47 protein-coding genes and 1 riboswitch (2 of these 48 cut by a window edge) are annotated in these 57,671 nt (G+C 31.8%); of the genes, 22 read left to right on the top strand and 25 right to left on the bottom strand.

What is annotated here, in order from left to right:
* The 8 genes from metH to BUC09_RS14750 all read right to left on the bottom strand — a co-directional run.
* On the bottom strand, positions 1-2,215 hold the 5' portion of the coding sequence (gene metH, locus BUC09_RS04070) for a methionine synthase (RefSeq protein WP_073308890.1). It extends 464 nt beyond the left edge of the window; the window shows 2,215 of its 2,679 coding nt (coding positions 1-2,215); it begins with the start codon at positions 2,213-2,215; the stop codon falls past the left edge of the window.
* Positions 2,215-3,207, bottom strand: a complete 993-nt coding sequence (locus BUC09_RS04065; RefSeq protein WP_073308888.1) for a homocysteine S-methyltransferase family protein — start codon at positions 3,205-3,207, stop codon at positions 2,215-2,217. The genes metH and BUC09_RS04065 overlap by 1 nt, the downstream gene beginning before the upstream one ends.
* Positions 3,208-3,405: 198 nt before the next feature.
* Positions 3,406-3,507, bottom strand: a riboswitch (SAM riboswitch).
* 57 nt (positions 3,508-3,564) lie between these two features.
* Positions 3,565-4,737 (bottom strand): trans-sulfuration enzyme family protein, encoded by a 1,173-nt coding sequence (locus tag BUC09_RS04060; RefSeq protein ID WP_073308886.1) that lies wholly within the window; start codon positions 4,735-4,737, stop codon positions 3,565-3,567.
* Between the two features lie 39 nt (positions 4,738-4,776).
* Positions 4,777-5,202, bottom strand: a complete 426-nt coding sequence (locus BUC09_RS04055; RefSeq protein ID WP_073308884.1) for an OsmC family protein — start codon at positions 5,200-5,202, stop codon at positions 4,777-4,779.
* Positions 5,203-5,297: 95 nt separating this feature from the next.
* A complete protein-coding gene (thrA, locus tag BUC09_RS04050) occupies positions 5,298-7,706 on the bottom strand; it encodes a bifunctional aspartate kinase/homoserine dehydrogenase I (protein ID WP_073308882.1) in 2,409 nt (802 codons plus the stop codon).
* A gap of 13 nt (positions 7,707-7,719) precedes the next feature.
* A complete protein-coding gene (locus BUC09_RS04045; protein ID WP_073309054.1) occupies positions 7,720-8,697 on the bottom strand; it encodes an alpha/beta fold hydrolase in 978 nt (325 codons plus the stop codon).
* A 110-nt stretch (positions 8,698-8,807) separates the two neighbouring features.
* Positions 8,808-9,257 (bottom strand): OsmC family protein, encoded by a 450-nt coding sequence (locus tag BUC09_RS04040; RefSeq protein WP_073308880.1) that lies wholly within the window; start codon positions 9,255-9,257, stop codon positions 8,808-8,810.
* Between the two features lie 11 nt (positions 9,258-9,268).
* Positions 9,269-9,433, bottom strand: coding sequence for a hypothetical protein (locus BUC09_RS14750; protein ID WP_159432935.1), 165 nt, complete (start codon positions 9,431-9,433; stop codon positions 9,269-9,271).
* Between the two features lie 718 nt (positions 9,434-10,151).
* On the opposite strand from BUC09_RS14750, the gene metK reads away from it, so the two are divergent.
* Positions 10,152-11,402 (top strand): methionine adenosyltransferase, encoded by a 1,251-nt coding sequence (gene metK / locus BUC09_RS04035; protein WP_073308878.1) that lies wholly within the window; start codon positions 10,152-10,154, stop codon positions 11,400-11,402.
* Positions 11,403-11,610: 208 nt separating this feature from the next.
* Here the strand turns inward: metK and BUC09_RS04030 are convergent, their stop codons facing one another.
* Both BUC09_RS04030 and BUC09_RS04025 read right to left on the bottom strand, forming a co-directional pair.
* On the bottom strand, positions 11,611-14,310 hold the full coding sequence (locus BUC09_RS04030; protein WP_073308877.1) for a carboxypeptidase-like regulatory domain-containing protein: 2,700 nt from the start codon (positions 14,308-14,310) through the stop codon (positions 11,611-11,613).
* 56 nt (positions 14,311-14,366) lie between these two features.
* Positions 14,367-15,233, bottom strand: a complete 867-nt coding sequence (locus BUC09_RS04025) for a GLPGLI family protein (RefSeq protein ID WP_073309052.1) — start codon at positions 15,231-15,233, stop codon at positions 14,367-14,369.
* Between the two features lie 118 nt (positions 15,234-15,351).
* Between BUC09_RS04025 and BUC09_RS04020 the strand changes: the two genes are divergently transcribed.
* Both BUC09_RS04020 and BUC09_RS04015 read left to right on the top strand, forming a co-directional pair.
* Positions 15,352-16,140: a hypothetical protein gene (locus BUC09_RS04020; RefSeq protein WP_073308876.1), complete on the top strand. Its 789-nt coding sequence runs from the start codon at positions 15,352-15,354 to the stop codon at positions 16,138-16,140.
* Positions 16,140-16,754, top strand: coding sequence for a deoxynucleoside kinase (locus BUC09_RS04015; protein ID WP_073308875.1), 615 nt, complete (start codon positions 16,140-16,142; stop codon positions 16,752-16,754). The genes BUC09_RS04020 and BUC09_RS04015 overlap by 1 nt, the downstream gene beginning before the upstream one ends.
* A gap of 39 nt (positions 16,755-16,793) precedes the next feature.
* Here the strand turns inward: BUC09_RS04015 and BUC09_RS04010 are convergent, their stop codons facing one another.
* The 5 genes from BUC09_RS04010 to BUC09_RS03990 form a co-directional block, all read right to left on the bottom strand.
* Entirely contained in the window at positions 16,794-19,379 is a 2,586-nt protein-coding gene (locus tag BUC09_RS04010; protein ID WP_073308874.1) for a sodium-translocating pyrophosphatase, read from the bottom strand.
* Between the two features lie 114 nt (positions 19,380-19,493).
* Positions 19,494-20,024, bottom strand: coding sequence for an inorganic diphosphatase (locus tag BUC09_RS04005; RefSeq protein WP_073308873.1), 531 nt, complete (start codon positions 20,022-20,024; stop codon positions 19,494-19,496).
* Between the two features lie 109 nt (positions 20,025-20,133).
* Complete coding sequence (locus BUC09_RS04000; protein WP_073308872.1) at positions 20,134-20,745, bottom strand: DNA-3-methyladenine glycosylase family protein; 612 nt, start codon at positions 20,743-20,745, stop codon at positions 20,134-20,136.
* Between the two features lie 126 nt (positions 20,746-20,871).
* On the bottom strand, positions 20,872-23,340 hold the full coding sequence (locus BUC09_RS03995; RefSeq protein WP_073308871.1) for a DUF5686 family protein: 2,469 nt from the start codon (positions 23,338-23,340) through the stop codon (positions 20,872-20,874).
* A 144-nt stretch (positions 23,341-23,484) separates the two neighbouring features.
* On the bottom strand, positions 23,485-24,462 hold the full coding sequence (locus BUC09_RS03990; protein ID WP_073308870.1) for a pyruvate dehydrogenase complex E1 component subunit beta: 978 nt from the start codon (positions 24,460-24,462) through the stop codon (positions 23,485-23,487).
* Positions 24,463-24,670: 208 nt separating this feature from the next.
* Here BUC09_RS03990 and BUC09_RS03985 point away from each other — a divergent pair, with 208 nt between their 5' ends.
* From BUC09_RS03985 to porT, 9 genes are all read left to right on the top strand, one after another.
* Positions 24,671-25,417, top strand: coding sequence for an electron transfer flavoprotein subunit beta/FixA family protein (locus BUC09_RS03985; protein ID WP_073308869.1), 747 nt, complete (start codon positions 24,671-24,673; stop codon positions 25,415-25,417).
* A 57-nt stretch (positions 25,418-25,474) separates the two neighbouring features.
* Entirely contained in the window at positions 25,475-26,443 is a 969-nt protein-coding gene (locus BUC09_RS03980) for an electron transfer flavoprotein subunit alpha/FixB family protein (RefSeq protein ID WP_073308868.1), read from the top strand.
* 133 nt (positions 26,444-26,576) lie between these two features.
* Positions 26,577-27,197 carry a bifunctional nuclease family protein gene (locus BUC09_RS03975; RefSeq protein ID WP_073308867.1) on the top strand — a complete coding sequence of 207 codons (621 nt, stop codon included), beginning with the start codon at positions 26,577-26,579 and terminating at the stop codon, positions 27,195-27,197.
* On the top strand, positions 27,197-28,021 hold the full coding sequence (locus BUC09_RS03970) for a thymidylate synthase (protein ID WP_073308866.1): 825 nt from the start codon (positions 27,197-27,199) through the stop codon (positions 28,019-28,021). The genes BUC09_RS03975 and BUC09_RS03970 overlap by 1 nt, the downstream gene beginning before the upstream one ends.
* Positions 28,022-28,033: 12 nt before the next feature.
* Positions 28,034-28,843 carry an energy transducer TonB gene (locus tag BUC09_RS03965; RefSeq protein WP_073308865.1) on the top strand — a complete coding sequence of 270 codons (810 nt, stop codon included), beginning with the start codon at positions 28,034-28,036 and terminating at the stop codon, positions 28,841-28,843.
* Positions 28,844-28,874: 31 nt separating this feature from the next.
* Complete coding sequence (locus BUC09_RS03960) at positions 28,875-29,204, top strand: 2TM domain-containing protein (RefSeq protein ID WP_073308864.1); 330 nt, start codon at positions 28,875-28,877, stop codon at positions 29,202-29,204.
* Positions 29,204-29,695 (top strand): dihydrofolate reductase, encoded by a 492-nt coding sequence (locus BUC09_RS03955; RefSeq protein WP_073308863.1) that lies wholly within the window; start codon positions 29,204-29,206, stop codon positions 29,693-29,695. The genes BUC09_RS03960 and BUC09_RS03955 overlap by 1 nt, the downstream gene beginning before the upstream one ends.
* Before the next feature lie 500 nt (positions 29,696-30,195).
* Entirely contained in the window at positions 30,196-30,927 is a 732-nt protein-coding gene (ubiE, locus tag BUC09_RS03950) for a bifunctional demethylmenaquinone methyltransferase/2-methoxy-6-polyprenyl-1,4-benzoquinol methylase UbiE (protein WP_073308861.1), read from the top strand.
* A 9-nt stretch (positions 30,928-30,936) separates the two neighbouring features.
* Positions 30,937-31,647, top strand: coding sequence for a type IX secretion/gliding motility protein PorT/SprT (gene porT / locus BUC09_RS03945; protein ID WP_073308859.1), 711 nt, complete (start codon positions 30,937-30,939; stop codon positions 31,645-31,647).
* A gap of 3 nt (positions 31,648-31,650) precedes the next feature.
* Here porT and BUC09_RS03940 read toward each other — a convergent pair whose 3' ends face one another.
* On the bottom strand, positions 31,651-32,379 hold the full coding sequence (locus BUC09_RS03940; protein WP_073308857.1) for a TrmH family RNA methyltransferase: 729 nt from the start codon (positions 32,377-32,379) through the stop codon (positions 31,651-31,653).
* 35 nt (positions 32,380-32,414) lie between these two features.
* On the opposite strand from BUC09_RS03940, the gene tamL reads away from it, so the two are divergent.
* The 3 genes from tamL (at position 32,415) to accD (ending at position 37,000) form a co-directional block, all read left to right on the top strand.
* Positions 32,415-34,955, top strand: coding sequence for a translocation and assembly module lipoprotein TamL (tamL, locus tag BUC09_RS03935; protein WP_073308855.1), 2,541 nt, complete (start codon positions 32,415-32,417; stop codon positions 34,953-34,955).
* 42 nt (positions 34,956-34,997) lie between these two features.
* Positions 34,998-36,065 carry a class II fructose-bisphosphate aldolase gene (fbaA, locus tag BUC09_RS03930; protein WP_073308854.1) on the top strand — a complete coding sequence of 356 codons (1,068 nt, stop codon included), beginning with the start codon at positions 34,998-35,000 and terminating at the stop codon, positions 36,063-36,065.
* Positions 36,066-36,145: 80 nt separating this feature from the next.
* Positions 36,146-37,000 (top strand): acetyl-CoA carboxylase, carboxyltransferase subunit beta, encoded by an 855-nt coding sequence (gene accD / locus BUC09_RS03925; protein WP_073308853.1) that lies wholly within the window; start codon positions 36,146-36,148, stop codon positions 36,998-37,000.
* Positions 37,001-37,087: 87 nt separating this feature from the next.
* Here the strand turns inward: accD and BUC09_RS03920 are convergent, their stop codons facing one another.
* From BUC09_RS03920 to BUC09_RS03905, 5 genes are all read right to left on the bottom strand, one after another.
* The gene (locus tag BUC09_RS03920) at positions 37,088-39,940 is read right to left on the bottom strand and encodes a lantibiotic dehydratase (protein WP_073308852.1); all 2,853 of its coding nucleotides are present in this window, start codon (positions 39,938-39,940) and stop codon (positions 37,088-37,090) included.
* Between the two features lie 18 nt (positions 39,941-39,958).
* Positions 39,959-41,113 (bottom strand): lanthionine synthetase LanC family protein, encoded by a 1,155-nt coding sequence (locus tag BUC09_RS03915; protein WP_073308851.1) that lies wholly within the window; start codon positions 41,111-41,113, stop codon positions 39,959-39,961.
* 10 nt (positions 41,114-41,123) lie between these two features.
* A complete protein-coding gene (locus BUC09_RS03910) occupies positions 41,124-43,463 on the bottom strand; it encodes an erythromycin esterase family protein (protein WP_159432934.1) in 2,340 nt (779 codons plus the stop codon).
* 279 nt (positions 43,464-43,742) lie between these two features.
* Positions 43,743-43,916, bottom strand: coding sequence for a hypothetical protein (locus BUC09_RS14745; protein ID WP_159432933.1), 174 nt, complete (start codon positions 43,914-43,916; stop codon positions 43,743-43,745).
* A 91-nt stretch (positions 43,917-44,007) separates the two neighbouring features.
* Positions 44,008-45,258, bottom strand: coding sequence for an ABC transporter permease (locus tag BUC09_RS03905; protein ID WP_073308849.1), 1,251 nt, complete (start codon positions 45,256-45,258; stop codon positions 44,008-44,010).
* Positions 45,259-45,383: 125 nt separating this feature from the next.
* Between BUC09_RS03905 and purH the strand changes: the two genes are divergently transcribed.
* From purH to rodA, 6 genes are all read left to right on the top strand, one after another.
* Positions 45,384-46,916: a bifunctional phosphoribosylaminoimidazolecarboxamide formyltransferase/IMP cyclohydrolase gene (gene purH / locus BUC09_RS03900; RefSeq protein ID WP_073308848.1), complete on the top strand. Its 1,533-nt coding sequence runs from the start codon at positions 45,384-45,386 to the stop codon at positions 46,914-46,916.
* Positions 46,917-47,057: 141 nt separating this feature from the next.
* On the top strand, positions 47,058-48,086 hold the full coding sequence (locus BUC09_RS03895; RefSeq protein WP_073308847.1) for a rod shape-determining protein: 1,029 nt from the start codon (positions 47,058-47,060) through the stop codon (positions 48,084-48,086).
* Between the two features lie 71 nt (positions 48,087-48,157).
* Entirely contained in the window at positions 48,158-48,985 is an 828-nt protein-coding gene (mreC, locus tag BUC09_RS03890) for a rod shape-determining protein MreC (protein WP_073308846.1), read from the top strand.
* On the top strand, positions 48,978-49,484 hold the full coding sequence (locus BUC09_RS03885; protein WP_073308845.1) for a rod shape-determining protein MreD: 507 nt from the start codon (positions 48,978-48,980) through the stop codon (positions 49,482-49,484). The genes mreC and BUC09_RS03885 overlap by 8 nt, the downstream gene beginning before the upstream one ends.
* Positions 49,481-51,421, top strand: a complete 1,941-nt coding sequence (gene mrdA, locus BUC09_RS03880) for a penicillin-binding protein 2 (protein ID WP_073308844.1) — start codon at positions 49,481-49,483, stop codon at positions 51,419-51,421. Before BUC09_RS03885 ends, mrdA begins: the two co-directional genes overlap by 4 nt.
* Positions 51,422-52,678, top strand: coding sequence for a rod shape-determining protein RodA (gene rodA / locus BUC09_RS03875; protein WP_073308843.1), 1,257 nt, complete (start codon positions 51,422-51,424; stop codon positions 52,676-52,678). It abuts the gene before it with no gap.
* A 12-nt stretch (positions 52,679-52,690) separates the two neighbouring features.
* Here rodA and BUC09_RS03870 read toward each other — a convergent pair whose 3' ends face one another.
* On the bottom strand, positions 52,691-53,500 hold the full coding sequence (locus BUC09_RS03870; RefSeq protein WP_084127080.1) for a DNA/RNA non-specific endonuclease: 810 nt from the start codon (positions 53,498-53,500) through the stop codon (positions 52,691-52,693).
* A 90-nt stretch (positions 53,501-53,590) separates the two neighbouring features.
* Between BUC09_RS03870 and BUC09_RS14620 the strand changes: the two genes are divergently transcribed.
* Positions 53,591-54,160 carry a hypothetical protein gene (locus BUC09_RS14620; RefSeq protein WP_084127078.1) on the top strand — a complete coding sequence of 190 codons (570 nt, stop codon included), beginning with the start codon at positions 53,591-53,593 and terminating at the stop codon, positions 54,158-54,160.
* Between the two features lie 58 nt (positions 54,161-54,218).
* Here BUC09_RS14620 and BUC09_RS03860 read toward each other — a convergent pair whose 3' ends face one another.
* The 3 genes in view from BUC09_RS03860 to BUC09_RS03850 are tightly spaced (at most 29 nt apart) and all read right to left on the bottom strand, a layout consistent with a single transcriptional unit that may run on beyond the window.
* Positions 54,219-56,321, bottom strand: a complete 2,103-nt coding sequence (locus BUC09_RS03860; protein ID WP_073309051.1) for an OmpA family protein — start codon at positions 56,319-56,321, stop codon at positions 54,219-54,221.
* Between the two features lie 10 nt (positions 56,322-56,331).
* Positions 56,332-57,267: a PorP/SprF family type IX secretion system membrane protein gene (locus BUC09_RS03855; protein ID WP_073308841.1), complete on the bottom strand. Its 936-nt coding sequence runs from the start codon at positions 57,265-57,267 to the stop codon at positions 56,332-56,334.
* Positions 57,268-57,296: 29 nt separating this feature from the next.
* Positions 57,297-57,671, bottom strand: partial view of a gliding motility-associated C-terminal domain-containing protein gene (locus BUC09_RS03850; RefSeq protein ID WP_073308840.1) — the end only. It continues 2,283 nt past the right edge of the window; 375 of the gene's 2,658 nt are visible here — the last part of the coding sequence; its start codon lies off the right edge, out of view; it ends in the stop codon at positions 57,297-57,299.

Genomic DNA, 57,671 nt, shown 5'->3' with positions numbered 1-57,671 from the left:
CATCTACTCCAAAACCAGTCGTTACACAGAAAGCTCCCATATAATCAGTTTTATTGCTTTCTTTTGGAGCAATGAAATCCGCCAAAGCAATATTTGGCGCCCCAACTGTTTTTTGCGATTGTTGGCGAAGGGTTAAAAATGTTTCCAAAACGTTTCCTTCTTCATCGTACAATTCTATATCATCGTCTTTCACTTGATTTGCTGGAAAGATTCCGTAAATACCTTTGGCCTCCAACCAGTTTTCTTCAATCAATTGTTTGAGCATTTTTTTAGCATCAGCAAACAAAATTGTGGCTTGCTCTCCTACCACATTATCTGTTAGGATTGCTGGATATTTTCCGAAAAGCTGCCAAGAATTAAAAAAAGGTGTCCAGTCGATATATGGAACCAATTCTTCTAACTTTACTTCTACGGTTTTTGTTCCAATGAAGTTTGGTTTTTTAGCATCGAAGTTATCCCAATCCAATTGTAATTTATTGGCTCTTGCTTTTTCTATTGTATGAAAACTCTTGTCACGTTGACGGTTTAGAAACGTTTCTCGAAACACTTCATATTCTGCACGAATGGTACTGGCATAAATTTTTCGATCTTTATTTAAAAGATTTCCAGCAACAGTAACTGCTCTTGAAGCATCATTCACGTGCACTACAGTTTCACGATATTCTGGAGCAATTTTTACTGCTGTATGTGCTCGAGAAGTTGTTGCACCTCCAATCATGATTGGAATTTTGATATTACGCTTGTCCATTTCTTTGGCTAAATAAACCATTTCATCTAACGAAGGCGTAATCAAACCACTCAAACCAATGATATCTACGTTTTCCTTAATTGCTGTTTCGATGATTTTCTCAGGCGGCACCATCACTCCTAAATCGATGATTTCGAAATTATTACAAGCCAAAACAACCGAAACAATATTTTTACCAATATCATGGACGTCACCTTTCACTGTTGCCATCAACACTTTTCCTGCTGATGATGTTGCTCCGTCTTTTTCTGCTTCTATATAAGGTAGCAAGTAAGCAACGGCTTTTTTCATCACACGAGCCGATTTTACTACTTGGGGTAGGAACATTTTTCCGCTTCCAAACAAATCACCTACTACGTTCATCCCTGCCATCAGATTGATTTCAATAACTTCGATAGGTCTTGTTGCTGTTTGTCGGGCTTCTTCTACATCAATTTCAATAAATTCATCGATTCCTTTCACCAAAGCATGGGTAATTCTGTCTTGTAGCGAACCACTTCTCCACTCCTGAACTGCTTTTTCATTTGACTTGACATCTCCTTTAAAGCTTTCTGCTAAATCTAAAAGTCGTTCGGTCGCATCGTCGCGTCGGTCTAACAAAACATCTTCAACATATTCTAATAACGTAGGGTCAATTTCATCATACACCTCCAACATTTCTGGATTCACGATTCCCATCGTCATTCCGTGTTTTATAGCATGATACAGGAACGCAGAATGCATCGCCTCACGTACTTTATCATTCCCTCTGAACGAGAACGACACATTACTAACCCCACCCGAAATATTAGCGTATGGTAGGTTTTCACGGATCCATTTGGTTGCTAAAAAGAAGTCCAATGCATTACGGCGGTGTTCTTCCATACCGGTTGCTACTGGGAAAATATTTGGATCGAAGATGATGTCTTCTGCTGGGAAATTGATTTCGTTGACTAAAATATCATACGAGCGCTTACAGATTTCGATACGGCGATCGTAAGTATCGGCCTGACCAACTTCATCGAACGCCATTACGATTACGGCAGCTCCATAACGTTTTACCAGTTTTGCATGATGCAAAAAAGCTTCTTTACCTTCTTTTAAACTAATGGAATTTACCACGCATTTTCCCTGAGCGACTTTCAATCCAGCTTCAATGATTTCCCATTTAGAACTGTCAACCATTACGGGAACTCTAGAAATATCCGGTTCCGAAGCAATCAAATTCAAGAATTTGGTCATCGCATACACACCATCCAACATTCCTTCATCCATGTTGATGTCAATGATTTGCGCACCACCTTCTACTTGAGCACGCGCTATATCAAGCGCTTCCTCATATTTTTCTTCTTTGATTAAACGTAAAAATTTTCGTGAACCAGTAACGTTAGTACGCTCACCTACATTCACAAAATTAGTTTCGGGAGTAACGATTAAAGGCTCTAATCCCGATAATTTTAAATATTTATGATAAACTCCTTCACTCATTATGCTTCCTCCAGTACTCTTGGTTTGTAATTAGCAGCTACTTCAGCAATTAACTTAATGTGCTCTGGAGTAGTCCCACAGCAACCGCCTATTATATTGATTAAATTATCTTCTAAATATTCTTTGATTAATTCCTGCATTTCTTCTGCAGTTTGGTCGTATTGTCCAAAGGCGTTGGGTAAACCGGCATTGGGATGCGCCGAGATGTTAAACGAAGTATTGTGTGCCAAGCGTTTCAAATATGGTTTTAACTGATCGGCTCCTAAAGCGCAATTGAAACCTACGCTCAACAATGGAATATGCGAAATTGAAATTAAAAATGCTTCTACGGTTTGCCCAGATAAAGTTCTGCCCGAGGCATCGGTAATCGTTCCTGACACCATGATTGGAATGTCGATATTGCGTTCTTCTTTTACTTCTTCAATAGCAAAAAGAGCCGCCTTTGCATTAAGTGTATCGAAAATAGTTTCTACCAATAAAATATCACTTCCGCCATCGATTAAGGCTTCTACCTGTTCTTTGTAGGCAATACGCAATTCATCGAAAGTAACTGCACGGTATCCTGGGTCGTTTACATCAGGACTCATGCTAGCCGTTCTGTTGGTTGGGCCAATTGAACCAGCAACAAAACGAGGCTTATCGGTAAATTCATCTGCAACTTCACGAGCAATTTTAGCGGATTGATAGTTTAACTCATATACCAAATCTTCCATATGATAATCGGCCATACCGATAGTGGTTCCAGAAAATGTATTGGTCTCCACAATATCTGCACCAGCAGTGAAATAAGCACGGTGAACTTCTTTCACAGCTTCTGGTTGCGTAAGTGACAGCAAGTCGTTGTTCCCTTTTAATGGATGTGGAAAATCTTTGAAACGCTCGCCTCGAAAATCTTCTTCTTCAAATTTATAGCGTTGTAACATGGTACCCATCGCTCCGTCGAGAACTAGGATTCTTTTTTGTATTTCTTCGTAAATGTTTGCTTTCGGCATGATAACAAAAAATCTAAATGTTTATTAACTAGCCCCGATAGTAGCGGTATCCTTTTTGGTGGCTTCGAGAACCTCAGCCATCAAAAAGATATAGCGGATAGCGGGAAAATGGATTGCAAAAAAGCCCAAGCCTTTCGCTACCAATTTTTACACATAAAATGTCATCATGAAATACAGAGAGATACTAAAAAAGTATTCTTGTTATCTTTCTCCAAAATGGAGTAGAATGTAGCACCTTCTACAAGAGTAGGGTTGCTAAGGCTTCATTGGGTCTAGTCCCTCTGCCTTTCGTGATAACTTCAGTTTGTATAAGAACAGGGCAAAACTACTACCTATTTTTATAGAAACCAAATTTTTTTAAGAGAGTGCTTGGCTCAAATCATTTATTACATCTTGAACTGTTTCTAAACCAACAGAAACACGAACCAAACCGTCAGTAATACTTACGGCTAAACGTTCTTCCTCAGTTAATTTACTGTGAGTCGTAGAAGCTGGATGCGTCACAATGGTTCTTGTATCTCCTAAATTGGCCGACAAAGAACACAACTGAATTTTATCTAAAAATTTGCGTCCTGCCACGATACCTCCTTTGATTTCAAAAGCGACAATATTACCTCCCAGCTTCATTTGCTTTTTAGCAATTTCATGTTGTGGATGTGATTTTAGGAACGGATATTTTACTTGTTTTACGTTTGGATGACTTTCCAAAAACTCAGCTACTTTTACTGCGTTTTCACAGTGCTTTTCTACACGAATTGGCAACGTTTCCAAACTTTTTGACAGTACCCATGCATTGAACGGAGACAAAGCCGGACCAGTATTTCTTGAGAATAAATAAATTTCTCTCACTAGATCAGCTCTTCCAACAGTTACACCTCCTAAAACTCTTCCTTGCCCATCAATTAGTTTTGTTGCTGAATGTACCACTAAATCGGCTCCATATTGAATTGGATTTTGTAACAATGGTGTCGCAAAACAGTTATCTATAATTAAAATAAGATTATGTTTTTTAGCAATTTTTCCCAAAAATTCTAAGTCGATAATATCGACAGCTGGATTTGTTGGCGATTCGGCAAAAAGGATTTTTGTATTTGGCTGAATGTAATTTTCAATCGTGTCCGGTTTGTTGATGTCAAAATAACTGGTGGTAATATTCCACTTTGGAAAGTATTTTGTGAACAAGGTATGTGTCGAACCAAAAACACTCCCAACAGAAACAATATGATCACCTGAATTTAATAAAGCTGCAAATGTTGCATAAACTGCTGCCATTCCTGTAGCAAAAGCATAACCGTCTTCAGCACCTTCCAATTTGCAAATTTTTTCTACAAATTCGCTTGTATTTGGGTTCGTGAACCGACTATAAATATTACGTTCCTTCTCTTCGGTAAACGATGCTCTCATGTCTTCGGCATCTTCAAATACGAAACTCGATGTTAAATACAAAGGAACAGAATGTTCTAAAAATTGGGTTCTTTCTATCTGTGTGCGAATGGCTTGGGTTTCCAAACCAAATTCTGAATTACTCATTTTATTGCTTTGTTTGTTGTTTGTTGTTTTTATTATCCTTTATACTGTTTGATTATTCACCTTTACTCGATAATCTATTGTCGCTGTAGGTTCTAACGTTTTGGAAACCGAACAATATTTTTCGAAAGACAGTTGTGCCGCTTTTTGTGCTTTTTGTTCATCGATATCACCTTCTAAATAAATTGTAACTGTAATTTTCTTGAATGGCTTTGCTTCATCAATTTGCACTCTTTCTCCTTCGACTTCTGTATAATAAGATGTTATATTTTGTCTTTGTTTTTTTAGTATCGAAATAACATCTATAGCACTACAGCCTGCAACTCCCATCAATAACAATTCCATGGGGCTTGGTGCCAAGTCGCTTCCTCCAAATTCAGCTTTATTGTCTAAATACACTTTATGTCCTCGTTCATTTTGCAATTCAAAATGATAATCATCATTGACTCTTTTTAATGTAACTTTCATATGCTTTGATTTTATTTTTTATAGGTAGCATATGGAATCGCCTTTCATAATGATGTTTGTTTTCAACAAACGTTTTATTATTGGCGATTTCATAATTAACCTCTGTCAGCAATTCGTAAAATATCTCCAAAAACACCTCTAGCCGTAACCGAAGCCCCAGCTCCAGCTCCTTGAATCACGATAGGTCTTTCACCATAAGATTCAGTGTAGATTTCAAAAATTGAATCGGAACCTCTTAATTGTCCTAAAGCAGAACTTTCTGGCACAGAAACCAACTTCACTTCAAGATTACCTCTATCCTGTTGTAAATCTCCTGATAATTCTCCAATATAGCGAAGTACATTACCTTGACGTTGACTTATCTTAATTTTATTATAATGATCATCAAGCTCGTGAAGATTAATTAAAAACTCTGAAGTTGACAAACTTCTTAATGATTCAGGGATAAGATTTTCAATTGAAATTTCGTCAAATTCATTTTGTAAATCCAACTCACGAGCCAAGATTAAAAGTTTTCTAGCAACGTCATTTCCGCATAAATCTTCTCGTGGATCCGGCTCAGTAAATCCATTACTTATAGCTTCTTTAAGCACTTCGCTAAACTTTTTATCTTCATTAGAAAAATGATTGAACAAAAAGCTTAATGAACCAGAAAACACTCCTTTTATTTTTGTTATGTTTTCACCTGAAAGATGTAAAAGCTTTATGGTATCTATAAGTGGTAAACCAGCACCAACATTGGTTTCGTATAAATATGTTTTTTGGTTTTTGTCGAGCGTGTTTCTCAGTTTTTTGTAAAAATCGTAACTCAATGTATTAGCCACTTTGTTTGAAGACACTAAATCAAAACTATTTTCTATTAGTTCAAAATAGTTTTGAGCAAATTCTTTACTTGCTGTATTATCAATAGCAATTAAATTTTCAAGATGATTTTCTTTAGCGAAATTAACCACATCAGTAATGGTGTATTTTATTCCTTTTTCTGAAATTTCTTCTCTCCAGTTTTCATTGTTTCCATCCTTTTTAAGCAATACCTTTTTAGAATTTGCAATGGCAAAAACATTCAATTTTATATCTTTTCTTTCCTCAATTTTTTTGGCAGAAATAAGTATTTGATTGATTAATGTCCCACCAACTACTCCATGACCAAAAACAGCGATATTTATCTTTTTTGTTACGCCAAATATCTCACCGTGAATAACATTTAAAGCTCTGTTTAAGTCCTGTTTCTTGATTACTAAACTTATGTTTCTTCCAGTTGTAGTGTTGTTGAATAAAATAGGTACTACTTTGTTTCTGATTAAAGCAGTGTAAGGTTTATGAAAAGTACTTAAATCCTGACCAATAATTGAAATCACCGAAATATTATCGTCGACAGTAATTTTATTGACATCGCGAGTGTAAAAATCATTTTCGAATTCTTTTTCTAATCCTATTAATGCTTCCGATGCTCTATCAGTGTTTACTACAATTCCTATTCCGCGTTCTGAAGAACCTTGTGAAATTATGCTAACACTAATATTATTATCTGCCATTACTCTGAAAATTCTGGCATCGACACCTGTTTTACCAAGCAATCCTCTTCCTTCAAGATTAAGAAGTGACACATTATTTAAAACTGAAAGCGATTTTATTCCTTCGTCTGTTTGCTCTGAAGTGATTAGAGTTCCTGCACTTTCAGGGTTAAAAGTATTTAGAATACGAAGTGGAATATTTTTTTCTACTAGAGGGATAATTGTTTTGGCATGTAGAATATTGGTGCCAAAATTTGCTAATTCATTTGCTTCATTAAATGATAGCTTTTCTATTTTTTTTGCATCAGAAACAAGCTCTGGGTTTGCTGTGTAAATTCCGTCTACGTGGGTAAAGTTTTGAAATTCTTCTGCATCAAGATAATTGGCTAATAAAGAAGCCGTATAATTACTTCCGTTGCGACCTAGAGTTGTGGTTTCTCCATTAACCGTTGAAGCAATAAATCCTGTTACAACATGAATTTCATCTTTATTTTCAAAAAATTTAAGAACATTTTTTTTAGAAATGGAATCAATTGGTTGGGCGTTCCCAAAATTTGCATCGGTTTTAATCAGCTCTCTAGTATCAACATATTTTGCTTTTAGCCCTTTTGAATTTAAAGTTTGGGTTATATACTTTGCTGATAAAACTTCTCCGAAAGCAATAATTTGATCTTTTATCTTTTCGCTATAATCTCCAAGTAACTTAACTCCTTCAAACAACTTTGCCAATGTTGCGTATTCTTGATTAAAAAGTGACTCTTCTAAATTATTAGTTTGATATTTTACAAATTCTTCAAATTGTCGTTCATAAGGTTTACCGCTTTGTGCTAAATCAAGAATTTCTAGTAGCTCGTTAGTTGCATTTCCTCTTGCAGAAACCACTACTGCAATACTTTCATTATCAAAATATCGCTTGGCAATAATATCTGTGACTTGATTAAGTCCTTTTCCATTTGCTAGAGATTTACCTCCAAATTTTAAAATTTTCATTGTCTTGTTTGTTTTAGTAATTAAAAATAGGTGCTAAAAATTTGTTCAGTTGTTCATATTCAATCAAGAAAGCATCGTGTCCATGTTTAGATTGGATCTCATAATACTGAACTTCAATTGCGTTGTGTTGTTTAAGTTTAGTGTAAACATTTTTGATTTCATTTGCTGTAAAAAAATAATCTGTGTTTACTGACACCAAATGAATTCTAGCTGTTGTGTTATTAATTGTGTTTAGTAAATATTTTTCGTTTCTGTTTTCTCCTATTGTTTTGAGCAGATGGTTCATTAGCTTATAAGCTGATAATTCAAATCTTTGTGACAACTTATTACCGTGATGTTTTAACCAACTTTCTACTTTATACAAATCATTTTCTTCGTTTTTCTCTCCATTGAATTTCTCCTGCAAAGACTCTGGCGTTCGATACAAAAGCATGGCATGTAATCTTGCATCATGTATTGGATTGTTCGAATTATTTAAAATCGCATCCTGAACTAAAACATTTGCTATCAACCAATCTGAAGATTTCCAGCTTGTAGCAATTGGAATCACGTTTTCTATACTATTCGGTTTTAAATAAAGCATCTCCCATGCAATTCCTCCTCCTAAACTCCCTCCTATCACAGCAAATAATTTTTCAACTTTTAGTTGTTCTAGTCCTTTCCAAAAAATTGCAGCTATGTCTTTTGTTGTGTAATATTTGTAATCTTCAATTAAATTTTCAGAGTCTTCAAAACCGTTTCCTGGAATATTGAAAGCCAATACTGTAAATTTTTGAGTGTCTATAACTTTCTCATCTCCTATTAAATCCTTCCACCATCCATTCTCCCCTGTTACATTCGAATTTCCTGTCAAAGCATGATTCACTAAAACAATTGGTGCGCTGTGCAACGGTTTTCCAAAAACTTGATACGTAAGAGTTACAGTTACATCAACCTTTTTATCAGTTTCAAGCTTAAATTCCTTTAGTCGTATTTTATATAATTCTTCCAAAACTTCTTTTTTAAAAACTGCCCCCAGCCTAAACTCCAGAGGCAGTTTTAACAAACAAAAAACAAAAACTAAATAGATTTCAGATAAGAGAAACCTACTATTATTGTGAGTTACGCTGCATTATATTCTTTTAATAATGTAAGCGAAACCGGTGTTTCATTTATCAAGTTGTCACGTAAAGGACATCTTTCTTTAACCTCATCCATCCATTGTTTTAAAGCGTCAAGAGGCGCATCTGAAGTTGGTTTAATCACTACTTCAATCTTTCTAAATCCGGCTCTAGAGCGTGTTTTAATCCCTTCGGATTTTTTAGTTTCTAATTCTCCCGAAACTTGTACTTCAAGAGATTTTAACTCAACTCCTAGTTCAATGGCAACCAACTTCCCTACTGCGTTAATACTTCCTGCAAATCCGGCTAGTAAATATTCCGCTGGTGACGGGATTTTGTCTTCTTCACCAGCTACAGAATTACTTATGCCTAAGCTTATTTGAGAAGATTTCACCAAAAACTGATTTCCATTCCCTGAATATCCTGATATGCTTATTACCTTATTGCTCATAACTTTTGAATTTATATAAATAATATTTCGTTTTCTCCCGAATTGATTTGCACCAACAATCTTTCTGCAATAGTTACTTTTAAATCATTTTTTAATTCACTAGCATTTTGAGTGAATTTGAGTGAATCGAATACTTTTCCTTTTTTTCTTTTGAATTTGTTTTTAACTCCTAACATGGCTTAAATTTTTTATAGATTTTGAAATTTGACAGAATAAAAAAAGTCCTTTCGGATTGTTACCAAAAGGACTCTTAGTTTTGAACTATAACTAGAAATTAACTATTCCGCTTTTGGCAACCATAATGATTGTGATACATACGAATACAAGTACACATGCACATCATCATTGAAATATTAATAGTATTTTTTGTTGCCTTAGTTTTCATTTTTATTATAATCTGATTATTTAAAATTTAAGTTTCGTTGGATTTAGTGTTATAAAAAAAGCCTCTGCAATTGCAGAGGCTTTAGCTTTATATTTTTGATTCATTCAAAATTAAGCAACAGTGTCCCTCTGCAGAATATTTCCACACATTGTAATACACATATATCGCTTAATTGAATTCATTATTTTTTTCATTTTGATGTTGCAAAGTTTAGAAGTAATTCTGAATTGACCAAACAAAAAATTGAATTTTAACATAATTTCTTTTTGGAGTTATATTTAAATACTACGTATTTAGAAATTTGAATATTTCATAATTTATCAAAAAAAAGTTAAGAATAATTTGGAATTCAATTTCGTTTCATACATTTGCACTCGAAAATCGTGAGGAAAAATTTGTACTGATTGCAACCTCAATAAAAAATGCTAAAGCAGAAAACTCCTTTAGCACTTTCCCTGCAATCTTATTTTTTTTATCTTCACTAAAATTAATTAAAAAATAATTTTATTATGGCATATTTATTTACGTCAGAATCTGTAAGTGAAGGTCATCCAGACAAAGTAGCTGATCAAATTTCTGATGCGTTAATTGACAACTTTTTAGCTTTCGATCCAGAATCTAAAGTAGCTTGTGAAACCTTAGTAACTACAGGTCAAGTAGTTTTAGCTGGAGAGGTAAAATCTAAAACTTATCTTGATGTACAAAGCATTGCTCGTGAAGTAATTAAAAAAATTGGTTACACAAAGAGCGAATACATGTTTGAAGCTAACTCATGTGGTGTTTTATCTGCTATTCATGAGCAATCACAAGATATTAATCAAGGGGTTGACAGAGCAAGCAAAGAAGAGCAAGGCGCTGGTGACCAAGGAATGATGTTTGGTTATGCGACTAACGAAACTACTGACTTTATGCCTTTAGCTTTAGATTTATCTCACAAATTATTGCAAGAATTAGCTGCTTTAAGAAGAGAAAATTCGGCTATCACCTATTTACGTCCTGATGCAAAATCACAGGTAACTTTAGAATACGATAACAATAACAAACCGGTTCGTATCGATGCTATTGTAATTTCAACTCAACACGATGATTTTGGTCCAGAAGCAGAAATGTTAGCTAAAATCAAAAAAGATATTATCGAGATATTAATTCCTAGAATTATTGCTAAATATCCACAATACGCACATTTATTCAATGATAAAATTCAGTACCACATAAACCCTACAGGAAAATTCGTAATTGGTGGACCTCACGGAGATACTGGTTTAACTGGAAGAAAAATTATTGTTGATACTTATGGTGGAAAAGGTGCTCACGGTGGTGGAGCTTTTTCAGGAAAAGATCCATCAAAAGTAGACCGTTCTGCTGCTTATGCAACTCGACACATAGCTAAAAATTTAGTTGCGGCTGGTGTTGCTGATGAGATTTTAGTTCAAGTATCTTATGCTATTGGAGTTGCAAAACCAATGGGAATTTACATTAATACTTACGGGACTTCTAAACTTAATTTAACTGATGGCGAAATCGCCAAAAAAGTTGAAGAAATTTTTGACATGAGACCTTACTTCATCGAGCAACGATTAAAGTTAAGAAATCCTATCTATAGTGAAACAGCTGCTTATGGCCACATGGGACGTAAACCAGAAACTGTTACTAAAACTTTCAAATCTCCTAACGGTAATGAAAAAACTGTAACTGTAGAGTTATTTACATGGGAGAAATTAGATTATGTAGATCAAGTAAAAGCTTCTTTTAACTTATAAAAAAATATTTTTATCGATTAAAACCGGCTTTATGTCGGTTTTTTTTATTTCTCATTTTTAAGTTTCACTTTAAAAGATATTTTTGCTTAAAAAATCAAAACTCAAACTAAACAAACTATAGATTATTTAAAAACACAACCTATAATAAATCATTTATTATTTGTTTTTTGTTTTACAAGAAAAAAAGCCCCGCAATGCAGGGCTTTTTTTATAGTGCATACTTTAAGCTAAGAATTATATATCTCGGTTGAACCGAGTAAGCAGAAAAACTACTTTGCCCTCCTAACTGATCAAAGCTACTATCATTCAAAGAAGTAGTGTTTAATAAATTAGTTCCTGATAGTTTCCATTCCCATCTACTATCTTTCTTTTGATACATCAGGTTTGCAGTTAAAAAGTCATATTGATTTTTTGATGTATTAGATTTATTCCTGTTGTTAAAATAACTATACTCTGAAGTAAAAGAAAAAGCATCCCAAAAAAAGTATTCTAATTTTACTGATGGACTATCTGTATAAAAAACATCACTAAAATTATCATTAACTGAATAACTGTAGGCTAATTCAACATTAGGTGCTTTCTTGAAATTTGTAGAAAATTTTAAATTATAGTTTTGAGCGAAAGACTTTGTTATTTGAAAAGACTCTGAATCATCTTGTGCCACTCTAATATTATTAAATTCACTCCAATTTAAACTTAACCCAAAAGAAGCTTTGTAATATCTTAAAAATGATCTACCATAATTTGCTAAACCGGATAATGATTGATCAGCAAAATTTGAATCAATATTCACTGCAGAAGAAACTCTATTTGGACCTATAAGCAAAGCTCTATTTTTTACCGCGTCAACTTGTTTTGTGTAGGTTATATTCGCAAAAATATTTTCAAAATTAAACATGTTATATTTAAAATACCTCAATGAATGTACTTGTGACAAAGAGTTTTCTAAGTATCTATTTCCTCTAAAAAGACTGTTGTAATTAGAAAACACATATCCTTGGGCTAGTTTAGTTATATCAGTAAAGTTATTTGCCAGAGAGAAATTATAGGTTAATGTTTCTGATTTCTTCAACTGCCATAAAGCATAAAAATCTGGCAAAATTCGATTAAAAGAGTTTTTATTTGAAGCACCTAATTGCTCATCATTTGTTTGATAATTATGTACTGAAAAGCCTGGATTAAAAGTAAACTTACCTGTCAAAAATTTATAATGTAACCCTAAAAACACGTCATTGAAATTATAATTCACATCGTTATTATTCTCTGGAGCTGTCAAATCATTTTGAACATTATTATTCAAGATTTGAAAAATACTAGAATCAAAATTTTGATAAGAATATGTGTTACCTGCAGTAATATTTATATTACTTTTTGCAGTAAGCATATAATAGTAGTCAAACTTAGTATCTAATTTTGACGTTTTAACGAATCTATTTTGAGTGATGTCGTTTCGTGTTTGAAAAGGATTGTATCCAGTTAACAAATTTGCAAACACTGGTACTTGTTTAAGATTTGCATTGTAAAAAGGATCTTCTGTTTGATACAAATGTTGCATTTCAAAAGCAAAAACATTTTTATCATTTAATGTATAATAGTAATTTAAATTTTGATTGAAAGATAATGGTTGTTGTTTTTTAGTTGTATATATATCATTTAACAAATTAGAGAATACCGATGTAGCTTCCTTTTGATCGGATAATTTCAATAAAGCATCATAATCAAAATGAAGCTTAGTCGACGGAACATAACTAGAACTTAGCTTAAATAATCCTAAATCCGTTCTCTGTGTTGCTAAATCTTTTCTTGTTTCTGAAACATTATTAGGCAAACCTGTTGTAATTGAATTAGTTTCTATTTGTGATTCATTTGAAGAAAAAATACCAAAACCACTAATCGTTAATGCTTTTGAAGGATTATAACTAAAGTTAGCAGCACCAAATTTAGTATCGATATCTTTGGCTCTATTATTTCGTAAACCAAGAATTCCTAAATCATTTGAAGAGACATTAAAATTAGTTCCTCCTTTACGCATCATGTTTTTAAATCCACCTGTGAATTTAAAATAGTCTTGCATAGTTAGTGGCAACTCTCCTATATTATTCAAATTACCAACTACATTAATACTATACTTTGGGTTATAATAAAATAATTTTGGGTTAATTAAATGTCTGTCTTCTTTATGGCCAACACCGATTCCTGCTGTTATATCTCCAAACCAAAAATTCTTTTTCCCTTCCTTTAATTTAATGTTTAAGGCAACGCTTTCCTCATTATTCTCTAATCCTTTTAAGTTTGTTACTTCATTATAATTTCTAAGTACTTGGATTTTATCTAATGCATCAGCAGGAATATTTTTGGTTGCAATTTTAGTATCACCATCAAAAAAATCTTTTCCTTCGACCATTACTTTTTGAACCTTTTTCCCTTCAACTTCAATCTCACCGTCTTTATTAACCTCTACGCCTGGCAATTTTTTAAGCACATCTTCTAACTTTCTTTCCGTACCGTTTTTAAAAGAGTCTGCATTATAAATAATAGTATCTCCTTTTACAGAAACAGGCATTTCTCTTACCACTTCAATTGTAGCAAGTTCTGTTGGGTCATTTGTTAATGTAATATTTCTGGTAATATTTTCTGTACCTGTAGTAATTGCAACATTTTTAGTTTTTAATCCTAAAAAGGTAAACCTAACATTATAACTAGCATTAGGATTCAAGAAAAGCTGGAATCTTCCTTTGTCATTTGTAATAGAGTATGAATCGACAGCTTTTGTTTGCTGATTTACGGCCATAACATTAGCCATTTCTAAAGCAACCCCAGTGGTATCTTTTACTATGCCTTCAAATTTTACGCTTTGTGCAAATGAAAAAGTTGTAATGAATAAAAAAAATAAAGTAATGTTTTTCATGGTTTCAAAAAAAGGAATCTCAAACGAGATTCCCTAAATATGTTAAGTTTATAAAATTAGCCGCCTATTCTCATTTGCATTCCACCTCTCCCTTGATTCATCTCTCTCAATTCCTCCATTTTTTTGGTAACAATTTCATCGTATTCCTTTTGAGTAACCACTTTTCCTTTATTAGGAGCTTTTATTTCTTTTTTATCTTTAACATTCATTACCACTTTTGAACATAAAATAGTTGTCTTACCAGCACTTACTTCTAAAATTAGACCTGGTAGACCTTGATAATTTTCAGGACCAGTACTTACAGGAATTTCTGGAGTATACCAAGCTACCACTTCGATCTCTTTTGGTAATTCACCTTCTTTCATTATATCAGTAGTTGGTTTTTTATCTTTATTTTCCTCAGCTTTTTTCATTCTAAAATTTCTAAAATCAGATTTTGTAGCCTTTTGAGTAGTAGTAGCTTTAAAACACAAATAATCACCAATCTGTTTAGTTTCCTGACTCAACTTCCATTTTAGATTAGGTAGTGTATCTTGGATTAAAAACTCTTTACCCATCATTTCTTTGTCAATAGCAAAGGTTTTTTCTTTAATATTTTTGTAGTGAGTACCTCCACCTCCCATCATGGATCCCATCATTCGAAATCCTCCACCTTGAGTTCCGGGAGCTTCAAGTTTTTCTTCTTCTTTATAAATTGAAGCCGATTTATCGAAATTCAAGAAAAATGTTTTTTCAAATACACTTTTCATCCTTTCTTCAATCATTTTTCTCATTTCTGGAGTTATATCTTTGTTTTCCTCCATTCTACTCTTAAAATCTGCTGTGCTAGTTTTAGATTCATAAACCGCCATTCCCTGAAAGTCTTGTGCAAAAGAAAAAGCAGAAATTAGTATTGTTGAGATTGTAAAAATTATTTTTTTCATGATTAATGATTTAATACAACAAATATGACGAATGAATTCGTTTTTTGTTACTAAAGGTTTGTTAAATAAAAAATAAGACATTGAAACGGATTAAAAGTTTAATTGTAAATTAGCTTTTATGAAAAAATTAGCATTTATTCTATTATTATTCTCCTCATTTGTAAATGCTCAATACGCTAATCCAGTGGCTTCACAAATGAGCAAGCAATTTATTCAGGCAGATGAATACATTGGAGAAGATTCTATGGGTTTCCAATACTTTATAAAAAACAACATTCTTTTCAAAAAGAAAAAAGCAGAGTTTTTACAATATAAAAATCCTTCATTAGGAAAAATCACCAAAGTAGACATTCAAAATCCTTTGAGAGTTATTTTATTCTATGAAAGTTTTAATACGGTAATTGCTCTCGATAGCCAACTCAATGAAGTACAAAAACTAAATTTTTCTGAAACTAATAATAACATAATAGCCTCGGGCATTGGAAGTGCATCACAAAACAATCTTTGGGTTTTTAATTCAGTGACTCAGCAACTAGGTTTATTTAGTTATACCAAAAACACTTATCAAACCATTGGTCTTGTTTTCGAAAAAGGAATTAAAAATTACAGTTCAGATTTTAATTATTTTTACTGGATTGATCAAGACAACAACTTTTATAGTTGCGACATTTTTGGAAAGAAGAAATTCATAAAAAAACTTCCCGAATTTGAAACGGTATTTATTTCAGATGATAAACTCATTCTGTTGAAAAATAAGGAAAAACTTACTTTTTTGAATTTAGAAAACGATAAATTAATTCCTGTTGACAATATTGAAAAAAGCTTCAAAAGTTTTGAGTACAAAAACCAAAATTTAGCTATTTTTACCACCGAAGGAATTACCAATTATAAAATTAATTTACCGTAATGCATATAGCAATAGCAGGAAATATAGGAGCAGGAAAAACAACCTTGACAAGACTTTTATCGAAGCATTTTAAATGGGAACCACATTTTGAGGATGTAGATGAAAACCCTTACCTAGATGACTTTTACCACTCAATGGATAGATGGAGTTTTAACCTTCAAATTTACTTTTTAAATAGTCGTTTTCGCCAAATTTTAAAAATCAGAGAAAGTGGCAAAAAAATAATTCAGGACAGAACTATCTATGAAGATGCTCATATTTTTGCTCCTAACTTACACGCCATGGGCTTAATGAGTAATCGAGATTTTGAAAATTATGCTTCGCTATTTGAGCTAATGGAAAACCTTGTTGGTCCTCCTGATTTGCTAATTTATTTAAGAAGTTCTATTCCTAATCTAGTAGGTCAAATTCACAAACGTGGTCGTGAATATGAAAACACTATATCTATTGATTACCTAAGCAGACTTAATGAGCGCTACGAAGCTTGGATTCAAACTTACAATAAAGGAAAGCTTTTAATTATTGATGTGGACAATATCAACTTTGTAGACAACCCAGAAGATCTAGGTATGATAATAAATAGAATTGATGCAGAAATAAACGGATTATTCTAATATTAAAAAAGCTCCCAATTGGGAGCTTTTTTTATTTATTTACTTTTTTAAAGCATCAAGTTTTGCTTGAACCTCTGCCTCAGTTCCTTCAATCACTTCGGTAGCTTCACTTGTTTTTCCATTCTCAGTTGTAACCGTTGTAACAGTAGCCTTAACTTTTCCATCAACCATTTCTTTTTTTACAGAAACTTCTTTTTTGATTTCTTTAGTCATAGGCTTAGCACAACATTCCATTTTACATCCGTCAATAGCTTTAAACTTACCATTTTCATCAAAATGTGCCATACACATTTCTTTTTCTTCTGCAGAACAACCCATTTCGTCACACATTTTAGCACATTCCTCTTTAGATATTGCGCTTAATTTAGACATATCACATTTGGTTGAATGCTTCATCTCACACTTCTCTGTTTTTGCACAACATGAAGCTCCAGACTCGGCATCATGAGCACCACTTCCTAAAACAGGAGCAATTACTAAACCAATTAAACAAGTTAATTTAATTAAAATATTCATAGATGGCCCTGATGTATCTTTGAATGGATCACCAACAGTATCACCTGTTACTGCAGCTTTATGAGCGTCTGACCCTTTATAAGTCATTTCACCATTGATCATTACACCAGCCTCAAATGATTTTTTTGCATTATCCCAAGCACCACCTGCATTATTTTGAAACACAGCCCAAAGCACACCAGAAACAGTTACACCCGCCATATAACCACCAAGCATTTCTGCAATTAATTGGTTATTGCTTCCATAAACTAGTTTACCTAATAAAACAATAGCGATTGGAAAACCAATAGTTAAAATACCTGGCAACATCATTTCACGTAATGCTGCTTTTGTAGAAATCTCCACACATTTACCATATTCAGGACGACCTGTTCCTTCCATAATACCAGGGATTTCTTTAAACTGGCGACGTACCTCATATACCATATCCATTGCAGCTTTTCCAACTGAATTCATTGCTAAAGCAGAGAAAACCACTGGAATCATTCCCCCAATGAACAACATTGCTAATACTGGCGCTTTGAAAATATTAATTCCATCAATTCCAGTAAATGTAACATAAGCAGCGAATAAAGCTAATGATGTTAGTGCTGCCGAAGCAATAGCAAAACCTTTTCCTGTGGCAGCAGTTGTATTTCCTACAGAATCTAAAATATCTGTACGTGTTCTAACTTCTTTAGGTAATTCGCTCATCTCAGCAATACCACCTGCGTTATCAGAAATAGGTCCAAAAGCATCAATCGCTAACTGCATAGCTGTTGTTGCCATCATTGCTGATGCTGCTAAAGCTACACCGTAAAATCCAGCTAAAGCATATGTTGACCATATCGCTGCTCCAAATAATAAAACCGTTGGAAAAGTTGAAATCATACCTGTTGCTAAACCTGCGATTACATTTGTTCCAGCACCTGTTGATGATTTTTGAACAATTGCTAATACTGGTTTTGTTCCTAATCCTGTGTAATATTCGGTTACTGATGAAATTGCACCACCAACAAATAATCCTATTAAAGTTGCATAAAACACTCTCATTGATGAGATTTTTTGAGCTCCTTCACCAAAGAATTCCATTGTCATTACTTCTGGCAACATGTGTTGTACTAAAAAGAAACAAGAAATTGCAGTTAAAGCAATAGAAACCCAGTTTCCAATATTTAATGCTTTTTGAACTTCAGCTTCTTTAGCAGAATCACTTGTGATTTTAACCAACATTGTTCCTACTATCGAGAATAAAATTCCAAAACCTGCAATTGCCATTGGCAACAAGATTGGGCCAATACCATTAAACTGATCTTGAATAGCTCCTCCCATATCCTTGATAACATAATTACCAAGTACCATTGCTGCTAAAACTGTTGCTACGTATGAACCAAACAAATCGGCTCCCATACCTGCTACATCTCCAACATTATCACCCACGTTATCTGCAATTGTTGCAGGATTACGAGGATCATCTTCAGGAATTCCCGCTTCTACTTTACCTACTAAATCGGCACCAACATCTGCAGCTTTAGTATAAATACCCCCACCAACACGAGCAAACAATGCAATTGACTCAGCTCCTAAAGAAAATCCAGCTAATGTTTCTAAAACAACTGTCATATCCTCTGTTGATGTCCAAGCTCCTTTCATGAAATAATTAAAGAAAACAATAAAGAAAGCTGTTAGACCAAGTACCGCTAAACCAGCAACACCCAATCCCATAACAGTACCTCCACCAAAAGAAACTTTTAAAGCTTGTGGTAAACTAGTTCTTGCAGCTTGAGTAGTACGAACATTAGTTTTTGTTGCAATCTTCATTCCCATATTTCCAGCTAGAGCAGAAAAAAAGGCTCCAAAAATAAACGCAACAACTATTAACATATGTGTTTTAACACCCGGAAGAAAAGTAACTCCTGCTAAAACTAAACTCGCTCCAAGAACGAAAAAAGTAAGTAATCTATATTCTGCTTTTAGGAAAGCTAAAGCTCCCTCGTAAATGTAATCTGAAATTTCTTTCATCTTTCCATCACCAGCATCTTGCTTAAGCACCCAAGCTCTTTTGGCAGCCATAAAGGCTAATCCAATTAATGCCATAACAATTGGCATGTAAATCATCATTGAATTCATAATTAGTTTTGGTTAGTTAAATTTTAATTATAGTTAATTTAAAACCAATATAAACAAAAAAAAGCAACATTTTAATTAAAATGTTGCTTTTTTAATAAACTATCTTATAAACAATTAACGAATACTAAATAATCCTTCTGGTTTATTTTCGATTGCATTAAAACGGTCGATACATTCTTTTAAAATCTGTTGAGCTTCATTTACATCACCCCATCCTCCAACATCAACAGTTTTATTTTCTAAATCTTTGTATACTTGGAAAAAGTGTTCGATTTCTTTTAAAAGGTGCGGGTTGATATCTCCTAAATCATTTAGTTTATTCCAAATTGGGTCAGATACAGGAACACATATTACTTTTTCATCTGGTCCTTTATCATCTGCCATGTGAAAAACACCAATAGGTTTTACCTCGATAACACAACCTGGAAAAGTTGGTTTTGTTACCAACACTAAAACATCAAGTGGATCACCATCTAATGCTAATGTTTCTGGAATAAAACCGTAATCTGCTGGATACATCATTGAAGAGAATAACATACGATCGAAACGCATTCTCTTTAAATCAAAATCATACTCATATTTGTTTCGGCTTCCACGAGGAATTTCAACTAAAACGTCGAAAGTTTTTACTTTATCTGCAGTCATTTTGCTTTCCTTTTTATTTTTTTGAGGGTGCAAAGGTACGGCAAAAAGTTAGCTCTTCGGCAAGCTCAGAGTAAAAAAAATGAAAGGTTTTTGAAAAAATTACTTTTTCTTAATATTGATAGGTTATTTTTCGACCTCTTTTTTGGAGATAATGATGCCAAAGCAAAAATGACGCTAATGTTCTATGTGGAGCCCAGTTTTGTGCATAAATTACCATATCCTCTTTTTCTTGCAATCCTAGCAATTCTTTCATAGTATTCACTATTGCGACATCACCAATAGGCAAAACATCTTCTTTTTTTAAACTAAACATTAAATAGACATTTATAGTCCAATTCCCTATTCCTTTTAACTGAATTAGTTTTTCACGAACCTCATCGGCAGAAATTAATGACAGAGTTGACAAATCAATCTTGTTTGTCAAAATAGCATCAGCAAGATGGTTGATGTATTTTGCTTTTTGTCGGCTAACGCCAAATGATCTAAATTCTTCTTCAGAAATTGAAATTAAATTTTCAGGAATAATTTCGCCTACAGAATTACGCATTCTTAAAAAAGTAGCTTTTGCTGAATCGATAGAAACTTGTTGTTCTAAAATAAGCAAAACTAATGTTTCAAATCCTTCTGGTCGCGATGGTATAATTTCAGGCAAACCATATTGATCTATGATTTGCCCAAAAATTTTATCTTTTTTAATTAGGTATTGAATTGCTTCTTTCATTTGTAAAAAAATAGCCCAGATGCTTTGTCAGTTCACTTCAATAGTGTTTAGCGACATAATTTTGTAGTCATTTCGACTACGCTTAATGACCACAAAAAAGACATAGCGGATAGTGGAAAAAAGATTCTAGAAATAGAAACCAAAAGATCCTTTTATACCAAATTTATTTGCATCTGGTAAATTTAGATAACTTCCTCTCCAACAAAAATCAAGTCTAAAACATTTGAAGATATTCCCTACTCCAGCATTGTATTCCCAATATCCATCTACTGGTGCTCTGTAGGTTATATTTGATGCATTTATAGCTTTGTTCTCGTCTGAAACACTTCCGTAAACTGCTTTAATACCAACTATTTCTCTCCAATTTAGTTTTTTCAAGAAAGGAATTCTAGAAAAAAACCTTCCATTGAAATGATGCTCAAGATGTAATGATGTATATTGATCTGTAATAAATTCGTAATAATTCATTAAGTTATATGTATTATCAATCACAAAATACGATTGATTTCCTGGAACAACTGCCATTAACCCCAAAGGAACTGTGCCAAATGTTTTTCCTGCTTCGAAAGTAGTAAACAACCTACCCATTCCAGCCAAGAATATAGGCTGACGGTAATAGAATTGTAATTTATTATAATCGAAATCACTTCCAAAAATACCTTTTATTCCTTGGCTAAAGTTCACATACACTCTTGCATGATTATTATCAACTAAAAGCCTTTCAACTCCATAACCAACTGTTTTTCTTCCAGGAGTATAATCTATACCCATTGTGAATTCATATTGCTGCAAAGCAGATTTTACAACACCATCCTGAAAATAACTCAAACTAAATGTAGGCGATGCCGACTCTAAAGTTCGATAAGAAACACCTGCCTGAATAACGAAGTTTTTGAGTGGTTCCATTTCTGCCTGAAAAGTAGTCAAATTAACATTGGTCAATTTACTATTGTCTCCACTGGCAAAGAATGAAGAGGAAGCAAAACTTCTACCCAGAACATCATTCGAAGTTGTTAGACTCACCCCGATTTGTTCAACATCACGTCTATTTCCTAAAGTCAATATGATTCTATTTTTCTTATCGACCATTACTTTTCCAGACACACCATATTTGAACTTATTGTCTTTAAATCCATAAGCTGTATATGCTTGAAGTCTCCATAAATCATTAGACCCAAAGTAAGTTCTTCCTCCAAATCTGAGTCTTTGACCTTCCACATCGTTGTATCCAAAAATTGAAAAAATAGGCCCGTAATCTATAAATCCTCTTTGAATATAGCCACTCGCTAATATGGTACTTAAGTTATAAAGCTGTTTGAACCTTTTTACGGTTTTTAATGTATCAAGCATTTTATAAACCCCAAGCTCATCTTTACTTAAGTTCTCCATTCTGTTTTCGTCCCAAAAAGCCTCTGTTTTGTTGTAAACATTAGGATCAAAATCATTTATACTTTCCCTGTAAAACTTATCTTCTTTTGGTTCATTAAATTTATGGTCGTCAAAAATTGTAGTTCTCTTTCCATAAACTCCTTTAGAAGATTCTTTCTTGTTTAGCGCAAAGTCAGACATCATATAATCACGCTTAAGAAGGAAAACAGAATCATTAAGCACATCAAACTCTTGCTCAATATAAATATCTTTTACCCAGTTAATATTAGCACTTTTTGAAGCTGCCATATTAATTTTCTTGATAGCAAATGTGGTATCATTCACCCAAAAATCTCCTTTAAAAGTCAATTCATTTTTTCGGCGCGGATAATAAACAATGTTATAACACCATTTTTTATCAATATATGTACTATCTGCTAAAACATAGTTATAAGTATTAATTCCTGTTCTAGACAAAGGGCTTACGAAGTTTTTATCAAAGAAGTTTAAGTAATTATTATAAATATCATAATCTGAATATAAATCCTTAATGAATGTATCTACGCCATTACCGTTACCAAGACCTGAATTTTTATTTGCTTTTAAGACTTCCTTTTTCTTACCATTAGTATTATCTCCATAAACCTCATATAAAGATTCATTAATGAAAATTGGTAAGTATGTTTTTCCAGTAATTCTTGAAGTGTCAATTTGATCAAATATAAACTCCATTCCTTTGAAAAGTTTATTTTTCATAAAAGCAGAATCAATTGAGTTCATATCAAATTCAACTTTTTCGTACTTTTTCATTGCGTATTGATTGAACATGTACAACCCGTTTTTACGCTTTTTCTCCCAAATTTTTCTCAGAATATCTAATGCAGGATTATTTTTCTTTGAAGTTTTACCTGAATAAATTTTTACTTCTTCTAACAAGTTAGCACCACCAAAAACAATCTTCATATTGTAGTTTACTGCTTTTGTCAGCTTTACTTCTTTAGTTTCAAAACCAACATATGAAACCACTAAAACTGAATGATTATTATCAGATTGAATATAAAACTTACCGTTTTCATCTGTAGTAACACATTCTCTTGTTCCTTTAAAACAAACATTTGCATAAGGAACAGTTCCTCCCAAATCATCGTATACTAAACCACTTACTTTTGTTTGAGAAAATGACAAAGTCACAAAAAACAAACTTATTAAGGCAAAAATATGTCTCATAAAATATTACTTAGGCATTTAAAGCAATGCAATCTTTATTCCAAAAAAAACTAAAACTGTTTTGAAAAAAAAACTTCATCGAAAAAGATGAAGTTTCAAATATACTTATTTATAGTATTCAAATAATAATTAGTAAATAATCAATTACTTATACATTACTTTTTTAACAGCATTGATTACGTCTTGTGCATTAGGCAACCATTCTTTCAACAAAGTTGGAGAATAAGGCGCTGGTGCATCGGCAGTTGTGATTCTTTGAACTGGTGCATCTAAATAATCAAAAGCTCTTTCTTGAACCATATATGTAATTTCAGAAGCTACTGATGCAAATGGCCAAGCTTCTTCAAGAACTACTAAACGGTTTGTCTTTTTAACCGAATTAATGATACAATCATAATCCATAGGACGAACTGTTCTTAAGTCAATTACCTCAGCAGAAATACCTTCTTTAGCTAATTCTTCAGCTGCTATTAAAGCTTCTTTGATAATTTTTCCAAAAGAAACAATAGTTACATCTTTTCCTTCTCTTTTGATATCTGCTACTCCAAGTGGAATAGTATATTCTCCTTCTGGAACTTCACCTTTATCACCATACATTTGTTCAGATTCCATGAAAATAACAGGATCGTTATCACGAATCGCAGCTTTCAAAAGACCTTTAGCATCATAAGGAGTAGATGGAACAACTACTTTCAATCCAGGAGTATTTGCAAACCAATTTTCAAAAGCCTGAGAGTGAGTAGCTCCTAACTGACCCGCAGATGCAGTTGGACCACGGAACACCATTGGCATCGGGAATTGTCCTGCAGACATTTGACGCATTTTTGCAGCATTGTTGATAATCTGATCAATTCCAACTAATGAAAAGTTAAAAGTCATGAATTCAACAATAGGACGACAACCATTCATTGCAGAACCTACTGCTATACCAGCAAAACCTAACTCAGCAATTGGCGTATCAATAACACGTTTTGGACCAAATTCATCCAACATACCTTTTGACGCTTTGTAAGCCCCATTGTATTCTGCTACTTCTTCACCCATCAAATATACCGATTCGTCACGACGCATTTCTTCGCTCATCGCTTCACAAACCGCTTCTCTAAACTGTATAGTTCTCATATTATATATGTATCTCTGTAAAATTGAAAGGCAAAAATAAAAATTTTAAATCATTTAAAGCATTTTTAAAGCAACTAACTCGATTAAAATCGAATATAATTCACGAAAACGAAATAGTTTTTCAAAAAAATATTATGCACGCATACTATTATTCGGTTTTTTTACTTAATTTTGTGATTCAATTTTGTAAAAACCAATTTATTAAACGATGAAAATATTAGTTTGCATCAGCCATGTGCCTGATACTACTTCAAAAATTAATTTTACCAATGGTGATTCTGAATTTGACACCAATGGTGTACAGTATGTGATTAATCCTAATGATGAATTTGGCTTAACAAGAGCTATTTGGTTCCAAGAACAGCAAGGTGCAAACGTAACTGTTGTTAATGTTGGAGGTCCTGACACAGAGCCAACTTTAAGAAAAGCATTGGCAATTGGAGCAAACGAAGCTATTCGTATAAACGCAAATCCAACTGATGGTTTATTTGTTGCAAAACAATTAGCTGAAGTAATCAAAACTGGTGGTTACGACTTAGTAATTGCTGGTAAAGAATCATTAGATTATAACGGCGGAATGGTTCCTGGAATGATTGCCGGTATTTTAGGATCAAACTTTGTAAACTCATGTATTGATTTAAAAGTTGATGGTACTAATGCTACAGCAGTTCGTGAGATTGACGGTGGAAAAGAAACAGTTACAACTACTCTTCCTTTAATTGTTGGTGGTCAAAAAGGATTAGTTGAAGAAAAAGATTTACGCATCCCTAACATGCGTGGAATTATGACAGCAAGAACTAAAGCTTTACAAGTTTTAGAACCAGTTGGCGCAGATGCTGCTACTAAAGCGGTTAAATTCGAAAAACCAGCTCCAAAATCGGCAGTAAAATTAGTAAGTCCTGATAATTTAGATGAATTAATCAGCTTATTACATAACGAGGCAAAGGTAATTTAATTTTGAATTTTAAGCGATCATTTAAAATTCAACATTCAACATCAAAATAAAAGAATCATGTCTATATTAATATACGCAGAATCAGCAGAAGGAAAATTCAAAAAAGTAGCTTTTGAATTAGCTTCATACGCAAAAAAAATTGCCGAATCTACAGGCACAACAGTTACCGCTTTAACAATTAATGCTGGTGATGTTTCAGAATTAGGAAAATACGGAGTAGATAAAGTATTAAAAGTAAACAATGATAAATTAGCAAACTTCACAGCTAAAGCTTATGCAGATGCAATTAAACAAGCAGCTGAAAAAGAAGGTGCTAAAATTGTTATTTTATCATCTACTACAGACAGTTTATATACTGCACCACTAGTTGCGGTAAGTTTAAACGCTGGATATGCATCAAATGTAGTTGCATTACCTTTAAGCACATCTCCATTCCAAGTAAAAAGAAATGCATTTTCAAACAAAGCTTTCAACATTACTCAAATTGATACAGATGTAAAAGTTTTAGCTATTGGAAAAAACAGTTTTGGATTAGTAGAATCAAATGGAGCTGCAGCTGCTGAAGATTTTGCACCTTCAATTTCTGATGCTGACTTTGGAGTAAAAGTTCAATCTGTTGAAAAAGGTTCTGGAAAAGTTACTATCGCAGATGCAGATGTAGTTGTATCTGGAGGACGCGGATTAAAAGGTCCAGAAAACTGGGGAATGATTGAAGAGTTAGCAGCAGTTTTAGGTGCAGCAACAGCTTGTTCAAAACCAGTATCTGACTTAGGATGGAGACCTCACAGTGAACACGTAGGACAAACAGGAAAACCTGTTGCAACTAATTTATACATCGCTATTGGTATTTCTGGTGCAATCCAACATATTGCAGGAGTTAACTCTTCTAAAGTAAAAGTTGCAATCAACTCTGACCCAGAAGCTCCTTTCTTTAAAGTAGCTGATTATGGAGTGGTTGGTGATGCTTTCCAAGTAGTACCTGCTTTAATCGAAAAATTAAAAGCTTTCAAAGCTCAAAATTCATAATAGTTTATTGATAACTATGTTAAAAAGAGTCACAAACAAGTGGCTCTTTTTTGTTTAAATAAGCAAAAGTTTTTTGTTACTTTGCAAGAATAGAATAAGTGAATTAAACAACTTATTTCTTAACCAGAATAGAATGAGCTTAGTAAAACTATCCATAAAAGGAATATCGTATAGCCAAACTCAAAATGGAGCATACGCTTTAATATTAAATGAAGTTGATGGCGATAGAAAGTTACCAATTGTTATTGGTGCATTTGAAGCACAATCGATAGCAATTGCTTTAGAAAAAGAGATAAAACCACCTAGACCTTTAACGCACGATTTATTTAAAAATTTCGCAGAAAGGTTTGACATTGTAATCAAACAAGTTATAATCCACAAACTGGTAGATGGTGTTTTCTATTCTAGCATGATTTGCGAGCGTGATAAAATTGAAGAAATTATTGATGCAAGAACATCAGATGCTATTGCATTAGCACTGCGTTTTAATGCTCCTATTTTTACTTACAAAAATATTTTAGACAAAGCTGGAATCTATTTAAAAGTAAATCCAGAAACCGAAAACCCAGAAAATTTAGACGATATCCTTTCAACTCCAGAAACTTTTGGATTAGAAGGCAGTAATGAACCTAAAAGCTCTTATTCAACATACAGTTTATCTGAACTACACGAAATGCTTGAACAAGCCGTTCAAGATGAGGATTATGAGAAAGCAGCAAATGTAAGGGACGAAATATCGAAAAGAGAATCATAATGAAACAGTATTTAGATTTAGTTAAGCACGTTTTAGAAAACGGAAACCAAAAAGGAGACAGAACAGGCACAGGAACAAAAAGTGTTTTTGGTTACCAAATGCGTTTTGATTTAAGCGAAGGTTTTCCAATGGTAACTACAAAAAAACTGCATCTTAAATCTATAATACACGAACTATTATGGTTTTTGAAAGGCGAAACAAACATCGCTTATTTAAAAGAAAACGGAGTACGCATTTGGGACGAATGGGCAGATGAAAATGGAGACCTAGGTCCAGTTTATGGACACCAATGGAGAAATTGGAACAGTGAAGAAATAGATCAAATAACTGAATTAATAGAAACACTAAAAACAAATCCAAACAGCAGAAGAATGTTAGTTTCTGCTTGGAATCCTTCTGTTTTACCGGACACTTCAAAATCATTTGCAGAAAATGTTTCAAATGGCAAAGCTGCTTTACCTCCATGCCATGCATTTTTTCAATTTTATGTAGCTGATGGAAAGTTATCTTGTCAATTGTACCAACGTAGCGCTGATATCTTTTTAGGAGTTCCATTTAACATCGCGTCATACGCCTTATTCACGTTAATGATTGCTCAGGTTTGTGATTTACAACCAGGAGAATTCATCCATACTTTTGGAGATGCTCATATTTACAACAATCATTTTGAGCAATTAGAATTACAACTAAGTCGTGATCCAAAACCATTACCTAAAATGATTTTAAACTCTGAAGTAAAAAATATTTTCGATTTCACTTTTGACGATTTCACCTTAGTTGATTACGACCCGCATCCACACATAAAAGGACAGGTGGCGATTTAACCAAATTTTAAAATGAAAAAAATACTTACACTGGCATTTCTCTTTGCCACATTACATTTTTTTGCTCAAGAAGAATATGTAGAACATCCTAAATCACCTGCAATTAAGGAAAATGATAGTACAATCATTTTAAGCAAGATTTCAACAGAAGGTAATCTGATTTCTGAAACCACAATAAATAAAAAAAATCTAAAAGGATTTAGAATAACTTATTACAAGAACAAAAACAAACACTACACAGAAGAATTCACCATTTCTGACTTAACTTCCAAAAAAATAATTAACAACAAGATTATTAACTCTTGGAATATAGATAATGTTCAAACTGTAATTAACGGTAATGGCAATTATAGTTTTGAAAATAAATATTACAAAACTTCTGGAATTTATTTAAATGGTTTAAAAACGGGTATTTGGAAATTCTCAACTGAAACTGCTTGGTGTACTGAGTTATATGAAAACGGCAAACTTGTAAGCGGCAGCAGAAGAGACAAAGATAATAATGTTACAATTTACAAAGAAATTGAAACTCCACCAGTATTTACAAAAGGAGAAGCTCATTTCAAAAACTACCTAATCAACAATATGATAAATTTGAATGCCAATGAAACAAGCAGCTTAGTTGGAACAATGAATCTTGAATTTGTGGTAGATATTGACGGCAAAATAACTGACATCAAAATACTAAAGAAATTAGACTCTTTAACATCCGAACAAATTACATCATTACTTAAAAAATACAACTATATCAAACCTGGATATCAAAGAGGCATACCTATAAGAGTAAAACATCATATGCCAGTATCATTTGATATGAGATAATTTATTATATTTAATCCGTAAACTAAACCTTATGGACATTAATCAACACGAACTATACGAGTATGCACGTTTGCGTTTAAAGCAAAAAAAACGCTTATATTATCACTTTGTATTATTTGTTTTAGGAAGTATATTTTTTGTAATAGCAAACAAACTTCTTGGTGTTTTTCCTGATTCTCATTGGTTCTTATGGGCAATTACCATTTGGTGCTTTATATTCGTTTTACACTTTATACGAGTTTTTATCACAGATAGTTTTATGAACAAAAACTGGGAGCGAGCTCAAATTGATAAACTAATTGCTAAACAAGAACGCAAAATTGAACAATTGCAAAAAGATTTAGATCAAAAAAGCACATAATGATTACACTAATTGCTGCTGCAGGGGAAAATAACGAACTTGGGAAAGACAATGACCTACTTTGGCATTTACCAAATGATTTCAAACGTTTTAAAACACTAACAACTGGTCATTATATAATAATGGGCAGAAAAACTTTTGAAAGCTTCTCCAAACCTCTACCTAATCGAACACATGTCATTATCACACGAAGTAAAGACTATGAAGCTCCTGATGGCTGTTTAATAGCTAATAACTTAGAAAAAGGGTTAGAAGTTTGTCCGAAAAACGAAACAATATATATTATAGGAGGTGGAGAAATTTACAAACAAAGCATAAACATTGCAGACTGCATAGAACTAACTCGAGTTCATGAAAAGTTTGAAGCAGACACCTTTTTTCCTGAAATAGACACCTCATTATGGAAACTTACTTCTTCAGAATTTCATGATAAAGACGAAAAACACAAATACTCTTTTACTTTCGAGACATATCATAAAGCAATAAAGTAAAGACAAAAAAAAAACACTTCATTAAGAAGTGTTTTTCTCTAATAATGTCGTTTTGGTGTAAAAGCAATCGTATCTTGTTTTCTACTGTTCAACCAAACCTATAATGGCCAATAAAAAACGGATATTAGAATCTCTAACGCCGCATTACCAAATACCACTAAAGTAACGCAACAAAACTAAAATTTCCAAAAACAAATTTAACCCAAAGAACGTTTGTGACACTTAAAAAAAACGATGAAAAAGATCGTTTGTGATTGCGATTATAAAACAATCGTGTCAATTATTTTATCTTAAAAACACCAGTAAAATAAAACTCATTTCCGACGTAATTAGAAGATAAATTTAACATTTTTTTTCAATTGACACAATACCAAATACTTAGTATTTTCAAAAATACCTGATTTCAGTTAGGAAAAACGATAAACATTCTATAAACATCGATGAGATGCCTATTTTTCAGGGATTAAAAATTAAATTCTATATTTGCTGAAATTAATTTTATGTCAATTAGCACTAAACCATACAAAGATTCTGACTTAGGCAAGAAAGAACAGGTCGCAAAAATGTTTGATAACATATCAAACAATTATGACAATTTGAATAGAGTAATCTCTTTTGGAGTAGATGTAAAGTGGCGCAAAAAGATATTAAAATTAGTTGCATCTAAAAATCCCGAAACTGTTCTCGACATTGCTACTGGAACTGGCGATTTAGCCATCTTATTAGCAGAGACAAATGCTACTAAAATAATTGGTTTAGACATTTCAGCTGGGATGCTTGAAGTAGGAAAACAAAAAATCGCTCAAAAAAACCTTTCAAACAAAATAGAAATGGCTTTAGGTGATTCTGAAAAAATACCATTCAATGACAATTCTTTTGATGCAATAACTGTTGCTTTTGGGATTCGAAACTTTGAAAATCTAGAACTTGGTCTGTCTGAAATCTTAAGAGTACTTAAACCAAATGGAATATTTGTTATTCTAGAAACATCAGTACCTGAGAAATTTCCTTTTAAACAAGGGTATGCTATTTATACAAAAAATATTCTTCCTCTTATTGGAAAAATGTTCTCAAAGGATAAAGTTGCTTACAAGTATCTCTCAGATTCAGCTTCTATTTTTCCTTACGGAAAATCATTAAACAATATTTTGCAAAAAATTGGGTTTATAGATGTAAAACATATGCCTCAAACATTTGGAGTAGCAACCATTTACACTGCAACAAAAAAATAATACAATAAAATGAGTAATAGACTCTTAATCTTGGTTTTCATAATCACTTCTACAATAAGTAATGCGCAAGTATTTACCAAAAGTATGTTTGCTAGAAAACCTATTATAAATCTTGAAAACTTTGACAAACAAAGAATTCATTTTGGTTTTTATTTAGGTTTCAATAATTATGATTTCAAAATTGATAAAAAATACGATGGTCAAGATATTTTAGTTGATAGTCAAATGGGTTTTAATGTTGGTTTAATAGCAAATTTAAGACTAACAGAACATTTTGATTTGCGTTTTGAACCAGGTTTATCGTATGGACAAAGAAACTTACACTTTCAAAACATATCTGACCCAGTAGATGCTTTAAGAGAGGTAAAATCTACTTACATTCATTTTCCTTTACTACTTAAATTTTCCTCAAAACGAATTGGAAATGTGAAACCATACTTGATTGGGGGAGTTTCTAATTCTTTAAATCTTACAAGTAATTCAGATTCTGTAGACGACAATTCGGCCGATAGATTTAGAATGATTAATAATAGTAGTAACTATGAAATGGGAGTTGGAATCGATTTATATTTTGAATATTTCAAATTTTCTCCTTCAATAAGAGGTGTATTTGGAATGAAAAACGAATTAATTCCTGATAATGATCCTAATAGTCCTTGGACTGGAAACATAGACAAGATGTCTACAAGAGGTATCTTTATTAATTTTGCTTTCCACTAAGACTTAAGTTGCCCGCTTAAATTCACTTAACACAATTGCTGTAGCAGTAGCAACGTTTAAACTCTCTGTTAATTGTAGATTTCCAAATCTAGGGATGGCTATTTTATGTGTTGCAATTTTTTCAATTTCAGAAGAAATACCGTTGGCCTCATTTCCTAAAACTATAACGCCATTTGATGGCAGCTTTGTTTTATAAATATTCTCACCATCCATAAACGTTCCAAAAATAGGCAGTTCCAAATTAATCAAAGTATCACTCAAATCTACATAACTTACATTAACTCTCGAAATAGAACCCATTGTTGCTTGAACAACCTTTGGATTATATAAATCAACTGTTTGCTCAGAACAAATTAATTGCTCTATCCCAAACCAATCACAAAGCCTAATAATTGTTCCCAAATTTCCTGGATCTCTAACATCATCTAATGCTACAATTAAACCATCTGTCTTTATTTTTCTTTCATTAGGAATCTTAAAAACTGCTAGACAATCATTTGACATAGTTAAAGCAGATATTTTTTTTAACTCTGAATCTGTAACCAAAGTTTTTATTTTTTCGGAAACACCAAAAAACAGGGGTTTAGTAATATACAAATGTTCTAATTCAAAGTTTGATTTAATCAATTCATTAATTACTTTTACACCTTCTGCAATGAATAAACCATGTTGTTTTCTATATTTTTTTTGAACTAAACTCGTTATAAGTTTTATTTGGTTTTTACTAACCATAAAAAAGTGTATTTTTGAAATAAATTTCTGATTCTTTGAATAATTTCGCTACAAAAATATCAATATTTATCGTAATTGCGGCACTTATTTCAGCATGTAATGTTGTAAAAAAAGTTCCTACTAAAAAATACTTGTTAACTAAAAACAATTTAGAAGTTAACAACAAAAACATTACCGATGAAAAACTAACATCATTAATCATTCAGCAACCCAACTCATCTATTTTAGGTTTTAAACTAAGACTACATTTATTCAATTTAGCAAAAGAAAACACAGATTCTCTTTTCAAAGCAAAATATATCAACAATCCAAAAAAATATTATCGTCAGGCAAATTGGCTATCAAAAAAGCAAGTAAATAGATTAGGAAAATCATTTTGGTACTCTGGCATACACACATTTTTAAAAAAAACTGGTGAACCACCAGCAATACTTGACACAACAAAAATAAGAAGAACTACAAAACAACTTAAAGCCTATCACTTTAATGAAGGATATTTTAATGCTAAAGTTCAATATAAAGTAAAATATGAAAATCGTTTTAGTGAAGTAAACTACAAAGTGACGACTGGGGAACCAACTTTCTTAGATACGATTTCAAGAAACATTGAAACTCCTGCAATAGACTCACTATACCTACTTACTCAAAATAAGTCTTTAATAAAAGTTGGCGATCAGTACAAAACCCTAAATTTTGATAATGAACGAGCACGTTTAACTTCTTATTTTAAAAATCATGGAGTATACCATTTTCAAAGAGAAAATATTGATTTTGTAATAGATACAACTTCAAAAAAAGCCCCTGTAACGATAAATATTTACGATAGAGAAGTGAAAGATGGCGACTCCATAAAAAAAGAACCTCATCAAATTTATCGCATCAGTGAAGTAAACATATTCACTATTGAAAAAGAAGCAAAAAATCAAAAAGCTGTTGCAGATAGTGCTATTACAAGAAGATATAACATTTACAGTACAAACAAACTACGCTACAGACCTAGAGCAATTACTAGTGCCGTATTTATTCAAAAAGACAGCTTGTATAGTGAGGATGCAAAAACACAAACTTTAAGATCATTGAGTAATCTAAATATTTTCTTCTATCCCAATATTGAGTACAAAGAAGATTCCTTAGGAAAATTAAAAGTGAATATTTATTTAAAATCTAAGGATAAATTTAGTTTTAAAGCAAATGCAGATTTTACACATTCAAACATACAACAGTTTGGTATATCAGGTAGTACATCTGTGTCAATTAGAAATATATTTAGAGGTGCAGAAATATTAGAATTTGGTTTGCGTGGAAACATTGGTTCTTCAAAACAATTTTCAAACCCTGATGATAGCTTCTTTAATGTAACCGAAATTGGGGCTGATTTACGTTTATCATTCCCAAGGCTATTTCTTCCTTTTAAAACTACAAGGATTATCCCAAAAAGAATGTTTCCAACTAGCTATATTAGTACAGGATTTGCAAAACAACAAAACATAGGTCTTGACAAAGAAAACTTTACTTCAATAATAAATTACAGTTGGACTCCAAAAAAGAACACCAACTTTAAGTTTGATTTGATAAACGTTCAATATGTTAAAAACATTAATATCAATAATTATTTTAATGTTTACAACTCTTCTTATAATAGACTAAACACATTAGCGCACATTTATAACACAATACCATTGTTTTATGATGAATTTGGAAATTTAACAAAAGAAGAAGGTGGTGCAGATGGTTTTATTTCAAGCGCACTAAACAATCAATTTCCTGCCTTAGATCCTTTTGGATCTGATTACAGAACAATAAAAAGTATTAAAGAACGAAAGGATCGTTTAACAGAAAACAACTTAATTTTTGCTTCAAATCTTTCCTATTACAGAGATTCTAAAACCGACTTCTTGGATAAAGAATTTTACAGTTTTAGAGGAAAAATTGAATCAGCTGGAAACTTACTTTCTCTTTTGTCTGGAGTTACTAAACAAGAAAAAAATCCAGACGGAACAAAAGACATTTTCGGTTTACAATATTCACAATATTTAAAATCGGAATTTGAATTTATTAAACATTGGGATTTAAACCACAACAAAATAATAGCTTTTAGAAGTTTTTTTGGTATTGCAATACCTTATGGAAATTCAAAATCAATACCTTTTTCTCGAAGTTATTTTGCAGGAGGAACTAATGATAACAGAGCATGGGAGTCCTATAGCCTTGGACCTGGAAGCTCAGGAGGATTAAATGATTTTAATGAAGCTAACATGAAAATTGCTTTAAATGCTGAATATCGTTTTAACTTATTTGGTGATTTAAACAGTGCTCTTTTTGCAGACTGTGGAAATATTTGGAATATTTCTGACAGTGAAACTGATGAAACAAAAATTTTTAATGGATTTAAATCACTTGAAAGTTTAGCTTTGGGAACTGGAATTGGATTTAGATATGATTTTAATTTCTTTTTGGTGAGACTAGATTTAGGCTTTAAAACATATAATCCAGCACGTATAGAAAGTGAAAGATGGTTTAAAGAAATGAGATTTGATAAGTCAGTTTTAAATATTGGTATAAACTATCCTTTCTAATTAAGTAAATTTGTAATTTTGTCAATCTAAAAAAATAAACATATGGCGCACAACATAAAACCAGGAGTTGCTACTGGAGACCAAGTTCAAGAAATTTTTAACTACGCAAAAGAAAAAGGATTTGCTCTACCAGCAGTAAATGTAGTAGGTTCAAGCACAATCAATGGAGTTTTAGAAACAGCTGCTAAGCTTAATGCTCCTGTAATAATTCAGTTTTCAAATGGAGGTGCACAATTTAATGCAGGGAAAGGTTTGTCTAACGAAGGACAAAAATCTGCTATTTTAGGAGCAATTGCTGGTGCAAAACACATTCATACGTTAGCTGAAGCTTATGGTGCTACTGTTATTTTACATACAGACCACTGTGCAAAAAACTTATTACCTTGGATTGATGGTTTATTAGACGCTTCTGAAAAGCATTTTGCTGAAACAGGAAAGCCATTATATTCTTCACACATGATTGATTTATCTGAAGAACCACTTCATGAAAATATTGAAATCTGTAAAGAATACTTGGCTCGTATGAGTAAAATGGGTATGACATTAGAAATCGAATTAGGAATTACTGGTGGTGAAGAAGATGGTGTTGACAACAGTGATGTAGATAGTTCAAAATTATACACACAACCTGAAGAAGTAGCTTATGCCTATGAAGAGCTAATGAAAGTTTCTCCTCGTTTTACAATTGCTGCTGCTTTTGGTAATGTTCATGGTGTTTATAAGCCAGGAAACGTAAAATTAACCCCAAAAATCCTTAAGAACTCACAAGATTTTGTTCAAAACAAATACAATACTGGAAATAATCCAGTAGACTTTGTATTTCACGGTGGGTCAGGTTCTACTTTAGAAGAAATTAGAGAAGCTATTTCTTACGGAGTTATCAAAATGAATATTGACACTGACTTACAATTTGCTTTTACTGAAGGGATTAGAGACTATATGACTTCAAAAATCGACTATTTAAAAACGCAAATTGGAAGTCCTGAAGGCCCAGATTCGCCAAATAAAAAACATTACGACCCAAGAAAATGGGTTCGTGAAGGAGAAGTTACTTTCAACACAAGATTAGAGCAGGCTTTTGCCGACTTAAATAACGTAAACACACTTTAATTATAAGTTATAAATTATGAATTATAAGTTAAGTCTTGTAACTCATAATTTATAACTTTTAACTCATAACCGTAAAAATTATGGCTTGGTTTAAAAGAAAAGAAAAAGGTATCACAACCCCTACCGAAGATAAAATGGACGTACCTAAAGGTTTATGGTACAAATCTCCTACAGGTAAAATTGTTGATTCTGACGAATTAGAAAGAAACCTTTGGGTAAGCCCTGAAGATGAATTTCATGTACGAATAGGAAGTGCTGAATACTTTAAAATATTATTCGACAATAATGAATTTACTGAGCTAGACCCTAACATCACTGCAAAAGATCCATTAAACTTTTCTGACACTAAAAAATACTCTGATCGTTTAGTTGACGCAATGAGTAAAACTAAATTAAAAGATGCTGTGCGTACTGCTGTTGGAAAATCTAAAGGAAAAGATTTAGTAGTTTGCTGTATGGACTTTGCTTTTATTGGGGGTTCTATGGGAGCTGTAGTGGGAGAAAAAATTGCTCGTGGTATAGATTATTCTATCAAAAATAATATTCCATTTGTGATGATTTCTAAATCTGGAGGAGCTCGTATGATGGAAGCAGCTTATTCGTTAATGCAGTTAGCAAAAACATCAGCAAAATTAGCACAATTAGCAGAAGCTAAAATTCCTTACATCTCATTATGTACAGACCCAACAACGGGAGGAACTACAGCTTCTTACGCAATGCTTGGTGATATTAATATTGCTGAACCAGGTGCATTAATTGGTTTTGCTGGACCACGTGTTGTAAAAGACACTACTGGTAAAGATTTACCTGAAGGATTCCAAACATCTGAATTCGTGTTAGAGCATGGTTTCTTGGACTTTATAACTCCTCGTAAAGAACTTAAAGATAAAATCAACCTTTACCTTGATTTAATCTTAAATCAAGAAGTAAGATAATAATAAAAAACCCGAGAAATTCTCGGGTTTTTTATTATCTAAAATAGCCTTATTTAAACTTTTAAATAATAATAAATCTTTTTTTACTTATTTTCTTGAATACTTAATTTGATTCAAATAGCATTTAGTTAAAAAATAAGATTTAAACTCATTGAATCTCTGATCATGATCGAAAAGCCTATTCATACTCATATGGATAACATCTGAAACATAATTATATTTAAACAATTCACTACTATTTAAAGAGGTGTTAACTTCAACTTTAAAATCCATTTCATTTTCTATAGAAAAACTATAATTTATTGACTCTAACATTTTTCTTATTTCAGAGAAAGCTTTATTAAAATTTTTTCTATGAAATTGGGTCAAAGTAAATTCTCTTGAAAAACTTTCAATGTTATACTCGCAAAAACCAATCATCTCATCAATATCATATTCAAAAAAATCTAAATAACTCTTGATTTTTAATATTGCACAAATGTAAGTTTCGCTTACATCATAATTATTTTTTAATACATCTGTAATAGTATTCAAGCTGTCATAAAAAAATATTTTTTCTGTAAGCCCCATTAACTTCTCTCCTCCATATCTATAATTCTCTTGCTCGTATGGTACAATTTTATAGTTAAGAATAATACCATTTCTTTTTATTTTTTCTAATTCTGTTATAATATAGTCTTTTACTTGCCTTGATGCCGTTTTAAATCTAGCCCGCAAATGGTTTTCAGGATAATCGTATCTAACAAAAAAGAATTGGTCAATCTCATTTTTCAAAACAATATTTTCATAAATATCCAACATCAAATCATTTACAGCATAAGAATTACAAAATAGATCAAAATAAAGCCATTCACCCACTATTGGAATACAACTTTTAATCAAATCATCTTTTTCCTCAGGAAATCTAATCTTCTCCTGCTGTGTCTTAAAATCATCATTTTTAACACTTGCGATAAATTCGTGTGAAAAATGATTAGATCCATCTTTTACCAAAGGGAAAAAAGAGTCATATAAACATTCTGAAATATAAATTTTCTTTTCAACATCCAATTTTTGAAACAGCATCCTAAGTTGATCTTCATTCTCAACATCTATAACCACATCTCCTTTTTCTTCTGTTATGACAATCCTTTTAGAGAAAGAGTATTTATTAATATTTTCATTCAGGTATTTTTTAAATTCATCATAACTAAAACTATCATTTACAAGCAGAAGTTGAGAAGGATACAGTAAAATATCATCTCCTAAGTATATTCTAGGGACAAAGGGCAGTAAAATGTTCTTGTAATAATTCAAATTAAAATTTACATGATGTATTTCATTATTTTGAAACTGCAAATCTGCCAGAAACTTGTAAATTTCAGAATCAGATAATGCATAATTTACAGCCGAGGTTACTCTGGGAACTATTGCTTTTTTGTGCTTTTTTGAAACTAAGGAAAAATCAGCCCCATTGAATCTAAGATATAAATCAGATAGAAAAACTGATGCAGATTCTTCAGCATATACAGTATTTACAGGAATACAAAAATCATAATATTTACGATCAGGAATTATATTTGTTGCTCTAGGCTTAGAAACCATATTCACTTCGGCAACAATTTTATCTGTAAAGATTTCTTTCTCAAATGCTACAATATCCTGACACAATGCTTCAGAAACATGATTAAATCTTGAAACAAAATTTAAAGCAGAAGTCCCTCCTAAATATTTAAAATAAACATATTCTTTCCCTGTATTTTTATTCTTCAGTTTTTCAAAAATGACACTAAAACTTGGAGGCATCTTGTCTTTTTGAATTAAAAAATCATCTCCAATATCAGAAAGGTGTAGTTCTCCCCCTGTTCCGGATAAAATTTTAAAAATTATATCATCAGGTAGTTTACTTTCATTTTTTAATTTTATCGAACTGTATTTTAAACCAGAATACGGGTTAAAAACTTTAGAAATAGGAACAAAACCGTCATTAAAGCAGTGATAAAATTTGTTGCCGAACTCTTTCAAAACTTTATTAACAGGCGTATAGTTTAGATTGTATTTTAAAGTAAAATTGACATATCTTAAAATTTTTTCCTGTATATCAAATTCGATTGTACCTGGTTGCGTATCGAAAGAAGCAATAGAGTGGATATTAAATTTATTCACCCTGTTCTCAACAAAATGGCTATTTTGCTCGTTTACATATGCCTCTATAAAACGCTGGATGTTATTTTTATCATTTAAATCAAATATGTTTTTTTCAACAAGTTCAGATTTCAAATCAAATAACGAACTTGGCCTGCTGTAAGGAAAGAAAGACGCGTTGCTTATAATAATTCCAGCGTTGATGATTTCCAGTAGAAAAGTTTCTATTTCATTTATTTCAAAACCGCTATCGACCAGTTCAGTAGAAACCTCACCAATTGTAGCTCCAGTTTTAAATTTAATTGTCAGCCATTCAATGTTTTCATCATAATCCAATTCAACATATTTGGTTTGAAAAGAACCGGATGTTTTCTCAGATTTGTAAAAGCTTACTTTTTTTTCATTTAAAAAATGAATAGAAGGATTTGTATAATAAACAAAATCTTTCCAATTTTCATCAAAAACCTCGTCGTACTTTTCAGACACAAATAAATTATCATAATCTACTTTTAACCTTAAACCTTCTTTCTTTGAAAGTTCACTTACAGCTCCCCATTCTAAAGAACCCACGCTACTGAACGTACCAAAAGGGATAGGATTGAAATGCGCCCTAGAAAAATATTTTTCTAAAGGAATCTTAGTCTTTTCAAACTTGTCTTTAAGAACATCGTTATACAAACTTCTTGATGCTATTAAAACTGACAATTGAAAAAGTTCATTTTCAGAGAAAAAATCAGCTATGTTTTCTTTATTTTCAAAATAAGATTCTACTGAAAAAGAAACAACTCTTTTAATAACTTGATTAAAAAAATTCATTATTTGAATAAAATAAAATTAATAAAGATTTATAGCTTCAAGCCATTCAGTTTCAATCTTGCTATCTAGCGTCAATAATAGCAGTCCCAGACCTGCAGCACCGTTTAAAACATTGCTTTCCACCATGTATTTATCAATAAAAAATGATTTAAATTCAGAAAAATTTTTTGTCTGTTTTACTAAGTTTTCAGACCAGACATTTATTATTTTAGAAAAGTCTCTTTTGCTTTTTTGTGATGTCAAATAATATTGAGCAATTAAACCTGAACTCCCATGACAGAGTGCAAAATCGTTTACTCTGGATTCTTCTACTGAAATCAATGTTGTATTTTCAATCATCTCTAAAGATTGATTCTGAATATTTTCGTCATTAAGAAATAAACCAGCATTATAAAAAGCATTTGCAATACCTAAATCACCTTGACACCATCCTAAACGCGCACTGCTGGGTAATCCGTCATGAATTCTTATTTGGGAAGGATAAAACTGTTTTGAAACTGAATCATATTCTTTAAAACTATCCATATAAGCAATAATTTTAATTAGATGAGCTTTTATGTCGATTTTAGTTTCTTCCAAATTATTTTTCAAATGAATAAGAAAATTTAGAAATCCAGAAAGTCCATGTGCCAATCCAAAATAAATATGTTTTTCATTTAAAATCTTATTACTCCCATCAAATAAAAATTCTAATCCTTCATCAATTTTACAAACTATTTCGTCTAAAAACCTAATCAAAACAGCTTCAATATTTTTATCTTTTTTTACATTATATCTTTCAATAAAATACATTGCAATACCTACAGCTCCGTGCAGATAATCAAAGTTGTTGTTTTTAACTTCATCAAATAGGGCATTTATTAAAACCGAATCAATTTCTGCGTAATAATCATCATCAATTTCAATGTCATTATTTTTAATTTTTAATAATGCCCAACCGTATCCAGCTAATCCAGAACAGAAAGAAAAAGAGGGTTCTTTTTCTGAAATCAAATCGTTTACTTTTTGAATAACAAAATGAAGTTTATCATTATACTCTTCGTTTTTATAAATCTTTACTAAATAATTATAAAATAAAATATAACCTGACAAGCCGTCTAAAACCCCAATTCTCTCCTCTGAAGCTACAGAATTCCATATATGTTTTTCTATCTCTAAAATTTTCTCTTCCATATATCTACTATCAATCACAAAAATCAAAAACTATTTTATCGTCTTGAACCATAAAGTTTTGGTCCTCCCAATAACTACTATCACTAACTAAATTAACATTTTGATCAAGCTTGAACAAAGTACGATCTATTTTTTCAACATTGGAAGTATCAATTTTAGTCGACATTACATTATTAACTTTGTAGTTTTCACTTATAATAGAATTATCCTTTTTTGACGTTACAATTATTTTGTCAATAACATAACAATAGTTCATAAAATATTTACCTTCAAAATTTTTATATGTAACAACTATTTTATGTTTCATTTGAGCATTTTTATCTTGCTCTTTTTTCAGTTCATAAGTCCTTCTCACTACACAATGTTCATATCGTAAAACAGCAAAGGACGAGGCATCAATATAAACAACGCCTGAAGATTTCTCAGGTGCCGGATAACCATATCCCGTTGAGTATGTTCCTGGATCATTATTTACAAAACTAATTTTATACACCCTTCTGTCATTTTCAACTACCATTCCTTCTTTTTTTAATTTATAAGAAGCAGTTTTATACAGAACGTTTGATTTGCTCAAAATAACATCTCTATCAAAAATAAAAGCAAAATGATTAATATCTTCAAATCCATTGTTTATCAAGTTTCTAAATTGAAACAACTCGCCTTTAATCTCGGCATCAGGACTATTTAAACCTTTCATACCATTCTCGTTATATGTTTTAACTACTGCTTCCATATGAGATGTCAATTTTCCTTTTTTAAGAATTTGAGTTCTATAAAAAAAATCTTGATTATAAGGATTTTGATAATAATTATTTTCTATGTTAATTTTAGCTTTTTCTAAAATTTGTTCAGCAGTGAGTATTTTACTAACAGATGAAATCACAACATTATCAAGTTGAATCCCTTCAAACTTATAAGGCTTAAGTCCTATTTTCAAGTAATTCACTTTTTTTTCAATCAATTTAGAAACAGCTATTGTATCATTTAAATAACCCATTCCCGATACAATCAATTTATCTTCTATGTTGTTTTTTGAAATAGTAATAACAAACTCACCATTTTTATTTGTGACTAAGTTTTGTTTTGAAGATAAAAAACTAACTTGTGCATTAGCAATTGATCTGTTATATTTTAAATCATAAACTTTTCCTTTGATATAAGGATAAGAATTACCCACTTTTACGTCATTATTTTTTGGATAAATCTTTATTTCAGGCTGATATGTTTTTTTTATAAAAATCAATGCATCAAAAACTTTACCCCACAAAGCTTTGAAAGGGACATTTCCAAAAACCGAACTATAATAACTAATTTCATCTTGACTATTTAACTCAACAAAGCATTTTTGGATTTGCTTGTTCACTAATATGTTTTCGATACTATTTACAGGAAAAGAAAGAATTGAATATGGTTTGGTATTAACCAATCCATATTCTCCTTCATAGTTAGAAAACGCAATACTATATATTTTATCTTTAAAGTAACCTTTTAAAAAACCTCCCATAGGCAAAGCACCTTTTAGTAAATTCAAGCTTTCATTTTTTTTATAATCTGTATAACCAGTATTCTTTTTTTCAATTTCTGAAAGTTTTTCAAAATAGTTTTCAGTTACATCATCAGCAATAACTTGATCGATGTTTTTTGAGAAGTGATATGAAGCACCCCAACAAATTATTTTATCCTTAGGAAAACTCTCTCCTAAAAAGATTAAATTCTTTGCCATTTGTTCATCTCTAGGATTTTGTACAATTATTCTCTGATTTTGCAATTCTTGTATTTCAAAAGAAACTGCTGCAATTTTGCTTCTAAATACTTGAATTAGGACTTTATCATCAAGGCTCTGATTTTTAATCTCTTCGATTAACTTTAAGTTTTTCTCAAAACTTTCATATAAATCAATAGAATCTTTTTGATTATTTACAGCGTCATAAAGATCTCTAAATACAAATGCCTTTTCTATTTTAATTAAATCATTTTCAGAGACTTTAATTTTATGCTTATCTATCATATTTTTAAAATCGCCCATAAAATAATTTTCAAATAATGAGCCTTCCTGCAAATCAAAGCCTAAAATTTTTATAGTATCGTGCTTAACCGCCCTTTCTTTAACATAACTGATTAAATTATGAAATGATTTTGTATCTGACCAAATACCAAATACAGACTCATCATACATAGAAATTTTTGATACATCCTTTAAATACTCTTTATAAGCTTTGTAATTATCGTACAGTCCACTTTCAAAAGCAATAGTATTGTAACCTAAGTGCTCATGTAGATATTTAATTAGCTCTACTTTTTCATCAAAAACAACTCCATCTCCATGAGATTGTTCTCCTAGGAGAACCATTTTTTTGTCTTTGAGAATTGTATCAAGAAAAACATATTCTTTATTAACATTTATTCTAAAGAATTTATCTTCTTTTTGTTTTTGAGAATAAAGAAAGTTTGAAAAAAAGAGAAAAAATATTACACCTTTAAAAATGCCTTTGGAAAAACGTTTTGATTTTTTTGAGATCATGTTACTTGGTAACTAAATTTATTCTAAATCTTAAAAACCTAATAATAAGAAAGGCTATCAAGAGATAGCCTATTCATCAACAAGATTAAATATTAAATCTATATTAGATTATTCAATACCTGCAATTGGTCCTCCACAAATTCTTTCACAAGAATTTCTCAAACTACAAATTTTACCAATTGACAAAATAACTTCTTCTTGCTCTAAACCGCCATTAATCTTTGATTTTTCTTCTTTAGAAAGTACACTTACTTTTAAATTTTTTAGTTCTAATTTTTTCATTTTTTTAAAATATTAGTTTTATTTTTCAAATATATCTTTTTAATAAGAAAATAGTGTCTTTTATCTGAATTATTTTTTAACAAAATGAAATCTACATTCCACTTCGAATAGCTTCAACAGGGTCTAATTTAGAAGCAGATATCGCTGGAATAATTCCTGCTAATAAACCAATAAAAGCAGCTAGAACAGTTCCTAATACAATATTCCAAAAACTTAATACAAATTCAAAATCAAGTGCGTTTGTTAGCAACAAAGTTATTAGCCAAACTAAAATAAGTCCAATAACACCACCTATAACACACAAAACAATTGCTTCAAACAAGAACTGAAGTAAAATAAACTTATTTTTTGCACCCAATGATTTTTGTATGCCAATTAAATTTGTTCTTTCCTTAACCGAGACAAACATAATATTTGCGATACCAAAACCTCCAACAAGTAGAGAAAATCCTGCAATAATCCAACCGATCACATTCATTTGACTTATTAATCCATCAAGAATATCTGTAAAGCCAGAAAGTACATTGATGAAAAAATTATCAACTTCTCCCACTTTTAAGCCCCTCAGATTTCTTAATTTACTTTTTAATTCACCTTTAAAAGCATCCATATCAACACCTTTCGTAGGTTTTATTAATATAGCAGGAACCATACTTTCATTGTTATCTCCATATAGCGTTCTCAAGAAATTAACTGGTAAATAAACAGTTGTATCATCTTCTTCACCAAAAATTCCTGCGCCAACCTTTTTCAGCACCCCAATTACTGTAAATCTTTGACCATAAAGACGTACTTTTTTTCCAATTGGATTTAATCCATCAAATAGATTTTTTGCCACATCGTGTCCCAAAACAATCATTTGAGAACCAGAATTTGATTCAGATTCATTGAAAAAACGACCTTCTTTAAATGCTAACTTTTGAATATTTTCAAATTCATAAGTTGTAGGCGAAACACTAACTGAACTAACTGTTTTACCCTCAAATTTTATATTTTCTCTTCCTGCAAAATACATAAAAGCCATTTCATCTACATCGTTAACAGAACGCTTTAAGTATTCGTATTCTTCGTATTTAACATTAGGAAATTGTTCTCTTTTCCATTGAGGAACATTGGTTGGCCCAAAAGAGAATTTAAGCAGGTAAACTGTATTTTTATCTAGAGAGCTAAGGTCCTTTTTAATTTTTTTGTCAAGAGAATCTACCGCAGAAAGAACAGCTATGATGGAAAATATACCCACGGTAACACCCAACAATGATAACAATGTTCTAAGCTTGTTATTTCGCAACGCATTAAGTGCAAAACCAAAACTTTCTTTCAATAATCTAATATATATTATCATTGTTCAATTAATTTCCTATTCTATTTAGTAGATAAATAAAGATTTTTGTTACAAAAAATTAGAAGAATCTATCTTTAATTCAGATTAAAAAAAACTATTTTTGCAATACAAATTACAACAACACAATGAATACTACAAAAACGATTAAATCGGCACTAATTTCTGTGTTCGATAAAACTGGACTTGAACCCATTGTTCGTCAACTTCATCAACAAAATGTAACCATTTATTCTACTGGAGGAACTGAAGAGTTTATTCTTAACCTTGGAATTCCAGTTGTTCCTGTTGAAGAAGTTACTGATTACCCTTCAATTCTGGGAGGAAGAGTAAAAACACTACATCCTAAAATTTTTGGAGGAATTCTAAATCGCCAAGACAACGAGTTGGATATAGAACAAATGAGAGAATTTGAAATACCTCAAATTGATGCAGTAATTGTTGATTTATATCCTTTTGAAAAAACAGTTGCTTCTGGAGCAAGCGAAATAGACATCATTGAAAAGATAGACATTGGAGGCATTTCATTAATTAGAGCGGCTGCAAAAAACTTTAAAGACACTGTTATAGTACCTTCAGTAAACGAGTATTCTTTATTTTTAGAATTAATTACTACTCAAAACGGAGAAATAACTCTTGAACAAAGAAAACTTTTTGCAACAAAAGCTTTCAATGTTTCTTCTCACTACGATTCTGCCATTTTCAATTACTTTAATAAAAATCACGAAGAAGCAGTATTAAAAATCAGTGAAACAAAGGGAGAAGTTTTACGATACGGAGAAAACCCACACCAAAAAGGATTCTTCTTTGGTGAATTTGATAAAATGTTCACTAAACTTCACGGAAAAGAATTATCATACAACAACTTATTGGATGTTGATGCGGCGGTGAATTTAATGAATGAATTCAAAAACGACGAACCTACATTTGCTATCTTAAAGCATAATAACGCTTGCGGAATAGCCACTCGTAAAACAATGCGTGAAGCCTATTTAGAAGCATTGGCTGGAGATCCGACTTCTGCTTTTGGAGGTGTTTTAATTGCTAATGGAAACATTGATTTGGCAACTGCCGAAGAAATCAACAAACTATTTTGCGAAGTTGTAATTGCTCCAAGTTATGACACAACGGCAATTGATTTACTGGAAGAAAAGAAAAACAGAATTATACTTGTTATCAAAGAAACTGAACTTTCAAAAACTTCTGTTAGAACTTGTTTAAATGGTGTTTTAGTTCAAGACAAAGACTTAATCACTGATAATGAATCCCATTTAAAAACAGTTACAAATACTTCACCATCACAAGAAGAAATCGAAGACTTGTTGTTTGCTTCTAAGATATGCAAACACACAAAATCAAACACAATCGTTTTAGCAAAAAACAAACAATTGTGTGCTTCAGGAACTGGCCAAACTTCAAGAGTCGATGCTTTACGTCAAGCTATTGAAAAAGCAAAATCTTTTGAATTTGATTTAACTGGTGCTGTAATGGCTAGTGATGCATTTTTCCCTTTTCCAGACTGCGTAGAAATTGCAAATCACGCAGGTATAACAGCTGTAATTCAACCAGGTGGCTCTATCAAAGATGAATTAAGCATTAACTATTGCAACGACAACAAAGTTTCAATGGTATTTACGGGAATTCGTCATTTTAAACATTAAAAAAGTTAGTTTAAATAAAAAATCAGAAAATGCGTCAATAAAAGTGTATTGACGCATTTTTATTTTGAATTAAACCAAATAATTTTTATACTTTTGCGTTTGGATTAAACTATAATAAATACTCTAACCCTAAAATAAAATATGGGATTTTTTGATTTCATGACCGAGGATATCGCAATCGACCTTGGTACCGCAAATACACTAATCATTCACAACGATAAAGTTGTTATAGATAGCCCTTCAATTGTTGCTCGTGACCGCATAAGCGGAAAAATCATTGCAGTAGGAAAAGAAGCAAACATGATGCAGGGTAAAACCCACGAAAATATAAAAACAATTCGTCCATTAAAAGATGGAGTTATTGCAGATTTTGACGCTTCTGAGCAAATGATAAAAATGCTTATCAGAAGTATTCCTGCTTTACAAAAACGCTTATTCACACCAGCTTTACGTATGGTTATTTGTATTCCTTCCGGAATTACAGAGGTGGAGATGCGAGCTGTAAAAGAATCTGCAGAGCGTGTAAATGGAAAAGAAGTTTATTTGATTCATGAACCTATGGCAGCATCTATCGGTATTGGCATAGATATCATGCAACCAAAAGGAAACATGATTGTAGATATAGGTGGAGGTACAACTGAAATTGCAGTAATTGCTTTAGGAGGTATTGTATGCGACAAGTCAGTTAAGATTGCGGGTGACGTATTTACTAACGACATTATTTACTACATGCGTACGCAACACAATTTATTTGTAGGAGAAACAACTGCAGAAAAAATTAAAATTGAAATTGGTGCTGCAATAGAAGATCTAGATTCACCACCAGACGATATGTCTGTTCAAGGACGTGACCTGTTAACAGGAAAGCCTAAACAGGTTGAAGTATCGTCTAGAGAAATTGCAAAAGCATTAGATAAGTCGATTCAACGTATTGAAGATGCTATCATGGAGACATTATCACAAACTCCTCCAGAATTAGCCGCAGATATTTACAATACAGGAATTTACCTTGCAGGTGGAGGTTCAATGTTACGCGGTTTAGACAAGCGTATTTCTCAAAAAACTGACCTACCTGTATTTATTGCAGAAGACCCTTTAAGAGCTGTTGTACGTGGTACAGGAATGGCTTTAAAAAACTTAAACAAATACAGAAGTATTCTAATTAAATAAATCCCAAGTTAAAATACAAGTTCTAATTGAGAATTTGACTTTTAAAGATTTAAACATTTTAATTTACACTAATGCAGCAAATATTTAATTTTATATTTAAAAACAGTAATCGCTTACTGTTTTTGCTGCTTTTGGCAACTTCTCTAGTACTTGTTATTCAGTCGCATTCATACCATAGAAGTCAGATGGTAAACTCAGCAAATTTTTTAACAGGAACTGTATATGAAGAAGTAAACGAAGTTAAAACTTACTTTAGCCTTCGTGAACAGAACGACAAATTAGCAAGAGAAAATGCAGAACTAAAAAGAATACTCTTTAACAAAAAGGACAGCACTTCTGTTCTTGAAAAAGATTCAGTAAAAGGATACGATAAAATAGATGTAATACAATCTAAAGTTGTACATAACTCTTACAACACTTCTGAAAATTACTTAACAATCAACAGCGGTTCTAAAGACGGTATTAAACCAGACATGGGAGTTGTAAGTAGCCAAGGAATAATTGGTATTGTAGAAAAAGTTTCTCCAAGATACGCTACGATATTTAGTATCTTGAACGTAAAATCTAAAATCAATGCAAAAGTAAAAAGAACAAACCATTTTGGTTCATTAATTTGGAATGCAAAAAATGCTGGTTATGTACAATTAGTAGAAATACCCAGACTTGCTTCTGTTAAAAAAGGAGACACTATTGTAACAGGTGGTAACTCAAGAATTTTTCCTGAAAATATTCCTGTAGGAATTATTGATAAAATTTATATTGACACAGAAACTAATTATTACACATTGAATGTTAGATTATTTAATGACATGACCAATTTGAATCATGTTTATATAATTCAAAACAAACATGGTGAGGAGATAAAAAAACTAGAAGCCGAAACAAAAAAAAATGAATAGTACTTTAATATTAAATATCATTCGTTTCGTATTATTAATTATCGCTCAAATAGTGATTTTTAATAATATTGATTTGTTCGGTTTTATAAACCCGTATCCTTACATACTTTTCATCTTACTTTACCCTGTAAATTCAAATAGAGCTGGATTATTAGTAGCAAGCTTCTTGTTAGGCCTAACAGTAGACTTTTTTGCAAATTCAGGAGGGGTTCATGCAGCAGCGAGTTTAATATTAGCAAATGTAAGACCTGCTTTTTTCAAATTTGCTTTTGGACTTAGTTATGAATATCAAACTATAAAAATTAACGATCGTCTTTCACCAGAAAGATTTACATTTATATTTATTTCTATAATAACACATCATTTTGTGATGTTTCTATTAGAGTTTTTCAAGTTTACCTTCATACTTGACATTTTACTTAGGACAATTGTAACAACCATTTTTACGTTAATAGTAAGTATAATAATAATTTATTTATTTAAGCCAAGTAAACGATGAGAAAGCTCTTATTGCCAATTATGATAATTGTTGCAGCAATTTTAATCATAGCAAGACTTTTCTTTTTACAAATAATTGATGACTCACTTCGTTTAAAATCGGAAAATATTTCGATTAAGATAAAGTATGAGTACCCTGAGCGTGGATATATCTATGATCGAAAAGGAACGTTACTTGTAGCGAACCAACCATCATATGATATCATGGTTGTTCCTCGTGAAATTAAAGACTTAGATACTTTAGAGTTTTGCAACTTATTACACATTACAAAAGAGGACTTCAAAAAGAAGATTGAAAAAGCTGTAGTATATAGCCCAATGCTTCCATCAGTATTCTTAGGACAGTTAAATAAATTAGAATATGCTGCTTTTCAAGAAAAAGAAAGAAAGTTCGAAGGGTTTTACATACAAAAACGTTCACTTAGGGATTATCAAGTAAATGTTGGCGCCAATGTTTTTGGCTTTATTAAAGAAGCTAATGAAAACACTGTCAAAAAAAATCCTTACTACAAAAGTGGTGACTTATTAGGAATACAAGGGGTTGAAGAAATGTACGAAAACGAACTTCGCGGAGTAAAAGGTGTTAAACACATACAACGTGACCGTTTTAATAGAGAAATAGGACCATTTAAAGAGGGAAAATACGATACCATTGCAGTTCAAGGAAAAGATATTACTCTGACAATTGATGCTGAACTTCAAAAGTATGGAGAAGCCTTGATGAAAAATAAACGTGGTGGTATTATTGCCATAGAACCTAAAACTGGAGAAATTCTATGCTTAGTCACTGCCCCATCATACGACCCAGCTCTTTTAGTAGGCAGACAAAGGTCTAGAAATTATACTAAACTCTATAATGATTCGATTGCTAAGCCACTTTATGACAGAAGTTTATTAGCTGAATACCCTCCTGGATCACCTTTTAAAATATTAACAGCATTAGTAGGTCTCCAAGAACAAGTAATAGACACCACTACTACATTTGCTTGTCATCATGGTTTTAGTTATGGCAGAAAATTCATGAGATGTCACAGTCCTGCAGGAATGTATAGACTTCATAACGGAATAGCTCAATCATGTAATGCCTATTTTGCTAATGTCTATTTAGATATTCTAAAAAAACAGCCAAAAACTAGTTTAAGTGTTGATGTATGGAGCAACCATGTAAAAAGTTTTGGATTAGGACAATTCATGGGATATGATTTACCTACTGGAAGGAAAGGTCTAATTCCAAACAATGCTTTTTATGAAAAATGGGCATATCCTAATGGAAGCATTCGTCCTACATACATTGTCTCGAATTCTATTGGTCAAGGCGAGGTTTTAATGACCCCAATACAATTAGCAAACATGATGGCAGCCGTTGCTAATGAGGGATATTATTACACACCTCATATCATTAAAAAAATCAAAGGTCAGCCTATTGATGAAAAATATAGAACTAAACATGTAACCACAATTGACAAAAAACACTTTAAGCCTGTTATTGAAGGTCTTGCTGAAGTATTTAAAACAGGAACTGCTTATTTTCTTGGTGTAGAAGGTTTAGAAATTTGCGGAAAGACAGGTACCGCTGAAAACTTTGCGAAAATAAACGGAAAAAGAGTTCAATTAGCAGATCACTCAATTTTTGTCGCATTTGCTCCTAAAAAAGACCCAAAAATAGCAATAGCAGTCTTAGTGGAAAATGGTGGTTTTGGTTCAACAACTGCTGGTCCTATTACAACGTTGATGCTTGAAAAATATATCAAAGGAAAAATAACTCAGAAAGACAGAGAAAAAAGAGTTTTAGAAAAAAGTTTACAAAATGAGTACAACAAGTTTTCTAAAAAATACATGGATTCTATGTACCGAATAAAACTGAGAAAAGATTCTTTAGATAGGGTAAAAAATAAAAAGAAAATAGACTCAATTAAAAAAGCACAAGCTCAAACATAAATGAAAAATCAAAGTGTACAGAAAAACATTGACTGGATAACTATACTCATTTATTCAGCATTGGTTATACTTGGTTGGATGAATATCTATTCTGCAGATATAAATCCAACCTCAGATTACATTTTTGATGCCAATGAAAATTATGGCAAACAGCTTATCTTTATTGCTTTTACAGTAATTCTAATTATTGTAATATTAACAATAGACGCTAAATTTTACGAAAGATTTTCAAGTGTAATTTTTGGATCCTCATTAGTATTACTTGCAGGACTTTTTGTGGCTGGAAAAACAATTGCTGGACAACGTTGTTGGTACGCAATTGGAGGATTCACTTTGCAACCATCAGAATTTGCAAAAGCAGCAACAGCATTGGCTCTTGCCAAATATTTGAGTGACCCTCAGGTAAATCTTAAAAATTTCAACAATCAACTTTTAGGTTTACTTATAATGTGCTTGCCAATATTTTTGATTTTACCACAACCTGATCCTGGTAGTGCACTAATATTTATAATGTTCATTTTTGTTCTTAACAGAGAAGGGTTACCTTCATGGTATTTATGGACAGGAGCAATAGCCATAGTTTTGTTTATTATGTCATTGCTTTTAAAACCTCAATATGTTATTTTAACATCATTACTTGCTGTTGCAATACACTATTTTAAATCTCGTAAAATACATAGAAATATTATTGCCAGTACTATTGTTTTTGCCCTCATGGCAGGCTTTACACTTTCTGTTGATTATGTCTTTGAAAATGTTTTCAAACAACATCACAGAGATCGTTTTAATATATTATTAGGCAAAGAAGTTGACATGGCCGGAGTAGGTTACAACACTAACCAATCAGAAATCGCAATTGGTTCTGGTGGATGGTTAGGAAAAGGATATCTTGAAGGCACTCAGACTAAAGGCAACTTTGTACCAGAACAACACACTGATTATATATTCACAACTGTTGGTGAGGAATGGGGATTTGTTGGCTCTACTGTAATAATCTTATTATTTGTATCCTTAATACTTCGAATCTTATATTTAGCCGAAAATCAAAAAACAAAATTCAGTCGAGTTTATGGATATGGTGTTGCTTCGGTATTATTCACACATTTTTTTGTAAACGTTTCAATGGTTATTGGAATATTTCCAACAATTGGAGTTCCACTACCATTTTTATCCTATGGAGGATCAAGTTTGTGGGGCTTCACCATATTACTGTTTATATTTCTTAAGTTAGATGCAAACAAAGTAAATGAGTGGTAAGATCTAATTTAACTAAAAGCTCCAACCCTTATAGTCTGAAGATTTTTCTAATTTATTTTCTATAGCATCAGGAAGACGAGGAAAAAAATCAATTCCAGTCATTTTTTCAATTTTATCAATTGAAACAACAAACATATTCAATGGTTTTTCCGATTCCTCATGTGGTATCAAAAAAGCAATTGTTTTGTATTCTCCCCTAGAATTATCAAGTAGTATTTTATAAAAATATTTAGGAACAGAAACATCTTCTTTACCTATTTTGTTTAAATCATTAGATAAAACTCCTCCTGTTACCACATAGACTCCGTCATATTTAGAAGCCCAATATCTAGTTTTTTGTTCTAGTCTATTCCAAACGCCTGAATTAAAATCCCTCAGCTGTGGTGAAACATTAGACGTATAGAAAGTTTCATTAAAAGCATCAAAAGAGAACCTACGATCACCTGCAGCACATAAATGACCTTTATCATAACCAGAATCTTTATAATTTCTCCAACTCGCCGAACCAGTTTCAACATTTGGATCATCATCAAAATAGGGACGCTTATAATTATGATAACTTAACTGGCTTTTTTTTAATTCATAAGCAACCCATTCAGCCTGCTCATGATTTTCATTATATGACAAAGTATAAAATTTGTGTCTAACTATTTCATTAGTAGTTGACTTAGGTAGATAAAAATCATTATCTTCCGCTTTTGAGATATTCAAAACATTTTTTTCTTTAAGCAAGTCGTTCTCTTGGTCTGATTTTTGCTCTATACACGAAATAAAAAACGAGACTAAAACTGTCAAACTAAAATATTTAATAAATGTCTTCATCATGCGATTGAAATTATTGTATTTTTAAAACGTAAATATAGACAAGTTCATCGACAGAAATTATTTAACTTAATCTAAAACTTTTATAACATGAATCTAAAATTAATCATCACATGTACTACAGTAATTTTAGGAATTTCTGCAACTGCACAGGAAAAAACAATTACTCCAGAACAAATAAAAATTCAAAAAACTCAAGATTCATTAAACGCTGTTAAGGCCAAAGCTGAAAGAGAAGCTGAAAAGGCAAGACGAGAATCTGAAAAAGCACAAAAAGAGGTAGAAAAAGCTGAAAAAGACAGGAAAGATGCTGAAGAAAAAAGAATAAAGGCCGAAGAAAAAAGAATAAAAGATACCGAGAAAGCAGCAGATAAAATGGAGAAAGCTCACAAGAAAATGGAAAAAGAGCAAGAAAAAATATCCAAAGAAAGAGAGAGAGTTGCTAAATCATATCAAAAACTTGTTAAGGAAAAGGAAAAACAAGCTAAAATAGATGAAGACATTATAAAAGAATCTGAAAAGCTTGAAAAACAAAATAAAAAAGGCAAACTATCTCCAAATGATGTCGAAAAATGGAATCAAAAGATTGCTAAACTAAAAGAAAAATCTGCAGATCAACGTAAAAGAGTAGAAAAAGCAGAGAAAGAAGCAAGAAAGTAAAATTTAAGAATTACAAAAAAGCCACGCAATGCGTGGCTTTTTACTTTAAATTAAAAAATTATAAATCTTTTATAACAAACTCACTTCTTCTATTGAGTTCATGCTGCTCTTCTGTACAAGCATCGTCAGAAACACATTTAACAACTGGCATAGATTCACCATATCCTTTTGCAAAAATTCTTTTAGGATTAATACCCTTATCAATAATATAATCCCTTGTCGAATTTGCTCTATTACCAGAAAGAACTTTATTGTATGTAATACCTCCTCTTCTATCTGTATGAGATCCTATCTCAACAATCATATTTGGATATTTATTCATTAGTTCAACTACTCTATCCAAAATAGGTTTAGAATCGCGACGAATATACCATAAATCATAATCAAAATAAATTGGTTCTGTTTTAATAACTAATCTGTCTTTATCATCTTTTACTACGTCTTTTTCTGCAGCAACTATTTCTTTAATTTTTTCTTTCTTTTTAGCTTCAGCAACTGCTCTCTGTCTCATACTTTCTTCTTTTTCTGCTTTTATTCTTTGTTCTTCGGCTAATTTATCTGCTTTTTTCTGTTCCTCTAATGCTAGTTGCTCTTCCTGTTTAATTACTTCAAACGATTTTAAAGCCATCGAAGCATCATTAAGCTGTCCTCTTTCCTTTAGTAGAGTAAATGATCTAGTATCTTCTGTATAGCCAATTTTACTCCCAGAAACAATATAAGTACTTTCACAATTCACTTTAAAACTAAACTTACCGTCAGCTGTAGTAATCACTTTTTCGATTTCTTTTTTCTCCCCATCATTCAAAATTACCTCAGCATTTTCCAAAGGCAATTTTGTGTCAATATCAGTGATTGTTCCAGCAATTAACTGCATACAATCTTCAACAATTAAAGGTTTAGTTTCAACAATCGAGTAAATATCATCACTCCCCTTTCCTCCTTTTCTATTTGATGAAAAATAACCTTCTTTAGTATCAGAATCTATATTAAAAGCAAAATCATCAACACCTGTATTAATAGGCAAACCAACATTAACTGGATTTGAGAAATCATTTTCTTTGATATCTGAAACAAAAACATCCAATGAGCCAAACCCTTCATGTCCGTTTGAAGAAAAATAAAGCTTACCATCTTTAGACACAAAAGGAAACTGTTCTCTTCTATTTGTATTAATTACATCACCAGCATTTATGGGATTTCCATAATTTCCACCATTTATAGTAACATAATAAATATCAAATGATCCTTTACCTCCTGGTCGGTCTGAAGCAAAATACAATCTTTTCCCGTCAGGACTAAGTGCTGGATGTTCATTAGAAAAATCAGGACTATTAAAAGGCAATGAAATTATATTACTCCATTTACCATTTACTAGTTCAGCCTTATAAATTTGAAGGTTAGAAATTTTCTCCTTATTCTTAGCTCTACTTCCGTTTTTAGTATTATTTCTAGTAAAATAAATAGTTTTTCCATCAGCGCTAAAAACAGCATTAGATTCATGCATTTTGGTATTAACTTCTTTCGAAAAAGGTTTTGCTATAGAATCTTTAATATTGCTAAATTTGATAGGAATTGTAACCAAATTCAAATAGCCTTCATTATTCCATTTATAAACTTTATCAAAAAAACCTGGCTCTTTTTTTACAGTTGAAAAAATTAGATCTTCACCATTTTTAACTGCTCCAAATTCTGAATTTTCAGTATTTATTTCTAAATTTTTTATTTTATATCTTTCACCTATTGCTGTTACATTTTCTAATGTTTTCAATTCTTTATCCAAGGCAACAATAGCAAGTGTATTGCCTCCATTTACATAATAATCTTTTGTAACTTGATTAGCTTCTGCGAAGCTTCCATTAGCTTTTAAGGTTTGTGAAAATCTGAAATAATATTCTTCAGAAACTTCTTTTCCATAATTCTTAATCAAGAACCTGTAATATTTTTGAGCATTTTTAAAGTCATTTGTGTAATAATAGCAGTCTGCTAAATTTCTAACAACTTCTAATGATCTATCATTTTCGATTGCGCTTTCATATAAAGGCAAAGCCTCACTGTAATAAGTTCTATCAAAATATCTTTTAGCTCTATCTAAATCCTGCTTCTGACCTTGAGCACTATATGCTAAAAATCCGATAAATATGGTAAGTAATATTCTTTTCATATAGTATTTTTTAGAAGAATCGTGGTGATTTATCATATCCTTTTCCTAACATATCTAAACTAAACAGTAAAAATAATTCGTGTGATCCTGAATTAAATTGTCCCATATTAGACAAAGTATAATCGTAAGCATATCCAATTTTCAATGTTTTAGTAACATTAATAGCCATTAATCCACTAACCGAATCATCTAGTCTATATGCAGCACCAAGTTCAAATCTATTATTATATAAAACATTAGTCGTCACATCTAAACTCAATGGTGCTCCGGGTACAAATTTTGTCAATACAGCAGGTTTCACTTTAAACATGTCACTCACTTGAAAAACATAACCTCCAGTTAAAAAAACATGTATATTTTCTGAACCATATGCCTGTATCCCTTGCTTTTCTTCAATATGTTTTGATGGCAATAAATTAGGTGCAGAGAGTCCTATATAATAATTGTCAGTAAAATAGTAAGCTCCAACACCTATGTTTGGAGAAAAAGTATTTACATTTTCATTAAATGCCAAATCAGTTGTTACATCACCACTCTCTAGTTTAAAACCATTAAAATTTGTTTTAATTGAAGTAAAACCAGCTTTCATACCGAATGAAAATCGGTGAGAATTATTGAGATGAAGTATATATGCAAAATCAGCGTAAAAATTATTTTCCTTTTTAGCTCCATCTCCAATATCATCTGAAATTACAGACAATCCCATTTCAATTTTTTTATTAATTGGCATATGTCCAAAAGCAGTTAATGTTTTAGGAGCCCCAACAGCTCCTACCCATTGTGTTCTATATAGTGTTCCTAAATCCAACATAGCTTGCTTACTTGTAGCATACGCAGGATTAACAACACTCATATTATACATGTAGTGGGTATATTGTGGGTCTTGCTGGGCAAGAACGTTATAACTAATGAGGAAAAAACTCAATATTAAAAGTATTTTTTTCATCTAAAATTTATTTAAAATAGCTTATAGAATTATCTGTTTAAGTAAAGTCTTCCTTGTTTAGGAGCTTTGTTGTTTTTGTTAAAATAAACCACATAAAAATACACTCCATTAGGAGCTACATCTCCCATTATTTTAGAAGTAGAATTTTTACCATCCCAATTGGGTTTATCTTTATTGCCTTCAAACATTAAATTCCCATATCTGTTATAAATTTCAAGTTTATAATCAGGGTAAATAAACTGAATATCTGGAATTGTAAACGTATCGTTTACTCCATCTCCGTTAGGTGAAAAGCCATCAGGGATGAAAAAATCTGGAGTCTCATTACAATTTGTAAGAGTGACTGTAACTGATAAAACATCCTTAGAAATACATCCTGTTGATGCTGAAATATCAAAACCATA

It is taken from the genome of Flavobacterium terrae (assembly GCF_900142035.1).
In the GTDB taxonomy this organism is placed as follows: Bacteria; Bacteroidota; Bacteroidia; order Flavobacteriales; family Flavobacteriaceae; genus Flavobacterium; species Flavobacterium terrae.
The sequence above is the reverse complement of the archived record's forward strand: the minus strand, read 5'-3'. Positions and strand labels throughout refer to the sequence as shown.

Coding starts and splice junctions, on each gene's coding strand:
- BUC09_RS03885 (WP_073308845.1), top strand. CDS start 48,978: ATGAATAGTACTTTAATATTAAATATCATTCGTTTCGTATTATTAATT.
- BUC09_RS04060 (WP_073308886.1), bottom strand. CDS start 4,737: ATGAGTAATTCAGAATTTGGTTTGGAAACCCAAGCCATTCGCACACAG.
- accD (WP_073308853.1), top strand. CDS start 36,146: ATGGCTTGGTTTAAAAGAAAAGAAAAAGGTATCACAACCCCTACCGAA.
- BUC09_RS03995 (WP_073308871.1), bottom strand. CDS start 23,340: ATGAGACATATTTTTGCCTTAATAAGTTTGTTTTTTGTGACTTTGTCA.
- BUC09_RS03965 (WP_073308865.1), top strand. CDS start 28,034: ATGAAAAAAATACTTACACTGGCATTTCTCTTTGCCACATTACATTTT.
- BUC09_RS14745 (WP_159432933.1), bottom strand. CDS start 43,916: ATGAAAAAATTAGAACTAAAAAATTTAAAAGTAAGTGTACTTTCTAAA.
- porT (WP_073308859.1), top strand. CDS start 30,937: ATGAGTAATAGACTCTTAATCTTGGTTTTCATAATCACTTCTACAATA.
- BUC09_RS04030 (WP_073308877.1), bottom strand. CDS start 14,310: ATGAAAAACATTACTTTATTTTTTTTATTCATTACAACTTTTTCATTT.
- BUC09_RS04040 (WP_073308880.1), bottom strand. CDS start 9,257: ATGAGCAATAAGGTAATAAGCATATCAGGATATTCAGGGAATGGAAAT.
- BUC09_RS03985 (WP_073308869.1), top strand. CDS start 24,671: ATGAAAATATTAGTTTGCATCAGCCATGTGCCTGATACTACTTCAAAA.
- BUC09_RS04005 (WP_073308873.1), bottom strand. CDS start 20,024: ATGACTGCAGATAAAGTAAAAACTTTCGACGTTTTAGTTGAAATTCCT.
- BUC09_RS03860 (WP_073309051.1), bottom strand. CDS start 56,321: ATGAAAAGAATATTACTTACCATATTTATCGGATTTTTAGCATATAGT.
- BUC09_RS03990 (WP_073308870.1), bottom strand. CDS start 24,462: ATGAGAACTATACAGTTTAGAGAAGCGGTTTGTGAAGCGATGAGCGAA.
- BUC09_RS03920 (WP_073308852.1), bottom strand. CDS start 39,940: ATGAATTTTTTTAATCAAGTTATTAAAAGAGTTGTTTCTTTTTCAGTA.
- BUC09_RS04010 (WP_073308874.1), bottom strand. CDS start 19,379: ATGAATTCAATGATGATTTACATGCCAATTGTTATGGCATTAATTGGA.
- BUC09_RS03955 (WP_073308863.1), top strand. CDS start 29,204: ATGATTACACTAATTGCTGCTGCAGGGGAAAATAACGAACTTGGGAAA.
- BUC09_RS03980 (WP_073308868.1), top strand. CDS start 25,475: ATGTCTATATTAATATACGCAGAATCAGCAGAAGGAAAATTCAAAAAA.
- metK (WP_073308878.1), top strand. CDS start 10,152: ATGGCATATTTATTTACGTCAGAATCTGTAAGTGAAGGTCATCCAGAC.
- BUC09_RS03905 (WP_073308849.1), bottom strand. CDS start 45,258: ATGATAATATATATTAGATTATTGAAAGAAAGTTTTGGTTTTGCACTT.
- BUC09_RS14750 (WP_159432935.1), bottom strand. CDS start 9,433: ATGTTAGGAGTTAAAAACAAATTCAAAAGAAAAAAAGGAAAAGTATTC.
- BUC09_RS04065 (WP_073308888.1), bottom strand. CDS start 3,207: ATGCCGAAAGCAAACATTTACGAAGAAATACAAAAAAGAATCCTAGTT.
- mrdA (WP_073308844.1), top strand. CDS start 49,481: ATGAGAAAGCTCTTATTGCCAATTATGATAATTGTTGCAGCAATTTTA.
- BUC09_RS04025 (WP_073309052.1), bottom strand. CDS start 15,233: ATGAAAAAAATAATTTTTACAATCTCAACAATACTAATTTCTGCTTTT.
- thrA (WP_073308882.1), bottom strand. CDS start 7,706: ATGAAAATTTTAAAATTTGGAGGTAAATCTCTAGCAAATGGAAAAGGA.
- BUC09_RS03975 (WP_073308867.1), top strand. CDS start 26,577: ATGAGCTTAGTAAAACTATCCATAAAAGGAATATCGTATAGCCAAACT.
- fbaA (WP_073308854.1), top strand. CDS start 34,998: ATGGCGCACAACATAAAACCAGGAGTTGCTACTGGAGACCAAGTTCAA.
- BUC09_RS04000 (WP_073308872.1), bottom strand. CDS start 20,745: ATGAAAGAAGCAATTCAATACCTAATTAAAAAAGATAAAATTTTTGGG.
- BUC09_RS14620 (WP_084127078.1), top strand. CDS start 53,591: ATGAATCTAAAATTAATCATCACATGTACTACAGTAATTTTAGGAATT.
- BUC09_RS04055 (WP_073308884.1), bottom strand. CDS start 5,202: ATGAAAGTTACATTAAAAAGAGTCAATGATGATTATCATTTTGAATTG.
- BUC09_RS03910 (WP_159432934.1), bottom strand. CDS start 43,463: ATGGTTCTCCTAGGAGAACAATCTCATGGAGATGGAGTTGTTTTTGAT.
- purH (WP_073308848.1), top strand. CDS start 45,384: ATGAATACTACAAAAACGATTAAATCGGCACTAATTTCTGTGTTCGAT.
- BUC09_RS03870 (WP_084127080.1), bottom strand. CDS start 53,500: ATGAAGACATTTATTAAATATTTTAGTTTGACAGTTTTAGTCTCGTTT.
- ubiE (WP_073308861.1), top strand. CDS start 30,196: ATGTCAATTAGCACTAAACCATACAAAGATTCTGACTTAGGCAAGAAA.
- mreC (WP_073308846.1), top strand. CDS start 48,158: ATGCAGCAAATATTTAATTTTATATTTAAAAACAGTAATCGCTTACTG.
- BUC09_RS03855 (WP_073308841.1), bottom strand. CDS start 57,267: ATGAAAAAAATACTTTTAATATTGAGTTTTTTCCTCATTAGTTATAAC.
- BUC09_RS04015 (WP_073308875.1), top strand. CDS start 16,140: ATGCATATAGCAATAGCAGGAAATATAGGAGCAGGAAAAACAACCTTG.
- BUC09_RS04020 (WP_073308876.1), top strand. CDS start 15,352: ATGAAAAAATTAGCATTTATTCTATTATTATTCTCCTCATTTGTAAAT.
- BUC09_RS03970 (WP_073308866.1), top strand. CDS start 27,197: ATGAAACAGTATTTAGATTTAGTTAAGCACGTTTTAGAAAACGGAAAC.
- BUC09_RS03940 (WP_073308857.1), bottom strand. CDS start 32,379: ATGGTTAGTAAAAACCAAATAAAACTTATAACGAGTTTAGTTCAAAAA.
- BUC09_RS03960 (WP_073308864.1), top strand. CDS start 28,875: ATGGACATTAATCAACACGAACTATACGAGTATGCACGTTTGCGTTTA.
- rodA (WP_073308843.1), top strand. CDS start 51,422: ATGAAAAATCAAAGTGTACAGAAAAACATTGACTGGATAACTATACTC.
- BUC09_RS03915 (WP_073308851.1), bottom strand. CDS start 41,113: ATGGAAGAGAAAATTTTAGAGATAGAAAAACATATATGGAATTCTGTA.
- BUC09_RS03895 (WP_073308847.1), top strand. CDS start 47,058: ATGGGATTTTTTGATTTCATGACCGAGGATATCGCAATCGACCTTGGT.